The organism is Streptomyces sp. NPDC093795, assembly GCF_044764665.1.
Lineage (GTDB): Bacteria > Actinomycetota > Actinomycetes > Streptomycetales > Streptomycetaceae > Streptomyces.
Window position 1 is genome coordinate 172860 of the sequence record NZ_JBIWIO010000008.1, and the last position, 57671, is coordinate 230530.

Here is a 57671-nt window from a genome sequence, read left to right on the forward strand (position 1 = left end):
CAGGATCCCGGTCCTGATCGGCGGGCACGGCGCGACCCGCACGCCACGCCTGGCCGCGCGGTACGCGGACGAGTTCAACATCCCCTTCGCCTCCCTGGAGGAGAGCGAGCGCCAGTTCGGCCGGGTGCGGGCCGCGGCCGAGGAGGCCGGGCGGGCGCCCGACGACCTGGTGTACTCCAACGCGCTGGTGGTCTGTGTCGGCAAGGACGACGCCGAGGTGGCCCGCAGGGCCGCCGCCATCGGACGGGACGTGGACGAGCTGAAGGCGAACGGTCTCGCGGGCTCGCCCGCCGAGGTCGTCGAGAAGCTCGGGCGGTACGCGGACATCGGCTCCTCCCGGGTCTACCTCCAGGTCCTGGACCTGGACGACCTGGACCACCTGGAGCTGATCTCCGCGCGGGTCCAGTCGCAGCTGGGATGAGAGGGGCGATCCGATGAAGCCGGTCCCCGCGCTCGCCGAAGCCCTCGGGGCGGGAGTCCTCGTCCTCGACGGCGGGCTGTCCAACCAACTGGAGGCACAGGGCTGCGACCTCTCGGACGCGCTCTGGTCCGCGCGGCTCCTCGCCGACGCACCCGAGCAGATCGAGGCGGCCCACGCGGCGTACGTACGGGCCGGTGCCCGGGTGCTGATCACCTCCAGCTACCAGGCGACCTTCGAGGGCTTCGCCCGGCGGGGCGTGGGCCGTGAGGAGGCGGCCCGGCTCCTCGCGCGGAGCGTGGAGCTCGCCAGGGCGGCGGCGGACGGGGTACGGGAGGAGGTCTGGGTCGCCGCGTCCGTGGGGCCGTACGGCGCGATGCTCGCGGACGGCAGCGAGTACCGGGGGCGGTACGGGCTGTCCGTACGGGAGCTCGAAGCGTTCCACCGGCCCCGGATCGAGGTGCTCGCGGCGGCGGGGCCGGACGTGCTCGCCCTGGAGACCGTTCCGGACGTGGTCGAGGCGGAGGCGCTGCTGCGGGCGGCCGAGGGGTGCGGGGTGCCCGTGTGGCTCTCGTACACGGTCGAGGGCGGGCGGACCCGGGCCGGACAGGACCTGGCGGAGGCCTTCGCGGTGGCCGCCGGGAACGACGGCGTCCTCGCGGTCGGCGTCAACTGCTGCGACCCGGCGGAGGCCGGGGCGGCCGTGGAGGTGGCCGCGGCCGTGACCGGGAAGCCGGCTGTGGTCTATCCCAACAGCGGCGAGCGGTGGGACGCGGGTGCGCGGGGCTGGCGGGGGGACATGGCCTTCGACCCGGCCCACGCCACCGCCTGGGCGGCGGCCGGCGCCCGGCTCGTCGGCGGCTGCTGCCGGGTGGGCCCGGCCACGATCACCGCGCTCGCGGAGTCACTGGCCACCGAGGGCAGAGCCTGAACCACACCCCGGCCGCCCTCGGCCCCCGCCCCGCCCCCAGCCTCGCCCCCGGCCGCTCCGCACCCGCTGTCGGGCCCCCGCCCCCGGTCCCGGGTCCCGGGTCCCGGGCCCTGGGTCCCGGGAAAATGCCTGGTCGGGAGGGGAGAGGGGAACCATACTCGGACGGGTGTTCCTGACGATCAGTACGACCGGCGACCAGGAGCGTCCCGCGACCGATCTCGGCTTTCTGCTGCACAAGCATCCCGAGCGGGCGCAGGCGTTCTCGACTTCCCACGGCACGGCGCATGTCCTCTACCCCGAGGCGAGCGCCGAGCGGTGCACGGCGGCACTTCTCCTGGAGGTGGACCCCGTGGCGCTGGTGCGCCGCGGCAAGGGCAAGGGCCGGGGCGGCGCCCCGGACTCCGCGCTCGCGCAGTACGTGAACGACCGGCCCTACGCCGCGTCCTCGCTGCTCGCCGTCGCCCTCGCCGCGGTCTTCAAGACGGCGCTGCACGGCGTGTGCAAGGCGATGCCCGAGCGGGCCGCCGCGCCGCTGCCGCTGCGCGTCGAGGTCCCCGTGCTGCCCGCCAGGGGCGGCGCCGACCTGGTGTGCGCGCTGTTCGGGCCGCTGGGCTGGGACACGGTGGACGCCGAGCCGGTGGCGCTCGACGCGGAGTTCCCCCAGTGGGGCGACTCCCGTTACGTACGGCTGGTCCTTGAGGGCGAGCTGCGGCTCGCGGACGCCCTCAACCACCTCTACGTCCTGCTGCCGGTCCTCGACGACGCCAAGCACTACTGGGTGGCGCCCGACGAGGTCGACAAGCTGCTTCGCGCCGGTGACGGCTGGCTCGCAGGACATCCCGAGCGGAAGCTGATCACGGCCCGCTATCTCTCCCGTCGCTGGGGCCTGGCCCGCGAGGCGACGGAGCGGCTCGAACTGGTGCGGCTCGCCGAGGCCGAGGGCCTGGACGTCGACGACGTCGACAACGCCGTGGACGAGTCGACCGACACCGAGGAACGGCCGGTGCCGCTGGCCGAGCAGCGCCGGGAGGCGATCCTCGGCGCCCTGGAGACGGCGGGAGCGGCCCGGGTGCTCGATCTGGGCTGTGGGCAGGGGCAGTTGGTGCAGGCCCTGCTCAAGGACCCGCGCTACACCGAGATCGTCGGCGTCGACGTCTCCGTGCGGGCGCTGACCGTGGCCGCGCGCCGGCTGCGGCTCGACCGGATGGGGGAGCGGCAGGCCGCCCGGGTGAACCTGATGCAGGGCTCGCTCGCGTACACCGACAAGCGGCTCACCGGCTACGACGCGGCCGTGCTCAGCGAGGTGATCGAGCACCTGGACCTGCCGCGGCTGCCGGCCCTGGAGTACGCGGTGTTCGGCTCGGCCCGGCCGCGTACGGTCCTCGTGACCACGCCGAACGTCGAGTACAACGTGCGCTGGGAATCGCTCCCGGCCGGGCACGTCCGGCATCGCGACCACCGCTTCGAGTGGACCCGGGACGAGTTCCGGAGCTGGGCGGCCTCGGTGGCCGGGCGGCACGGGTACGACGTCGGGTTCGTCCCCGTCGGCCCCGACGACCCCGAGGTCGGACCGCCCACCCAGATGGCCGTCTTCACCCGTACCGACGAGACCTTGAAGGAGGTCGCGGCATGACCCGTACGCTTCCCGTCACCGACCTGTCCCTCGTGGTGCTCGTCGGGGCCACCGGCTCCGGCAAGTCCACCTTCGCCCGGCGCCACTTCAAGGCGACCGAGATCGTCTCCTCCGACTTCTGCCGGGGGCTCGTCGCGGACGACGAGAACGACCAGTCGGCGAGCAAGGACGCCTTCGACGTCCTCCACTACATCGTGGGCAAGCGGCTCGCGGCGGGGCGGCTCGCCGTCGTCGACGCCACCAACGTGCAGCAGGAGGCCAGGCGCCAGCTCGTCCAGCTGGCCAGGTCGCACGACGTGCTGCCCATCGCGATCGTCCTCGACCTGCCCGAGGACGTGTGCCGCGCCCGGAACGCCGTACGGCCCGACCGTGCCGACATGCCCGCGCACGTCATCCAGCGCCACCGCCGTGAGCTGCGGCGTTCGCTGCGCGGCCTGGAGCGCGAGGGCTTCCGCAAGGTGCACGTGCTGCGGTCCGTCGAGGAGGTCGAGGAGGCCGAGGTCGTCCTGGAGCGCCGCTTCAACGACCTGCGTCACCTCACCGGACCCTTCGACATCATCGGTGACATCCATGGCTGCCGATCCGAGCTGGAGACGCTGCTCGCGAAGCTCGGTTACGTCGACGGTCACCACCCCGAGGGGCGTACGGCCGTCTTCGTCGGCGACCTCGTCGACCGGGGGCCCGACTCCCCGGGCGTCCTGCGCCGGGTGATGGCGATGGTCGCCGCGGGCGACGCGCTGTGCGTGCCCGGCAACCACGAGAACAAGCTGGGCCGCTGGCTCAAGGGCCGCAAGGTGCAGGAGACGCACGGTCTCGCCGAGACGATCGAGCAGCTGGGGCAGGAGAGCGAGGAGTTCCGGGCCGAGGTCGCCCGGTTCATCGAAGGACTCGTCAGCCACTACGTCCTCGACGGCGGCAACCTCGTCGTCTGCCACGCCGGCCTGCCGGAGAAGTACCACGGCCGCACGTCGGGGCGGGTGCGTTCGCACGCGCTGTACGGGGACACCACCGGCGAGACCGACGAGTTCGGGCTGCCGGTGCGCTACCCGTGGGCGGAGGACTACCGGGGGCGGGCCACCGTCGTGTACGGGCACACGCCCGTGCCGGACACCTCCTGGATCAACAACACCATCTGTCTCGACACCGGAGCGGTCTTCGGCGGGAAGATGACCGCGCTGCGCTGGCCGGAGCGCGAACTCGTCGACGTACCGGCCGAGCGCGTCTGGTACGAGCCGGCCCGGCCGCTCGCGACCGAGGCGCCGGGCGGGCACCAGGGGCGCCCCCTGGACCTCGCGGACGTGCACGGCCGACGGATCGTGGAGACGCGGCACCTCGGCAACGTCGCGGTGCGGGAGGAGAACGCGGCGGCGGCCCTTGAGGTGATGAGCCGGTTCGCGGTCGACCCGAGGCTGCTCGCCTACCTGCCGCCGACGATGGCACCGACCGCCACCTCGAAGGAGGAGGGCTACCTGGAGCACCCGGCCGAGGCCTTCGCCCAGTACCGGGCGGACGGCGTCGAGCGGGTCGTGTGCGAGGAGAAGCACATGGGCTCCCGGGCCGTGGCCCTGGTCTGCCGGGACGCCGAGGCGGCGCGCGAGCGCTTCGGCGTGGACGGCGACGGGGTGACGGGCGCGCTGTACACCCGTACGGGACGGCCCTTCTTCACGGAGTCCGTCAGCGGCTCCGCCGCGGGCCCGGCCGTCACCGAGGAGGTCATCGGGCGGCTGCGCACGGCGATCGGCGCCGCCGGGCTCTGGGACGAGCTCGGCGCGGACTGGCTGCTGCTCGACGGCGAACTGATGCCGTGGTCGCTCAAGTCGGCCGGGCTGCTTCGCGCGCAGTACGCGGCGGTCGGCGCCGCGTCCGGTGCCGTCTTCCCCGGCGCCGTCACCGCCCTCGAACAGGCGGTGGCGCGCGGGGTCGAAGGGATCGACGGGCTGCTGGCCAAGCAGCGGGAGCGCGCCTCGGACGCGGCGGCGTTCACGGAGGCGTACCGCAGGTACTGCTGGCCGACCGAGGGGCTTGAGGGTGTGCGGTTCGCCCCGTTCCAGCTGCTCGCCGCGACCGGACGCTCGCTCGCCGCCGTACCTCACGACGAGCAGCTCGCCTGGCTCGACCGGCTCGTGGAGCACGACCCGACCGGGCTGCTCCAGCTCACCCGCCGGCTCGTCGTCGACACCGGCGACGAGGCCTCGGTACGCGCCGGGATCGACTGGTGGCTCGACATGACCGGCGCGGGCGGCGAGGGCATGGTCGTCAAGCCGCTGGCGGCGCTCGTCCGCGACCCCAAGGGCCGGCTCGCGCAGCCCGGGGTGAAGGTGCGCGGCCGGGAGTACCTGCGGATCATCTACGGCCCCGAGTACACCCGCCCGGAGAACCTGGAGCGCCTCCGTCAGCGCTTCCTGGGCCACAAGCGGTCCCTGGCCCTCCGCGAGTACGCCCTCGGCCTCGAAGCCCTCGACCGCCTGGCGGAAGGCGAACCCCTCTGGCGCGTCCACGAGGCCGTCTTCGCGGTCCTGGCCCTGGAATCGGAACCGGTGGACCCGAGACTCTGACGCGGTGAGGCGCGCGGGGAGACCCGGAGCCGGGCGGGGCTGCACGCAGCCCCGCCCGGCTCCGGTCCGGCTTCCGCCCGGCTCCGGTCCGGCTTCCGCCCGGCTCCGTTCCGGCTTCCGCCCGGCTCCCGCCGGACCTGGCCCGGCCGGAGACTCCCCCGTGCCGGCCTCAGCGGTCTTCGCGTGGTCTCCGCAAGGTCTTCATGTCGCTCTCGCACTGCTTTCGCGTGGTGTTCGACCCGGCTCCGCGAGGTCGGCGCACGGCCCCGGCCGGGGGGCGCAGGGGGGCCGGTCGCGGCGCTCCCCTGCGCCCCCCGTGCCCGTTGACGCGTTTCTTCCGCACCCTCTAGCGTTCTTCACCCCATGACGTGACGCAGCGTCAACAACGTGACGTGGCACGACACATGAGGTGAGAACACACACGCGAACGCGCCGGTCGATCACCGGTGGGCGGTCTTCCCCGGAGGGCCCGAGGACGGTACGGGGGTGAGCGGACGGTGAGTCTCTTCGGCCAGGACCGCTCCTTCCTCCACGCCCTCCCGGCGGCCGACCGGCGGTTCCTGCTCACCGAGGGCGCCCGGCGCGTCTACGAACCGGGGGAGGTGATGATCCGCGAACGCGACACCAGCGCCTTCGTCCTCGCGCTCCTCTCCGGCTGGTCCGTCGTCTCCGTGGGCACCGAGCGCGGATCGCGGCTCATCCTCGCCCTCCGCGGCGCCGGCGAGGTCGTCGGAGACCTCGCCGCCGTCGACCGGCGCCCGCGCAGCGCCAGCGTCACCGCGCTCGGCACGGTCGAGGCCGTGGCCATCTCCGGGGACCGGTTCCGGCACTTCCTCGCCGCCCGGCCGCACGCCACCGCGCTCGTCATGCGCCAGCTCGCCACCCGGCTGCGCAGCGCCGACGTCGAACGCCGCGCCCTCGCGTCCGAGACCGTCCTCCAGCGTCTCGCCGCCCGGCTCGTCGAACTGGCCGAACGTGCCGGACGGCGGGCCGACACCGGGACCGTACTCGAACTTCCACTACCCCAGCACGACCTGGCGGCGGCCATCGGAGCCACCCGGGAGGCAGTGGCCAAGGCGCTGCGCCTGCTGCGGGAACAGGACGTGGTCCGCACCGCGAACCGCACCGTCGTCGTCATCGACATGCGGGTCCTGATCCTGCTCGCGGAGGGGCGCGCACGCCCCGGCGCAGCCCCGGCGGACGAATCTCCACCGGTTGTGTAAACGGCTACATCGCCGGCCGCGGAACGCGGCCAGTCTGGACACGCACCACCACAGCACAAACGGCACCAGGGCATCACACAGGGAGTCCGAGTGAGCAGTGCGGGAGTGAACGGGCAAGTGGGCGGAGAAGTGGCCGCAGAAGCGGGCGGCATCCACCGGTTCGTCGTCTTCGGCGACATCTGCGGATCAGGGTCCCTGGCCATGGCCGAGAAGAAGCTCCAGCGCACGGCGATGTACGCCGCGTTCGAGGATGCGTACAGCTCCGTCGGCGTCGAGCCCGGCACCTTCCACCAGGAGGACCGGGGGGACGGCATCCTCGCCGCCCTGCGCCCCGACGTGCCGCCCACGCTCATGGTCGGACGGTGGATCGACACCCTGTACGAGAGCCTGCGCGCCCACAACCAGGGCCGGACGCGGCCGCTGCGGCTGCGGATCGGCATGAACGCGGGGCTCGTCGTCCAGGACCGCCACGGGCTCGTCGGACGGGCGGTGGACCTCGCGGCCCGGCTCTGCGACAGCCCTCCGGCCAAGCGGATCATGAACGAGACGCCCGAGGTCGCCCTCCTCGTCGTCGTCTCCGACTGGCTGTACGTGAACGTGGTCGCCGAGGGCGGGCGGTACGTCGAGCCGGACCACTACCGGCAGGCCCGCATTCGGTCCAAGGAGACCGACGAGGCCGCCTGGTTCCACGTACCGCGCAGGCCCGCGCCGCCGCTCATCGGGCCCGAGGGGGAGCTGCCGCCCGACGGGGAACGGGCGGTGGTACCGGCAGGGGCAGGGGGGTCACGGACCGGCGTTGGGCCGTCGCGGGGGGACGGCCCAACGCCCCGGACCGGGGGAGGGAACCGTACGTACCACGTCGGCGGCGACCTGCTCGACGTCCACGGCAACACCATCCACGGCGGCTTCACCGGCATCCGCAAGAGCGCGGCGCCGGATGCCGGGACCGGAGCCGGGGCCGGAGCCGGAGCCGGCGAGGCCGCGGCGGGTGAGGCGGAGTGAGTGACGAGGACGAGTCTTCGCCGCAGAACGACTCCCCGGATGCCGGACAGGGACAGGGGCAGGGCCACACCGACCGGACGGACACATCGGGCCGGGGCGCCGACCGAGGCGACCGAGGTGCGGATCGGGGCCCGAACCGCGGCTCGGACCGCGGCTCGGATCGCGGCTCGGACCGTGGCGCCGGTCGTGAGGGCGGGCGCGGGCCCGAGAGGTCCGACTCCACCGGCGAACAGCCGCGCGAACCCAGCGTCTTCGCCGCCGCCGACCGGGGGCCCCTCGGCGGCGAGAGCGACACCGGCGGCGCCGCCACCGCGCGCCGGGCCGTCCGCACCTGGGCCGGCGGCGGCGCCGACCGCCTCACCACCATCCACGGCGACGGCACCGTCTTCGAGGGCAACCAGATCTTCGCCCTGTACGGCTCCGACCGCTCCTCGCACTTCGTACAGGGCCCCGTCCCGCCGGAGACGCTCGACCACCTCGGCCGGGTGTACTGCGCGACCTCCGGCTACCGGCGCATGCGGGACCGGCTCCGCGACCACCGGGTCCTCGTCCTGTGCGGCGAACCCGGCAGCGGCCGCAAGGCCACCGCGCTCGCCCTGCTCGACGAACTGACCGGTGGCAAGGTCTTCCGCCTCGACCCGCGCCACGGCGTCGACGAGATCACCGAGGACGCCCTCCAGGAGAGCGGCGGCCACCTCCTCGAACTGCTCGCCGAGGACGTACGCGCCGAGAGCGAGCCGCACCCCACACGCTCCGGGCGCGGCGAGCACACCGCCGCCGCCCGCCGCTCCTTCACCCGCCTCTCCGAACTCCATCTGGACCGCTTCGGCGACCTGCTGCGGGGACGGGACGCGTACGGGGTCGTCCTCGTCGAGAACGGGGAGCTCGCGGACCGGCTGCTGCGCGGACGGTACGGGATGTACTGTGCGCCGCCGCCGGCGGACGAGGTCCTCCACCGCCACCTCTGGCACCTGCTGCGCGCCGAGTCCGACGAGGCCCTCGGCGCCGCGCGGGCCCGCGCCGCACGGCCGGACGTCGTCGGCGCCCTGGGCCTGGAGGAGCTGCGCCCGCGCGAGGCCGCCCGGCTCGCCGACCACCTCGCCCGACATTGGCGCGGCGAGATGACCGACGGGCAACTCCTCGTCGAATGCGCCTCGTTCGTACGCTCCCAGGCCCGCGAGTGGTTCGCGGGCGCCGACCGCCCGGGCGCGCTCCCCGAGGCCCAGCCGGCCCTGAACGCCGGGGCGTTCCGTATCGCCGTCGCCGTCTTCAACGGCTCCGCCTACAGCCTCGCCGCCGAGGCCGCCGAACTCCTCGCCTGGGAACTCGCGGTCACCCTCGACCCCGAACACGCCCCGGGCCGACGCCTGTTCGGCACCCACGCCGAGCACCGGCCGGTCCAGGCCCGTGCCGTCCTGGAGGACGGCGAGCTGGACCTCGGCCCGGCCAAAGTGCCGGTGCGCGCCGTCCACTTCCAGGGCCAGGCCCTCGCGGCCGCCGTCCTCGGCGAGGTCTGGCACGGCTACCACAACGTCCGTGGCCCGGTGGCCCGTTGGCTGCGGTCGCTCTGCGACGACCCGCGCCCCGAGGTGTGGGTACGGGCCTCCGTCGCGGCGGGCGTGCTCTGCTCCTGGGACTGGATCCACGGCTTCCGTGAGCTGGTGGTGCCGCTCGCCGTGACCGACGAACCGGTCGCCCGCATGGCCGCCGCCACCGCGCTCGCCGAGGCCGCCCGCGACCCGCGCGTCCGGCCCGCCGTCGCCGCCGTACTCAAGGACTGGGCCGGGTCCGGCGACGACGCGCTCGTCAGGACCGCACTGCTCGCCCACGGCTACGTCCTGGCGGCGGGCGGCGTCCCCGGTTCGCTCGACGCCCTCGCCCGGGTCGTCAGGGCCCGCGAGGCGACCGACATCGACGTGCTCGTGCCCGCCTCCTTCAGCGTGGCGCGGCTGCTCGCCTCCGGTGAACCCGCGCCCGTACTCCGACGGCTCCGGCAGTGGCTGGAGGACGGGCGCCAGAACCTGGCCAATCTGGTCCACCTCGCCGTCATCCGCGCCCTGAGCACCCGCACCACCCACCTCTGGGGGCTGCGGGAGGTCCCCGAACTCGACGGCCACGCCGCCCGCCCCCTGCTCGTCGCCCTCCTCGCGACCCGCCCCGACCTCGCACCGGAGCTGGCGTCACTGCTGCGGCACACGCTCACCACGGCCCGCTCGGGGGAGGCGGCCCTCGAAGCGCTCGGAGGTCTGCTCCGGCGGGCCGCGAAGGACCCGGAGTCGGTCGGGCACGTCTGCGCCTTCCTGCCCCGCCTCGCGGTGGACCGCCGGGACCGTGACCGGCTCAGGGGCCTGCTGAACGAACTGGTCCGGGACCGCGACCGGCCCCTGGACAGAGCCGCGGCGCGCCGGATGTGGGACGCCGTGACGGAAGGAGCGAACCGATGACCGGGCCCGAGCAGGACAGGAACGCGCGGCCGGACGAGCGGGCGCGCCAGGACGACAGGGGACGCGAGGAGCGCGGTCGTGACGGCCGGGAGCGGCAGCGGTACGAGGGGCAGCAGCGGTACGAGGGGCAGCGGCAGGAACGGCAGCGCCACGAGGGGCGGGGCGACGGTCGGCGCGGCGGCGGCCGCGGCGACGAGGACCGGGACCCGGACCGGGGCCCGGCGCAGGGGCCGGACCCGGACCCGGACCGCCGGCAGGACCAGGGGCAGGCACGCGTACGGAACCAGTTCCAGGGACCGAGGGCCGGGGAAGCCTCCGGCGGGCGTCCGCGCGGGCCGCTGATCGGGGAGTACGCGCCCCCGTACCGCCGCCGGAGCGGCCGGGTCGCCGCCGTGCTCCTCTACCGCAACGGCGGCCACCGGGTGGTGTGGCCGGACCGTACGGAGGACGTGAACAAGCCCCTGTTCGGCTCCCCGTACACCGTTTTCGAAGTGCAACTCGGCCGGAACGTCACCGAGTTCAGGCTCCAGCTGCCGGCCGCGGGGGACGGCGTCTTCTTCGAGGCCGTCGCCAAGGTCCAGTGGGTGGTGACCGACCCGCACCTCGTCGTCCGCGAACAGGTCGAGGACGTCGCCGAGCTGCTCCACGACGAACTCCTCGACGGCCTGCGCAGGCTCTCCAGGAGGTTCCGGATCACCGAGGCGCAGCGCGCCGACGAGGCGGTGCGGGAGGAGCTGAGCGCCGGACGTCTCAGCTTCGGCCGGGACATCGGGCTGCGGACCCGCGTCCTCGTCTTCATCGACCTCGACGCCTCCGTCAAGGCCGAGGTCTCACGCCGTGACAGGGTCGGCGTCACCATGGAGGCCGACGAGCGCGTCGCCGAGGCGGAGCGGCGCCGGGAGGCCGCCGACCGGGTCCGCGTCGCCGACCGCGCCCGCGAGTTGGAGGCCCTCTTCCGGCGCGGCGACCTGGCCCAGATCGCCCACCACATGGCGACGCACCCCGACAAGCAGTGGGAGATCCGCACCCAGCTCCAGCGGGAGCGGCGCGAGAGCCAGGAGGACTACCTGGCCGTCTTCAACCGGCTCCTGGACACCGGCGTTCTGGAACGGCACGACATCGGCGAGCAGATGTACCAGGTCCTCATGTACCTGCGGACCCAGACCGGCACCGTCCTCGACGGCATCACCGACCGGGTGCTCAACCCCTCGGGCGGCGCCCCGGGGCGCCGCCTCGCCCTGGAGGACGCGCTCCCGGAACCGCGCCGCCCGGACTGGGACGAGGAGCACGCGGACGCCCCCCGGGTCTACGAGCCGACCCGGGTCGAGTCGGGCTCCGAGCGGGAACGGGAGCGGGACCGCGACGGCGACCACCGCGACCGGAGCCGGCCGCGGGAGCGCGACGACGACGGCCGCGACCGGTACGAGGAGGACCCGTACGAGCGGCGCGACGCGTACGAGCGGAACGACCGGTACGACCGGTACGACCGGTACGACCGCGACGACCCGTACGACCGCGAACGGCGCGACGGCTCCCCGCGCCCCGCCCGCCCGGCCAGGCCCAGCGCCGAGTTCGACGACTGGGACGACGCATGACGCCCCCGCCCGCCGCGACGCCGAGCCCGGGGGAGACCCCAGCGCCGGCCCCCGGACCCGCCGAGGACGCCGGCCCGAGCCCCGCCCCCGGCCCCACCCCCGTACCGTCCCTCGACCCTGGCCCCGCCCCCGCGCCGACCCCCACCGCCGCACCGACTCCTGCGCCGTCCCCCACCCCCGTACCGTCCCTCGACCCTGGCCCCACCCCCGTCCCACCCCCCGCCCCCCTACCCCCCGAAGAGCTCCGGTTCATGGCCGAGCGGCTGCTCACCACCGTCCGGGAGGACATCGGACGCGCCGACACCAAGGCCGCGATCCTGCTCTCCGGCGCGCTCGCCTTCCTCGCCGTCGTGTTCTCCGCGGACCGCGGCCCGCTGCCCTCCGCCGGCGCCGGGCTCGCGTTCCTGCTTGTGGCGGGCGCGCTGTGGACGGCGGGGGTTCTGATGCTCGTCTCCGTGGTGCTGCCCCGCACCCGGATCGGGGCCGACCGCACACTGCTCCGCGCCCTTGCGGCGGGCCCGTCCGAGCCCGCGCTGCGCGAGCGGCTCTCCGCGTCCGGCGCGGACGCCACCGGCTGGCTCCTCGAACAGGCCAGCGTGCACGGGCTCGTGCTCGCGGCGAAGTACCGATGGCTGCGCCTGGGCGTCTGCGCGCTCGTGCTCGGCGCCCTCCTGGCCCTCTTCAGCGAACTGTGGTGAGAGAGAACATGCAGTGGACCGACAAGGGGGGCGCCCTGCTCCTCGCCGGGGCGCTCCTCGCGCTCTCCGGCCCGTTCGCGACGCCCACCGCCTCGGGCGCGCCCCGTACCCCCGCCGACAAAACCGCCACCGCGCCCACCGCGCCCGCCGATCCCACCGCGCCCACCGCGCCCGCCGATCCCGCCGCGCCCGCCGATCCCGCCGCGCCCGCCGCGCCCACCGATCCCGCCGAAGAACCCGACCCGATCGACTTCGCCGTCGTCGTGGACCAGTCGGCGAGCCTCGCCGACGAGGACCTGGCGCGCGAGACGGAGGCGGCGGCGCTGATCGGCCAGGGCGAGATATCGGAGCGCTCCCGGGCCACCGTCATCGGTTTCGGCAGCTCGGAGAAGCCCGGCCAGTCGCCCGTACGCGAGGTGTGCCCGCTCGCCGCCGTCGACGCGGCCGGGCGGGAGCGACTCAGCGACTGCGTACAGGAGTTGCTGCGGCGCAACCCGGCCCGTATGGGACCGGGCACCGACTTCCCCGCGGCCATCCGCCAGGCCGTCACCCGCCTCACCGGCGCGGGGACCCCGAAGAAGCCCGCCACCCCCAAGGTCGTCTTCCTGCTCACCGACGGCAGACTCGATGTCGCCGACAGCCCCGAGTACGGCTCCGACCGCGAGAGCCGCCAGTCCAACGGGGCGCGGCGGCTCACCGAGGAACTCGCCCGCGCCCGGACCGCCGGCGTGCAGATCTGGCCCCTCGGCTTCGGCAAGGAGATCGACCGCGCCGCTCTCACCGCCATGGCCGAGGGCGGCTACCGGAGTGCCTGCTCCGAGGTCCCCGGCTCCGTCCCGCGCATGCGGGTCGTCGACACCTCCGCCGAGATCGACAAGGCGCTCCAGGAGACCTTCGCCGCCGCCCGCTGCGCCCGGATCGAGCACGGCACCGCCGGCAAGCCGCCCGCCGACCTGACCGTGGTCATCCCGCCCATCGCCACCGACGGCTCCCTCACGGTCGCCAAACACGACCCCAAGGTGCAGGTCACGACCTCACCGAAGAGGCGCGGGCGCGCGCCTGGCGGCAGGCGGTGGAAGGACTGACCGGCCCGGACGTCCCAGCCGGCACCGCGCCCGCCTCCGCCTCCGCCGAGCAGCTGCCGGGCGCCCTCGGGCTGCTCCTCGACGAGGGCGTGCCGCGTTCCCTCGCCGGACACCGCTGGCTCCCGCCGCAGGGCAGGGCGGGGGCCCGGCTCGCCGCCTGCGACGAGGCCGTGGAAGACGCCGTCGACGGCTATCAGCGGGTACGGGGCGCGGCGGGGCTGTTCACCGGCGTCGGCCTCACCGTCGACCTGCCGGGTGACATCGAGCGGGCGACGGAGGAGCTGGCCCGGTTCCGTACCGCCGTCGCGGACGCCTTCGGCGCCGCGGGCGGCAGCAGGCTCACCGCCGAGCACCGGGGCGTGCTCCGCGACCGGGGGGTCGAACTGCCGGAGATGCCACGGGAGATGTCCCGGACCGGAGTCGTCCCCGCCCTGCGCGACCACACCCACGACCTGATCGGCAAGGGGCTCCCGCTCCGCTCCGTGGCGGCCCGGCTCTCCGCGCTCGCCGCGCGCACCGCGCCCGTCGGCAGCGCCGCCCGGCTCGCCCGGCTCGACGTGATCTGCGGGCCGGAGCGGCTGCGCAGGCTCGGTGGCCGGTACCCGTTCACGGCCGGCGGCTCACGCCCCGTGGCCCTCGTCGTGACCGGGGTCCTCGCCCTGCTCGCCGGGCTCTGGCCGGTCCTCGGCTGGTCCCTCGGCCCGGCCGTGGGCGTGCTCGCCGCGGGGCTCGCCCATCTGATGCTGCGGCGCAGGCCCAACCGTTCCCCGGACGGGCGGATCGACGGCGGCGGGGCCACGGGGGCGGCGCCCCGGCTCGTCGGCGGGATGCTCGGCGGCCTCGTCGGGGCGGGACTCGGTGGGTTCCTCGGCCCACCGCCCTGGCTGGGGGCCGTGGCACTCGCCGGGTCGGTCACGGCCGTCGTCCTGCTCGCGCTGCGCGACTGGAGCCGGGCCGTGGACGACTGGTGGGAGCGGGCGGACCCGGAGGAGGCCCGGCGGATCCTGCGGGAGACCGAGGCCCTGGTCGTCACGACCGCCGTGCACGACTGGCTCTTCGCCGAGGTACGGCACCACTGCTCGGCCGGGGCGGGGGCGGTCGCCCGGCTGCTCCGCGGGCTCGCGGAGACGGCCGACGCGCGGGGGCAGGCGTACGGGCAGGGGCCGTCGTACGCGCGATCGGCCGCGCCGCCGGAGAAGGAGGCCGCGCCGGAGGCCGTACGGGAGGCCGTACCGTCACCGGCCACGGACGGCCGTACGACGTCCTGGAGTTGGGAGGACTGGACGGACGGAGGGGAGGAGGACGTCTGGTCCGACATGGACGAGGACCTTCCGCCGGTACGGACCTCAGCACCGACCCCGACTCCGACCCCGGCCCCGGTTCCGCACCCGACCCCGGCCCCGACTCCGGACGTGCCCTCGTCGACGGCCCCGCCCATCGCCCCGCCCCCGCTCGGCGGCACCCCGTCCCTCCCCGCGCCCGCGTGGCTCGAGCGGCGGTACGGGGACGGCGGGCCCCTGCTCGTCGACACGCTCGTCGGCGATCTGGTCACCGGCACCCTCCTGATCCTCGACCGGTGCTGGGCAGGCATCGAACGCGACCCCGGCGCCCTCACGCCGGCCGTCCACGAGCAGCGGATCGCGGAGCTTTTGGACGAGACGCGTCTCCGTCTCGAACGCGATGTGGCAGCCTCGCCGCCGCCCCGTTACGACGGCCTCCGCGACCCGGACGCGCTGTCCGGCCCCGCCGCCTTCACCGACCGTTCCGACCGGCCCGACGCCGCCCGGCTCACTGGGGTCGCCCCCGACGCGGTGGCCCTGCTGATCCTGTCCGAGGACGACCCCCTCCGTACGGTCGCGCTCTGCGGCCCCGAACACCTGCGGCTGCTCTCGCACGACCCGCTCGCCGCCCGGCAGGTCCGCTTCGTGCCCGAGGCGATGCGGAGCGGGGCCGCGGGGAACGACATCTGGCGGGGCACCGCCGAGGACGTCGTGTGGACCGGTGCGGGACGCCACGCCGGAATCCTCCGTCTCGTACCGCTGCGCGCGGACGTCGTGCACACCGTCCGCGCCGAGGAGGCGGGAGAAACGTGACCGACCCGAACCGACCGACCGACCCGAACCGACCGACCGACCCGGCCGGCCCGGCCGACCCCCGTCACCCCCTCGGCCCGGACCACCCCGACCACCTCAGCCGGCCGAGCCCGCCACCCCACCCGTACTACCAGGAGCTGGAGTTCCTGACCCCGCAGGAGGCGCGGCTCCGCTTCGCCGTGCGTTTCGGTGAGGACCGCAAGCCCCCCGACCGCCCCGGTGTCCTCGCGCGCCGGGCGGTCCTGGGGGCCGGTTCGGTGCCGGTCGTCCAGTACCGGCTGACCTCGTCGCACGGCGACCCCCAGGCGTACGGGCTCCTGGAGCGGGAGGTGGCGGCCGCCGTCGCCCTCGAACGGCGTTACGGCACGGCCCAGTTCGTCGCCGTGCTCCCCCGGATCGTCGGCTTCGACCTGACCGCCGCCGAGCCCTTCGTGCTGTACCGGCCCCCCGGCGGGCGACCCCTCTCCGCCTGGGCGGGACACCTCGGCGCCGACGCCCCGGAGGCCATCACCGGCCAACTCGCCCTCGCCGTCCGCCTCCTGGGCGACCTCGGCCTCGTCCACCGGGCCATCACCCCCGACACCGTACGGTGGGACGGGGCGCGCGTACGGCTCTGCGAACCGTACGCGGCGCTGCGCGCCGGGGAGGCGCGCCGCCCCTTCGGCGCCGCCCCCTGGGCGTCGCCCGAGCAGCGCGCGGGGCTCGGCGCCGCCGATCCGCGCGACGACCTGTGGTCCGTCGCCGAGCTCGCCTACTCCCTGCTCTCCGGCCGCCCCGACCGGGGTGAAGGACCCCCCGCCGACCTGGCCGACTACCGCCGCCTCGCCGCCCTCGAGCACAGCGGTCTCTTCTCCCCGCAGGCGGCGGAACGCCCGCAACCGGCCGAGCTGTTGCGGCTCCTGAACGTGCCCGACCCGCTCGCCGCCGGCGTCGGCGCGGCGGACCCGCTCGACCGGTGGCGCGCCGAGTACGACACCCAGATCGCACGGAAACGCGCCCTGTCCGGGGGATCCCCGCCGGGTGCGGGAGTGGTGGGGGAGACCCCAGAGCCCTCCGTCCGGGACGCGCGGCCCTCGCGTACCTCCGTGTTCCGCCGGGTCTTCGGCGGCGGCGGCGAGGCGGCGGCCCGCCCCGCCGCGCCCGCGCCCGAACCCGTACCGGCGCCGCCGTCACGGAGCCGGATGTGCCCGCACTGCCTGCTCCCCGTCGAGTACGACGAACGGCTCCTCGTCACCATCGACGCCAAGGGCAACCGGATCCCGCTCGACCTCAGCGCCGAACGCCGGCCCGGCCACCGCACGGACGCCCTGCGCAAGGCGTACCACCTGTGCCCCCACACGCGGGACGGCGACGAGGGGCACGAACTCCCCGTGCCCTACCTCACGAACGGGGAGCCGCTCTCCATCGCCCTCGTCGGCAGCTCCTCCGTCGGCAAGACCCACCTCCTCGCCGCCATGCTCGGCGAGGTCGAACTCGGCGGCCTCGAACCGTACGGACTGAAATGCCGGCCGCTCAACCCCGACGCGCACCGCACCTATCTGCGGGAGCGCGTGCAGAGCCTCCAGCAGGGACGGCAGCTGGCCCGCACCGGACAGCAGACCTTCGCGCGCTTCGCCGACGGTCTCCTCGTCTCGGCGGGCGGCGCGCCACCCCGGCCCGTCGTCTTCTTCGACCTCGCGGGCGAGGACCTCGCCCAGGACAGTGAGGTCGGCCGGTTCCTCATGGGCGTCGACGCGTTCGTCTTCGTCCTCGACCCGCTGCGCGCGCTCCGGCTTTCGTCGCTCAACCCCGTGCGGGAGCAGAGCGGGCTGCGCCGGCGCGAGCTCGGCGACGAGGCCTTCGCCACCGTCCTGAACCGCATTCCCCGGCAGCGCGGCGGACTCGTCGCCGCGCCGGCCGCGCTCGCCGTCAACAAGAGCGACCTGGTGCGGTTCGAACCGGTCGTCGACCGCTGGCTCGGCCGCGCCCTGCCCGCCGGTCACGACCCCGCCGCCGCGCGGGCCGAGAGCCGGGACGCGTACGCCTTCCTCGCCCAGCACGCCAGCGCCGCCTGGCTCAAGCCCTTCGACGACTGCGCGGACTGCACCCTGCACTTCGTCGCCGCGACCGGCGGGCAGGCCCGCGGCGACCGGTTCCCGCACGGGGCCCGGCCGCGCCGGGTCCTCGCACCACTGCTTTCGCTCTTCGCCATGTGCGGGCTGCTGCCCGGGGCGGAATCCGTGGGGCCCGAGGGGCCCGGAGAGGGGATCGTCCGATGACACGGTCGGAGAACGAGGTCGACCAGATCGTCTTCCGCTGGGACAGCGAGAACCTCACCGGCAGCACGGGCTTCGGACCGGTCGCCTGGTCGGGGCCCCGCGACGAGGCGGAGAACCTCTTCCGGACCTCGGGGCCCGTGCTCCGCGCCAGCGGCGAGGAGACCCGGCCGGCCCTGATCCGGCTCCAGCGGCGCGCGGAGGTGATGCTGATCCGGCGCCTCCCGCTCAAGGACGCCGAAGGCGGGACCTCCGTGCTCTGCCACGCCCTCGTCGGTTCACCCGAACTCCTCGAACCCGCCACCTGCCTCGGGCTCCACGCCTGGACCTGGGAGGGCGCGGACATCGACGCGGCCCGGGTGCGGGGGCGGCTGCCGGTCGTTCCGGAGGAGGTCCTCGTCCCGGCGACCGGCCGGGGGCAGGCGGAGCTCGACCAGACCCTGGCGTACGCCTCCGAGGAACTCACGGGAGCCGTCGCGGAGTTGCTCCGCCACCCCGACGAACGCTTCACCGTCCTCGACGAACAGGGCGACACCGCCTGCCCCGTGCTCTGGGGGCTGCACAGCATGTTCGGGACGCTCACCGACCGCCGGTGGACCTTCGCCACCCACGACACCCTCGAACTCCCCGCGCTCCGGTACGTGTTCGTCGGCCGCTGGTCCGGTGCGGCGAGCCGTAACACCGAGCGCCGCCGCGTCGACCCGCGCGAGCGGAGCGGCGACCGGGCGGAGGAGATCGCGGCCCGGCTCGTCCGCCACCACCTGCGGGGGGTCGCGGAGGGCGAGGGCGGCGAGTACGCGGTCGGCAGCGCCCTCCACGCGGCCTTCGCCGCCCGCCGCGGCCCCCTCCTGGACACGGCCACGCGCGCCCTCGGCGCCCTGGACGGCCGCGCGCCACGTGACGACGTGACCCCGGCCGCACCGGAGGCCCCGGCCCGGAAGCCCGCGGGACGGCGGTGGGGCTGGGCGTCGGGCGGCCGGACCGCGGAGGACCAGCCCGGGGATCCCGGGGGAACGGCCCGCCCCGGCCCCGCGGAGCGCCCCGACCTGTGGTTCCGCCAGGACCCGCAGCCGGAGGCCCCACCCCTCCCGGCCACGGAAGAAACCCGCCCGGACCCGAACGACCCCGTCGGTACGGCCCCGAGGACGCCCCCGTACCGACAGGAGGCGAACGAACCGGACCCCCGCCAGACCACCCCGGGCGGCCCCGCCCCGGAGCCGTCGCAGCGGCCCGGGTCCGTACCGCCGGAGCCGTCGCGGTGGCCTGGGACCGTATCGCCGGAGCCTCCGCCGTGGCCTGGGACCGTATCGCCGGAGTCTTCGCCGTGGCCTGGGTCCACACCGCCGGAGCCTTCGCACCGGCCCGAGTCCACACCGTCGGAGCCTTCTCAACGGCCCGGGTCCACCCCGGCGGAGTCGTCGCAACGGCCCGGGTCCATACCGCCGGAGCCGTCCCAGCGCCCCGGGGCCGCTCCCGGAGAGCCGTCGCACCGCCCCGGGGCCGACCCGTACCCCCGCCCCGTGCTGCCCCAGGTCCCGCCGGAGTGGACCGGGCCCGGGGCGGCAGCCGGGAGGACCTGGGCCAGGGTGCGGGGGCGGGAGCGGGACGTCGAGACCGGGCTCGTGCACAAGCTGCCGATGGTGCGCACCGTGGACGAGGCCCGCGAGCTCGTCGAGCGGGGCGGCAGCCGCGAGTTGCTCGACGCGTTGCGCCGCACGCAGGCGTACGTCGTCCTCACCCTTCTCCTGCGCGAGACCGCCCGCCGTCTCCCGTCCTGGGAGCATCCGCTGCGCAGGGAGCTGTGCGAGGTGGCCCTCGGCCAGGACTTCTGGGCCGTGGCGCCCCCGGGCGGCGATGCCGACCCCTCCGACCCGTCGGGGGAGCAGCGCGCGGCCAACGCCGCCGAGCTGTACCGCTGGGCGGTCCGCCCGCTCCTCGGCGGCGGCGACGCCCCGGCCGGCACGGTCGCCGCGCTGCTCTCCCGGCTCCGTACGAGCCCGGTGCCGTCCGCGCGTGAGACCTTCTGGCTGATCGTCGACGGCGAGCGGCCCGGCCTGCCGGAGACGGTCTGGCTCACTCTCCTCAAGGAGGCGTACGGAGTGCCCCGGGGGCCCGCCCGACCGGGAGTTCCCGCACCCCGGCCCTCCGGCCCCCACCCGGACGACCCCGGCAGCGGCTACACCCGCCGCTTCCTGCGCCGCGCGGGGATGCTGATCGGCGGCCTGGTGGCGGCGATCCTCGTGGTCGCGGCATGGGGGCGGTTCACCTGACCGCTAGGACCGCGCAGACCGCGAGGACGGCGCAGACCGCGAGGACGACCGCGACCACGCTCCAGGCCCCGACCCCGACCACCCCCGCCTCCTCCGAAACGCAGGCCCCGGCCGCCCCGCTCCGTCAGGATGGGCGCATGGGATTCCACGTCGATTCCGAGACCGGGCGGCTGCGCCGCGTCATCCTGCACCGCCCCGATCTGGAGCTGAAGCGGCTCACCCCCAGCAACAAGGACGCCCTCCTCTTCGACGACGTGCTGTGGGTGCGCCGGGCCCGCCATGAGCACGACGGCTTCGCGGACGTCCTTCGGGACCGGGGGGTGGAGGTACATCTCTTCGGGGACCTGCTGAGCGAGGCCCTGGAGGTGCCGGCCGCCCGCGCGCTCGTGCTCGACCGGGTCTTCGACGAGAAGGAGTACGGGCCGCTCGCCGCCGACCACCTCCGCGCCGCGTTCGACTCGCTCGACGCGGTCGCGCTGAGGGAGGCGCTCGTGGGCGGGATGACGAAGCGGGAGTTCCTGGCGGCGCACCGCGAGCCGACCTCGGTCCGTTTCCACGCCCTGGACCTGGACGACTTCCTCCTCGGCCCGCTGCCGAACCACCTCTTCACCCGGGACACCTCCGCCTGGATCTACGACGGCGTGTCGATCAACGCGATGCGCTGGCCGGCCCGGCAGCGCGAGACCGTCCACTTCGAGGCGATCTACAAGCACCACCCGCTCTTCACGGGCACCGAGGCGGGGGCCTTCCACCACTGGTCGGAGGGGCAGGCCGACTACCCGTCGACCATCGAGGGCGGCGACGTCCTCGTCATCGGCAACGGCGCCGTGCTCATCGGGATGAGCGAGCGGACGACGCCGCAGGCGGTGGAGATGCTGGCCCGGGGCATGTTCGCGGCCGGTTCGGCGCGCACGATCATCGCGCTCGACATGCCGAAGCGGCGCGCGTTCATGCACCTGGACACGGTGATGACGATGGTCGACCAGGACACGTTCACCCAGTACGCGGGCCTCGGGATGCTCCGCTCGTACACGATCGAGCCGGGGGACGCGGGTCAGCCCCTGCGGGTGACCGACCATCCGCCGGAGCACATGCACAGCGCGATCGCCGAGGCGCTCGGGCTCCGGGAGATCCGCGTCCTGACGGCGACGCAGGACGTGCACGCGGCCGAGCGGGAGCAGTGGGACGACGGCTGCAACGTGCTCGCCGTGGAGCCGGGTGTGGTCGTCGCGTACGAGCGGAACGCCACCACGAACACGTTTCTGCGCAAGCAGGGCATCGAGGTGATCGAGATCCCCGGCAGCGAGCTGGGCCGGGGGAGGGGCGGCCCGCGCTGTATGAGCTGCCCGGTGGAGCGAGATGCCGCCTGAGTCCCGGGAGCGAGGCCGTACAGAAATGCAGGCTGTATAGAAATGCCTACATGCGTATACACTTCCAACCGTCCCCGACCGTCGTCCTCCGACCGTCCCGCACACGTCCCACGACCGTACCCATAGGAGCGCGTCCCATGGCCACAGACCTCATCGGCCGCCACTTCCTCAAGGAGCTGGACTTCACCGCCGAGGAGTTCCGCGCCCTGATCGCGCTCTCGGCCGAGCTCAAGGCCGCCAAGAAGGCGGGCGCCGAGGTCCAGCGGCTGCGGGGCAAGAACATCGCCCTGATCTTCGAGAAGACCTCGACCCGCACGCGCTGCGCCTTCGAGGTGGCCGCCGCCGACCAGGGCGCCTCCACCACCTACCTGGACCCGTCCGGCTCCCAGCTGGGCCACAAGGAGTCGGTCAAGGACACCGCCCGCGTCCTCGGCCGGATGTTCGACGGCATCGAGTACCGGGGTGACAGCCAGGCCGCGGTCGAGGAGCTCGCCGCGTTCGCGGGCGTCCCGGTCTTCAACGGGCTCACCGACGACTGGCACCCCACCCAGATGCTCGCCGACGTGCTCACCATGACCGAGCACACGGACAAGCCGCTGGACACGATCGCCTTCGCCTACCTCGGCGACGCCCGGATGAACATGGGCAACTCCTACCTGGTCACCGGCGCCCTGCTCGGCATGGACGTACGGATCGTGGCCCCCGAGGCGTACTGGCCGGCCGAGGACGTCGTCGCCGCCGCCCGCAAGCTCGCCGAGGTCAGCGGCGCCACCGTCACCCTCACCGAGGACCTCGCGGAGGGGGTCAGGGGCGCCGATTTCGTGGCCACGGACGTCTGGGTCTCCATGGGGGAGCCCAAGGAGGTCTGGGACGGGCGGATCGCCGCCCTCGCCCCCTACTCGGTGACCATGGACGTCCTGCGCGCCACCGGGAACCCGGACGTCAAGTTCCTGCACTGCCTGCCGGCCTTCCACGACCTCGGTACGGCGGTCGGGCGGGACATCCACGCCCGGCACGGCCTGACCGAGCTGGAGTGCTCCGACGAGGTCTTCGAGTCGGACCACTCGGTCGTCTTCGACGAGGCCGAGAACCGGCTGCACACCATCAAGGCGGTCATGGTGGCGACGCTGGCCGGCCCGACGGCGTAATCCCCTTTACGGGTACATGTACACGCGCGCGTGCCCGGTCACGGTGCCGGGCGGCGCTGGGCCGGTATCCCCGGCAGGGTGAACCAGACCGCCTTGCCGTGGGCGGTGGGGCGGTGTCCTCAGTCGCTGCTGAGCGCGCGGATGAGGAGAAGGCCGCGGCCGTGCTCCTGCCAGGGGTCGACCTCGGTCCCCGGTTCGGGGCAGACGAGCTCGCCGGGGCGGCTGGGCTCGGGGTCGTGGACCTCGATCTGGCAGCCGCCCAGCCCCGGGAGCAGCTCGACGACGAGCTCGATGGGGCCGCGGCCCCCGGTGTGCTCGACGGCGTTGGCGACGAGCTCGGCGGTGAGGAGTTCGGCCGTGTCGCAGTCGGGGCGGTCGGCGGCCCCGGGGTCGATGTCGGTGAGCGCGGTACGGATCAGGGCACGGGCGATCGGCACGGCGGCGGTGGTGTGCGGCAGCTGGATACGCCAGGAGGCGGCCGCGCCGGGGGGCCCGGACGGGGCAGGTCCGGTGGCTTCGGGCATGGAGGGCAGGGCTCCCTTCACCGAGTGGGGGCGGCGGGCGGGGCGTCCCGAGTGGGCGGGGGCATCCCGAGACGTCCTGGTTTCAACCTTACGAGCTGTAATTTCTCCCTCCAGAGGCGCCCCTCCCTCAGCGCCCGGGACCTCCGTCACACGCTCCCCAGGACCTAGGGCGGCCAGCCCTCACCCCTCCTTTATCGCGCACTCGTGACGACAGTCACAGTACGGTGATACCCTCCGAACGGAGGAAGGAGGCCCTTCCCGATGAGCCCTTTCACCGGCTCCGCCCCCCGCACCGCGGACTGGCGGCATCTGCGCCTCGCCATCGACCGCGGCGTCGCCACCGTCACCCTCGCCCGCCCCGCGAAGCTCAACGCCCTCACCTTCGGCGCCTACGCCGACCTGCGTGACCTCCTCGCCGAGCTCTCCCGCGAACGGACCGTCCGCGCGCTCGTCCTCGACGGCGAGGGCCGCGGCTTCTGCTCCGGCGGCGACGTCGACGAGATCATCGGCGCCACCCTCTCCCTCGACACCGCCGAGCTCCTCGACTTCAACCGGATGACCGGCCAGGTCGTCCGGGCCCTCCGCGAGTGCCCCTTCCCGGTCGTCGCCGCCCTCCACGGCGTCGCCGCCGGGGCCGGGGCCGTCCTCGCCCTCGCCGCCGACTTCCGGATCGCCGACCCCACCACCCGTTTCGCCTTCCTCTTCACCAGGGTCGGCCTCTCCGGCGGCGACATGGGCGCGGCCTATCTGCTGCCCCGGGTCGTCGGACTCGGCCACGCCACCCGGCTCCTCATGCTGGGCGAACCCGTCCACGCCGCCGAGGCCGAGCGCATCGGCCTGCTCTCCGAGCTCACCGAGGAGGGCCGCGCGGGCGAGCGGGCCGCCGCCCTCGCCCGCCGCCTCGCCGACGGCCCCGCACTCGCCCTCGCCCAGACGAAGGCCCTGCTCACCGCCGAGCTCGACATGCCGCTCGCCGCCTCGATCGAAATGGACGCGGCCACCCAGGCCCTCCTGATGCACGGCGCGGACTACGCCGAGTTCCACGCCGCCTTCACCGAGAAACGCCCCCCGAAATGGCAGGGCCACTAGCCATGGCGGGGCCGCGGGCCACGACCGGGCCGTCGAGGATCGCCGTCGTCGGCGGCGGACCCGGCGGGCTCTACGCCGCCGCCCTCCTCAAACGGCTCGATCCCGCCCGTGAGGTCACTGTCTGGGAGCGGAACGGGCCCTCCGACACCTTCGGCTTCGGCGTGGTCCTCTCCGACGAGACCCTCGGCGGCATCCGGGACGCCGACCCCGTCGTGTACGAGGCACTCCGCCGCGACCTCGTCCGCTGGGACGACATCGACGTCGTCCACCGGGGCCACCGCACCCGCTCCACCGGCCACGGCTTCGCGGCCCTCGGCCGCCGCCGGCTCCTGGAGATCCTGCACGCCCGCTGCACCGATCTGGGTGTACGGCTCCGCTTCCGCACCGAGGCCCCGCCCGCCGACGTCCTCGCCGCCGGCCACGACCTGGTCGTCGCCGCCGACGGCGTCCACAGCCGCACCCGCGAGGCCCACGCCCCGCACTTCCGCCCCACCCTCACCACCCACCGCTGCCGCTACATCTGGCTGGCCGCGGACTTCGCCTTCGACGCCTTCCGCTTCGAGATCGCCGAGACCGAGTACGGCGTGATGCAGCTGCACGCCTACCCCTACGAGGCCGGTGCCTCCACCGCCATCGTCGAGATGCGCGAGGAGGTCTGGCGGGCGGCGGGCTTCGACGAGCTCGACGAGGCCGAGTCCACCGTCCGCTGCGCGAAGATCTTCGCCGAGGCGCTCGGCGGCCGGGAGCTCCGCGCGAACAACTCCACCTGGACCGCGTTCCGTACCGTCGTCAACGAGCGCTGGTCATACGGCAACACCGTGCTCATCGGCGACGCCGCCCACACCGCGCACTTCTCCATCGGCTCCGGCACCAAACTGGCCGTCGAGGACGCCCTGGCCCTGGCGCACAGCATCGAAGAGCACCCCACCCTCCCCGCGGCCCTCGCCGCCTACGAGGCCGAGCGCCGTCCCGTCGTCGCCTCCACCCAGCGCGCGGCCGCCGCCAGCCTCCAGTGGTTCGAGGAACTCGCGGGCCGGGTCGACCGGCCGCCCCGCCGGTTCGCCTTCGACCTCCTCACCCGCAGCCGCCGCGTCACCCACGCCAACCTGCGGCTGCGTGACCCGGCCTTCACCGCCGCCGTCGAACGCGACTTCGGCTGCCCGCCCGGCACCCCGCCCATGTTCACCCCGTTCCGGCTGCGGGGACTGACCCTGCGCAACCGGATCGTCGTCTCACCCATGGACATGTACGTCGCAGAGGACGGCGTCCCCGGCGACTTCCACCTCGTCCACCTGGGCGCCAGGGCCCTCGGCGGCGCCGGACTCGTCATGACCGAGATGGTCTGCGTGAGCCCCGAGGGCCGTATCACCCCCGGCTGCACCGGCCTCTGGTCGGACGAACAGGCCGCCGCCTGGAGCAGGATCACCGCCTTCGCCCGCGCGCAGGCACCCGGCACCGCGCTCGGCGTCCAGCTAGGCCACTCCGGCCGCAAGGGCTCCACCCGGCGCATGTGGGAGGGCATCGACCAGCCGCTCCCCGAGGGCAACTGGCCCCTGGTCGCCGCCTCACCGCTCCCGTACCGACCGGGTGTCAACCAGACCCCGAAGGAACTCGACCGCGCCGGACTCACCGCCGTACGCGAGGAGTTCACGACCGCCGCCCGCCGGGCCGCCCGCTGCGACTTCGACCTCCTCGAACTCCACTGCGCGCACGGCTACTTGCTCTCCGGCTTCCTCTCCCCGCTCACCAACCACCGCGCCGACGCGTACGGCGGCGACCTCGACGGCCGGTTGCGCTACCCCCTCGAAGTCTTCGACGCCGTACGGGAGGTGTGGCCCGACGAGCGCCCCCTGACCGTCCGCGTCTCGGCCACCGACTGGGCCGAGGGCGGCACGACCGACGAGGAGGCGGTCGCGGTCGCCCGCGCCTTCGCGGCCCACGGCGCCGACGCGATCGACGTCTCCACCGGCCAGGTCGTCCCCGACGAGACCCCCGCCTACGGCCGCTCCTACCAGACCCCGTACGCCGACCGCATCCGCAACGAGCTGGCGGTCCCGGTGATCACGGTCGGCGCGATCTCCTCCTGGGACGACGTCAACTCCCTGCTCCTCGCCGGCCGCGCCGACCTCTGCGCTCTGGCCCGCCCGCACCTCTACGACCCGCACTGGACCCTGCACGCGGCCGCCGAACAGGACTACGAGGGCCCGGCCGCGCCCTGGCCGACCCCGTACCGCGCGGGCAGCCGCCGGCCCCCCACCGGCCGCCGCGAATAACGCCTCAAGGCGTGTCCGCCGAGTCCTCCCGGAGGAACGGGCGCACGAACTCGGCGCCCCGGTCCCGCAGCAGCTCGTGCAGGGCCGTGAAGACCTCCGCCGAGCGCCGGCCCGGCCAGTCGTCCGGGAGGAGTTCCGCCGGGAGGACCGGGTCCGCGTACGGCAGCCGGCGCCAGGAGTCCAGGGCGAGGAGGTAGTCCCGGTAGGCGTCCTCGGGGCCCCCGGGCGCCGTCCGCCAGGCCCGTAGCACCGGCCCGTGGGCCGCGAGGAACTCCTCGTGGAGCGCGGCGATCGCCGGCAGGTCCCACCAGCGGGCCGCAGCCCCGGCCGTCGCCGCGTACCCCAGGTGGTCGCCCCTGAAGAGGTCCACGTACGGGGAGAGCTCCAGGCGCTCCAGGGCGTTCCTGGTCTCCTCGTACAGCCGCGCGGGCGCGATCCACACGCCCGGCGCCGCCGTACCGAAGCCGAGCCTGGCGAGCCGGGAGCGCAGCAGATGGCGCTTGTGGCGCTCGGCCTCGGGTACCGAGAAGACGGCGAGGACCCAGCCCTCGGACAGTTTCGGTTCGGTACGGGCGTAGATGCGGCGGTCGCCGTCGTCCAGGAGCCTGCGGGCGTCCTCCGAGAGCGCGTACCCGGCGGACCCGTCCGCCGTACGGCCCGGAAGGAGCAGCCCGCGCCGCTTCAGCCGCGACACCGAGGAACGCACCGAGGGCGCGTCCACCCCGAGCGCCGCGAGCAGCCGGATGAGCGCGGCCACCGGCACCGGCCCGTCGGGCGCCCGGCCGTACGCGCCGTAGAAGGAGACGATCAGGGATCGGGGAGTGTGCTGCTCGGCCACGTGATCACCTTAGGGGGTGGCGCCCGCGTCGCGCCCGGATCGCACCTGGTCCCGCAGCCGGAAGCGCTGGAGCTTGCCCGTGGGCGTGCGGGGCAGCGCGTCCAGGAAGACGATCTCGCGGGGTGACTTGTACGGGGCGAGGCGGGCGCGTACGAAGGTGCGCAGCGCGGCGGCCGTGGTGGCGTCGCGCGGCACCCCGTCCCGTACCACCGTGTACGCCACGACGACCTGACCCCGCAGCTCGTCCGGGCGGCCCACCACGGCCGTCTCGAGGACGTCGGGGTGGTCGAGGAGCGCCTCCTCGACCTGGGGGCCCGCGATGTTGTACCCCGCCGAAATGATCATGTCGTCGGCCCGTGAGACATAGCGGAACCAGCCATCCGGCTCGCGGACGTACGTGTCTCCCGTGACGTTCCAGCCCTCCCGTACGTACTCGGCCTGGCGGGGATCGGCCAGATAGCGGCAGCCCACCGGGCCGCGCACCGCGAGCAGCCCCTCCTCGCCGTCCGGGACGTCCCGGCCGTCGCGGTCCGTGATCCTGGCCTGCCAGCCGGGCACCGGGCGGCCGGTGGTGCCGGGCCGGATGTCGCCGTCGGCGGCGGAGATGAAGATGTGCAGCAGCTCGGTCGCGCCGATGCCGTTGATCAGGCGGAGCCCGGTGCGCCGGTACCAGGCGGTCCAGGTGGCCTCCGGGAGGTTCTCGCCGGCCGAGACGCAGCGGCGCAGCGAGCCGACGTCGGGGGCGGTGCCGAGGGCCAGCTCGTCGAGCATGACCCGGTAGGCCGTCGGGGCGGTGAACAGCACCGACACCCGGTGCCGCTCGATCGCCGCGAGCAGCTGCTTGGGCCCGGCCTGTTCGAGCAGGACCGCGCTCGCCCCGGCCCGCAGGGGGAAGACGACGAGCCCGCCGAGGCCGAAGGTGAAGGCGAGCGGCGGCGAACCGGCGAAGACGTCGTCGGGCAGCGGGCGCAGGACGTGCGCGGAGAAGGTGTCGGCGACGGCGAGGACGTCCCGGTGGAAGTGGACGCAGCCCTTCGGCTGCCCGGTCGTGCCGGAGGTGAAGGCGATCAGGGCCACGTCGTCGGCGGCCGTCGGAACCGCCGGGTACGGGCCGGGGTGGCGGGCGGCGAGGGCGAGGAGGTCGTCCGGCCCTTCCCCGCCGAAGGGGGTGACGCGGAGGCCCGGGATCCCGGCCGCGACGAGCTCGTCGAGGGTGTGGGCGTCACAGAGGGCGTGGGTGCAGCGGGCCGCGTCCGCCATGACGGCCAGCTCGGGGGCGCGCTGCTGGGCGAGGACGGTGACGGCGATCGCGCCCGCCTTCATCACGGCGAGCCAGCAGGCGGCGAGCCAGGGGGTGGTGGGGCCACGGAGGAGGACCCGGTTGCCTGGCCGTACGCGCAGGTCGGAGGTGAGGACGTGGGCGATGCGGTCGACCCGGTCCTGGAGGTCCCCGTAGCTCCAGACGCCCCCCTCGCCGTCGTGGAAGGCGGGCCGGCCGGCGCCGAACCGTTCCACCGTACGGTCGAGGAGCTCCGCGCCGCAGTTCAGCCGGTCGGGGTAGGCGAGCTCCGGAAGATCGAAGAGGAGACGTGGCCACCGGTCCGGCGGCGGCAGCCGGTCGCGGGCGAAGGTGTCGAGGTGGGCCGAGGGTGTCAGCTCCATGAGTCCGTCCCCCTGTCGTGGTGGGGTCGCCCGTCGCCCCACGAGCGTATCGTGTTGGTGACGGCAGTCAACGGTTCGCGACAAGGGTGCTCGGGAGCGCCCGGAGGGAGGCACCGGACGGCACGGGGCCGGCGCGGTCCGGCGCAGGAACGGCAGCGCCCGACGGCGCAGGGACGACGGCGACGCCCGAGGGCGTCAGAGAGGGCCCACATGCCCGCATTCTCGCTCGATACGGCACAGCTCACCTGGTGTGCGGAGCTCCGCACCCTCGCCGCCGAACGCCTGCGGCCCCTCGCCGAGAAGGGCGAACCCGGCCGGGTCAACCGCCCTCTCGTCGCCGCCCTCGGCGAACTCGGCCTCCTCGCCCGGCTCTTCGACGCGGGCGCCCTCGACCTCTGCCTCCTGCGCGAATCCCTCGCCCGGACCTGCACCGAGGCGGAGACCGCCCTCGCCCTCCAGGGCCTCGGCGCCCACCCCGTCGCCGCCTTCGGCACCCCCGCGCAGCGCGCCCGCTGGCTCCCCGAGGTCACCGCGGGACGGGCCGTCGCCGCCTTCGCGCTCTCCGAGCCCGGTGCGGGCTCCGACGCGGCCGCGCTCGCCCTCGACGCCGTCCCCGACGGGCGCGGCGGCTGGCGGCTGCACGGCGAGAAGCAGTGGATCTCCAACGCCCCCGAGGCCGACTTCGCCACCGTCTTCGCCCGCACCACCCGGGACGCGGGCGCCCGCGGGGTCACCGCCTTCCTCGTCCCCGCCGACCGGCCGGGCCTCGGCGGCGAGCACCTCGACATGCTCGCCCCGCACGCCCTCGGCACCCTCACCTTCGACGGTGTTGCCGTCGGCCCCGAGGACCTCCTCGGCGAACCGGACCGGGGCTTCCGGGTCGCCATGCACACCCTCAACCTCTTCCGGCCCAGCGTCGGCGCCTTCGCCGTGGGCATGGCCCAGGCCGCCCTGGACGCCGCCCTCGCCCACACCGCCGCCCGCCCCGCCTTCGGCGGACACCTCGCCGACCTCCAGGCCGTCGCCCACCGGATCGCCGAGATGGCCACCCGTACCGAGGCCGCCCGCCTCCTCGTGTACGCGGCGGCCACCGCGTACGACGAGGGCGACCCGGACGTGCCCCGGCGCTCCGCCATGGCCAAACTGCTCGCCACCGAGACCGCCCAGTACGTCGTCGACGCCGCCGTCCAACTCCACGGCGCCCGCGCCCTGCAACGCGGCCACCTCCTGGAACACCTCTACCGCGAGGTCCGGGCACCCCGGATCTACGAGGGGGCCACCGAGGTCCAACGGACCATCATCGCCAAGGAGTTGTACGCGTCCCAGCGCCGTTCCGCCCCATCGTCGACAGGAGTCGGGAACCAGGAGGAGCCGTCCCCATGAGCCTGCACCGGCACAACCCCGCCGAACTCGCCCCGCCCAGCGGCTTCTCCCACGCCGTCACCGCCACCGGCACCCGTCTGGTCTTCCTCGCGGGACAGACCGCCCTCGACAGCGAGGGCGCGGTCGTGGGAGACACCCTCACCGAGCAGTTCACCACCGCCCTCGCCAATCTCCTCACCGCCCTGCGGCACGCCGGCGGCACCCCCGCCGACCTCGCCCGCGTCACCGTCTACACCACCGACGTCGAGGACTACCGGGCCCACGCCCATGAACTCGGCCGCATCTGGCGGCGGTTGGCGGGCCGCGACTACCCGGCGATGGCCGTCATCGGAGTCGTACGCCTCTGGGACGAACAGGCCCGGGTGGAGCTCGACGGCTTCGCGGTCCTGGACGAGCCCGCACGCGCCTGATCACGCCCTCGATCGCCCCTGGTCTCCGGTGATCTCTCCGGTGATCTCTCCGGTGATGGCGATTGATCAACTGGTAAGGCGTGCGGGCCGGGCTTAGTGTCGAAAAGGTGGACCGCCCGGCCCACAGCTTCCTCCGCGAGGGCGCGATGCGCCATGAACAGCCATGAGTAGTACACCGAGTACTCCCGAGCCGAAGGCCCCGACGGCGACCGCCCCCCACGGGAGCGGCGGAGACGGCAAGGGCATCGCCCTGTTCGTCATCGCCTCGTGCCAGCTGATGGTGGTTCTCGACATCACGATCGTGAACATCGCGCTCCCACACATCCAGACCGCGCTGGAATTCTCCACGACCAGCCTGGCCTGGGTCGTCAACGCGTACACCCTCACCTTCGGCGGCCTGCTGCTGCTCGGCGGCCGCGCCGGCGACATCCTGGGCCGGCGACGCGTCTTCATCTTCGGCGTGCTGCTCTTCGGGCTCGCCTCGCTCTTCTGCGGACTCGCGCAGAGCGAATGGCAACTCCTCGCCGCCCGGGCGCTCCAGGGCGTCGGCGGCGCCATAGCCTCACCGACCTCGCTCTCCCTCATCACCACGACGTTCGACGAAGGCCCGGAACGCAACCGGGCCTTCGGCGTGTTCGCGGGCGTCTCGGCCGGCGGAGGCGCGATCGGACTTGTCGCGGGCGGCATGCTCGTCCAATGGCTCGACTGGCGCTGGATCTTCTTCGTCAACGTCCCCATCGCCCTGCTCATCGCCTTCCTCACCCCCCGCCACGTCAAGGAGTCCGAGCGGCGCCCCGGCCACTTCGACCTCACCGGCGCCCTCACCTCGACGCTCGGCATGGTGGCGCTGGTCTACGGGTTCATCCGCGCCGCCCAGGAGGGCTGGCGCGACCCGTACACGATCGGCTCGTTCGTCGCGGCCGTCGTGCTCCTGGCCGTGTTCCTCCTCGTCGAACGGCGCTCCCAGCAACCCATCACGCCGCTGCGCATGTTCGCCGACCGCAACCGCTCCGGCACCTACGCCATCATGCTGTGCCTGGCGGCGGCGATCTTCGGGATGTTCTTCTTCCTCACCCTGTTCGTGCAGCAGGTACTGGCCTTCAGCCCCTTGAAGACCGGCATGGCGTTCCTGCCGGTGAGCGCGATCATCGGGGTCGGCGCGGGGCTCACGTCCACCCTGCTGCCCCGGTACGGGCCGAAACCGTTCATGGTGACGGGCTCGGTACTCGCCGCGGCCGGCCTCGCCTGGCTGACCCTGACCGATGTGCACTCGACCTATCTGGGCAGCATCCTCGGGCCGATCCTCGTCTTCGGCTTCGGCATGGGCCTGATGTTCGTCTCGCTGACCATCATGGCGCTGTCGAACGTCGAACCGAGGGACTCCGGCGCCGCGTCCGGCCTGCTCAACGCCACGCAGCAGGTGGGCGGTTCGCTGGGCCTCTCGATCCTGGTCACGGTCTTCGGTACGGCCAGCCGCAACGAGGCGGACAAGCAGGTCCCCGCCTTCCTCTCCCAGGCGGGCCCGCTGGAGAAGGCGCAGTTCGCCAGGACCGGCCAGCTTCCGCCTCCCTGGGGTGACCAGGTCCTGACCTCCGGAGTCTCCGCGGGCTTCGTCACGGCGGCGATCTTCGCCGTGGTCGGCGCGCTGATCGCCCTCTTCGTGATCCAGGTCCGGGCCTCGGACATCGAGCGGCTCAAGGGCGGCACGCCCATCGCGCCGGGTGGCTGAGTGCGAGCGGGTACGCCCCCGTAATGAAAATGATTGTCATCCTGGTATGGTCGGCGCGTACCCGCTCGCCGCGCCCTCCGAGGACCCCCTTTGCTCCGCCTGCCCGCGCGCTCCGGCCTGCCCGGAACCAGCCGCACACCCCGCACACCCCACGCCCACCGTCGCCGCACGCTCGCCGCGCTCGCCCTCACCACGGCGGCCGCGACGCTGCTCACCGGCTGCTTCACCGGAACCGGAGCCGGAACCGGAACCGGGACAAGGGGCGCTGGCGATGCTGCCGACGGCCGCCTCCGGGTCGCCATGATGCAGCCGCCCCGCTCCGGCCTCTCCCCGCTCTCCGACGACGCCTTCAAGCTCTCCCGCTGGTCCACCGCCGAGACCCTCGTCCGGCTCGACCGCGACGGCAACGCCGAACCCGCCCTCGCCACCTCCTGGCGGCAGACCGGCCCGACCTGGACGTTCACCCTCCGCGACGGCGTGACCTTCCACGACGGGACGCCCCTGACCGCCGAGGCCGTCGTCCGCTCCCTGACCACGGCGGCGAAGGCCTCGCCCAAGCCCCGCATCCTCGACGGCGTCGCCCTCACCGCCCGCGCCACCGGTCCCCACACCCTCACCGTGACCACCGGCACCGCCGACCCCCTCGTGCCCCAACGGCTCAGCTCGCCTCAGCTGTCGATCCTCGCCGCCAAGGCGTACCGGGGCCGGACCGTGAACCCCGTCGGCGCCGGCACCGGACCGTTCGTCCTGGTCCGCGCCGAGGGCACTTCCTCCGCGACCCTCGACCGGTACGACTCCTACTGGGGCGGCCGCGCCAAGGCCGCGGGCATCGACGTGCGGTACGTCCCCGACGGCACCGCCCGCGCCGCCGCGCTGCGCGCCGGGGAGGCCGACATCGTCGAGGCCGTGCCCGTTTCCCAGGCCCGCCTCCTCGACCCGAAGCTGATCACCGAGGTCCCCATGCCCCGGACCAACACCCTCTACCTCAACACCCGCAGGGGCCCGTTCAAGGACCCGGCCCTGCGTGCCGCCGCCCGCGAGGCCGTCGACGCGCGCGCCCTCGTCGCCGGGGTGTACGAGGGCCGCGCCGACGTGGCCGGCGGACTCCTCGGCCCCGCCCTGCCCTGGGCGGCCGAGCTCCGCGCCCCCGTCCGCCGCCCCCACGCGGCCGCCGCCCCCAAGGGCGCCACCGTCACCATCGGGACGTTCACCGACCGGGCCGAACTCCCCGAGGTCGCCCAGCTCCTCCAGCAACAGCTCCAGAAGGCCGGATTCACCGTGAAGCTGGACGTACGGGAGTACGCCACCATCGAGGCCGACGCGCTCGCGGGGAAGTTCGACGCGTTCGTCCTCTCCCGCGCCACGGTCCTCGACTCCGGGGACCCCGCCGCGTACCTCTACAGCGACTTCGCGGGCGACGGCTCCTTCAACATCGCCCAGCTCGCCGACCCCACCGTCGACCGGGCGCTCGCCGCCGCGACCGGCACGGCGACCGGCGACTCCCGCCGCCGGGCCGTGATCGCCGCCGAGGCCGCCGTACTCGCCACCGACGCGGCCGTGCCGATGCTGCACGAGCGCGTGATCCAGGGCGACGCGGCCCACGTGGTGGACGCCGCGCACGACCCCCGGGAACGCGAACTCGTCACCGTCGACACCCACGTACGGTGAAGTCACCCGCGGTGACGACCTTGGCGGCCCGGCTCCTCGTGGCCAAGGCCCTGACGGTCAAAACCCTCCTGACAAGGCCCCGCCCATGAGCCATCAGCCGGGAGGCCCCTCCGTGACGAAACCCTCGCAGGGGGCGCAGGGCGGCCCCGAGTCCGTGAGCGCCTTGACCGGCCCCGTGGCGGCGAACGCCCCGGCCGGCTCCGGAGCCGCGGCGGCCCAGGCCGACCCTCGTACGCCAAACCCCGCCGCCCGCTGGCACCCCGCCAGCTGGCAGGTCCCGGCCTGGTGGCGGGCCACCCCCACCCGCCGCGAAGCCACCCCCACCGGCCGCGAAGCCACCCCCACCGGTCGCGAAGCTGCTCCCACCGGCCGCCGGGCCACCCCCACCCGCTGGAAGGCGGCCTCCACCCGCCGGCGGCCCGCCCTCGCCGGCTTCGCCGCCAGGGCCGCCGCCCTGGCGGCCCTCCTGGCCGTCGTCGGGCTGCTGCCGTGGCTCTCCGGCAAGGATCCCGCGCTCGGGTTGCTGCGCGCCCGGTCCGCCGAGCAGGAGCCCACCCCCGAGGCGCTCTCCGCGATCCGCGCCGACCTCGGGCTCGACGCCGGGCCGTGGGGGCTCCTCGGGGGCTGGGTGTCCGGGCTGCTCCGGGGCGATCTCGGGGCCTCCTGGGTCTCCGGCACCGACGTCCTGCCCTCCATCGTGGCGGGACTCGGGGTCTCCCTGACCCTCATGGGCGCGGCCCTGGGCGTCGCGCTCGTCGTCGGCTCGCTGCTCGCCGCGCCCACGCTCGTACGGGGCCGCCCCACGGCTGGCGCGGTCGCCGCGGTCCTCACCTCGCTGCCCGAGTTCCTGCTCTCCCTCGTGCTGCTCATCGTCGCCGGCGTGTGGCTCGGCCTCCTTCCCACCTCCGGCTGGGCCGGACCGGCCCACCTGGTGCTGCCCGCGCTGGCCCTCGGCGTCCCGGCGGGCGCGCTCCTCGGCCGGCTCGTCGCCGTCGCGTTCCCCGCCGTCCTGGAGGAACCGTGGGCGGAGCTGTGGCGCGGCGCCGGGACCAGCCGCGCCCGGACCACACGGGCCGCGCTCCGCCGCGCCCTGCCGCCGCTCGTCCCGCAGTTCGGCCTCGTCGTCGTCGGCCTGACCGGCGGCGCCGTCGCCGTCGAGACCGTGTTCGCCGTCCCCGGCATCGGCCGTACGGCGCTCGGCGCGGCGAAGGCGCAGGACCTGCCGCTGCTCCAGGGCTGCGTACTCGCCCTGCTCCTCCTGGGCCTCCTGGTCGGCGGCGCGGCCTCGCTCCTCCGGCGCCGGCTCCTCGGGCCCGCGCTCCGCGAGGCGGGCCTGAGCCTGCCGCCGCCACGGCGACCCCGGCAGACGCGGATGTCCGCCGTGGCCCCGCTGCTCCTGGCCGCCGTGCTCGCGGGCGTGATCGGCTGGGGGCTGCTCCGCGACCCGTACGCCGTGGACGTCGCCTCCCGGCTCGCCGGGCCCTCCACCGCGCACCCGCTCGGCGCGGACGCGCTCGGCCGGGACGTCCTCGCCCGGCTCGGGCACGGCGCCGCCGCCACCGTCGGCACCGCCGCCGCGGTGACCGCGCTGAGCTGTCTGATCGCCCTCGTGCTCGGCTTCCTGCCGCGGACGACGGCCGGCCTCGCGGACATCGCCAACGCCCTGCCGCCGGTGATCGTCGGCCTGCTCGTCGCGGCCGTGACCGGCCCCGGCGCGGGCGCGGCGGCCCTCGCCGTGACCCTGGTGTCCTGGCCGCCGCTCGCCGCCCACGCGGCCGCCCTCGCCCAGGAGGTACGCGCCTCCCGCTTCCTCCAGGCCCAACGCGCCCTGGGGGCAGGCCCGTTGTGGATCGCCACCCGGCACGTACTGCCGTCGGTGGCGGGCCCGGTGGCCCGGCACGCGGTGCTTCGGCTGCCCGGCGTCGCCCTCGCCCTCGCCTCGCTCGGCTTCCTCGGCCTCGGCGCCCAGCCGCCGTCGCCCGAGTGGGGCCTGCTCCTCGACGAGTCGGCCGACTACGTCGAGCGGGCGCCCGTCGCCGCGCTCGCCCCGGCCGTGGCCCTCGCGCTGCTCGCCGCCCTGGCCGTCAGCCTCTCCAACAGCGCTTCTCCCGTAGCCCGTTCAAGAAAGGCCCGACCCGTTGCCGCCCCCACCGACTGACCCGCTCCTCACGGTCGACGCCCTCCACGTCTCCATCGGCACGACGGACGCCGTCCGGGGGATCGGCTTCGAGGTGTACCCGGGCGAGGTCTTCGCCCTGGTCGGCGAGTCCGGCGCGGGTAAGTCGCTGACGGCCCGCGCGCTGCTGGGCATGGCGCCCCGCACGGCGACCGTCTCCGGCCGGGTGCTGCTGCACGGCGCACCCGTCACCCCGGCCGACCTCGGTCGCCGCCTGGCCCGGATCCCGCAGGACGCCCTGTCGGCACTCTCGCCCGTCCATCGCGTAGAGGAGCAACTGGCCCTGGCCGTACGGTCCGTGCAGGGCCTCGGCCGTCGCGAGGCCCGTGCGGTGGCCCGCCGTGCGCTCGCCGCCACCGGCCTCGCGCCGGAGGCGGCCGCCGTGTACCCGCACGCCCTGTCCGGCGGCATGCGCCAGCGCGCCGTGATCGCGATGGCGCTGGTCAACGAGCCGGACCTGGTCGTGGCCGACGAGCCGACCACGGCGCTCGACCCCGAGCGCCAGGAGCGCGTCCTCACCCTCCTGCGGGAGCGCTGCGCGGCCGCCGGGGCCGCCCTGCTGCTCGTCAGCCACGACCTGGAGGCGGTACGCCGTCACGCCGACCGGGTGGCCGTCCTGTACGCGGGCCGGATCGTGGAACTCGGCCCCGTGGAACGCGTACTGGAGCACCCGGCCGCCCCGTACACCCACGCTCTCCTCGCCTCCCTGCCCACGCCCGGCCTCGCACACCGCTCCCGCCTCCCGGTCCTGACCGGAGCTCCACTGCTGCCGGGCGCGACGGACGAGGGTGTAACGAGTGTCGGCCCGACGGGTAAGGCCGCGACGGGCGGGAGCGCGACAGGCGAGGGCCCGACGGGTAAGGCCGCGACGGGTGATGGCGCGCCGGACGAGGGCTGCGCCTTCACGCCCCGCTGCCCGGCAGCCACCGCCCTCTGCCGACGCGAGGACCCAGCACCGAAAACGACCAACGGACGCAGGGTCGCCTGCCACCACCCCCTGGGGGAGACAGCGTGAATCCCCTGCTCCAGGTGCGCGACCTCGTCGTACGGTACGGAGGCCGCACCGCCGTCGACGGGGTGTCGTTCGACGTGGCGGCCGGCGAGACGGTCGGCCTCGTCGGGCCCTCCGGCTGCGGCAAGTCGACCACGGCCGCGGCCGTCCTCCGCCTGCTGAGCCCCGACGCCGGATCGGTCCGGTTCGACGGGGTGGAGCTGACGACCCTCCGCGAGCGCGAACTGCGGGCGCTACGGCCTCGGTTCCAGCCGGTGTTCCAGGACCCGTACGGAGCACTCAGCCCGCGCCGCCGCATCCGCGACCAGATCGCCGAACCCCTCCGGCTGCACGGCCTCTGGACGAAGGCGGACGGCCCCGCGCGGATCACGGAACTTCTCGGCCAAGTAGGCCTCGACCCGTCGCACGGCGACCGGCTGCCCCACGAACTGTCCGGCGGACAGTGCCAGCGCGCCGGGATCGCCCGCGCCCTCGCCACCCGCCCGGAACTCCTCGTACTCGACGAGCCGACCTCCGCCCTCGACCCCTCCCTGCGGGCCGGCGTCCTCAACCTCCTGATGGACCTTCAGGACACCCTCGGGGTCAGCTGTCTGTTCATCTCCCACGACAGGGCGGCGGTGCGGCACACCTGCGACCGCGTCCTGACGATGCGCGAAGGAAAGCTCACCGCGTGACCCCCCTCACCCGACTCCTCATATCGAGCCAGTTCGCCTTCAACGTAGGCTTCTTCGCCGTCCTTCCCTACCTCGCCGACCACCTGGGCGGCGCCCTCGGACTGGGCGGCGCCCTCGGACTGGGCGGCGCGCTCGTCGGACTCGTCCTGGGCCTGCGGACGTTCAGCCAGCAGGGCCTCTTCGTCGTCGGCGGGGCACTCACCGACCGGTACGGCCCCCGGCCCGTGGTCCTCGCGGGCTGCGCACTGCGCGTGATCGGCTTCCTCTGCCTCGCCGTCGCGTCGAACCCCTGGACGGTGACCGGGGCCGTCGTCCTCGTCGGCTTCGCCGCCGCGCTCTTCTCCCCGGCTGTCGAGTCCGAGATCGCCCGCGAGGCACTCCGCGCCGAGCGCTCCGGCGGCCCCCGCCGCACCCGGACCCTGGCCCGCTTCTCGGCGGGCGGCCAGGCCGGCGCCCTCCTCGGCCCGGTCCTCGGCGCGCTGCTCCTGTACGGGACCGGCGACGCCCACTTCCGTACGGCCTGCCTCGCCGGAGCGGGAGTCTTCGCGCTCGTCCTCGCCGCCCACGCGCGCCTGATGCCCGGAGGCGGAGGCCAGGAGCGGCGCCCGGGGGAGTGGCGGACGGTCCTGGCCGACCGGCGCTTCCTCCGCCTCGCGCTGGCCTACTCCACCTACCTCCTCGCCTACAACCAGCTCTATCTGGCCCTCCCCGCCGAACTGGCCCGCGCCACCGGCTCCCAGGCCGCCCTCGGCTGGCTGTTCGCCCTCTCCTCGGCCCTGGCCGTGTTCGGCTCGACCTCCCTGGAACGCCTCGCGGCCACGCGACTGGACAGCCCGTCGATGCTCCGCACGGGACTCCTCCTGACAGCCACGGCGTTCGCCGCGACGGCAGCCCTACGGCCGTACGAGGGCATGGCGGCAGCCGTAACCTTCACGACCCTCCTCACCCTCGGCCAGATGCTGGTCCTGCCCGCGACCAGGTCCCTGCTCCCCGACCTGGTGGACGAACGCCACCTCGGCCTGGCCACCGGCGCCCTCTCCTCCATAGCCGGCCTCGCGGTCCTCGCCACATCGGCCCCCACAGGCGCCCTCCTGACCCTCCCGGGCCCCACCCCCTGGCTACTCCTCACAGCGGCCCCCCTCCTGGGCCTGGCCCTCGTACCGGCGGCGCCGACAGAGGACCAGCCCGAGCACCCGTCCGACGGCCGGACCGAGGCCCGGACCGACGGCCCCACCGCACCTGCCACCGACCGCCCCGGACGGCCTTCCCGCGGCGCGCCCGGCCGGGACGCCGCCTAGGGTGAGCCGCGGAAGGGTGAAAACCGTGCATATCGGTGTCCTGTTGCTCTCCTGCGAAGACACGGAGCGCGAGACGACCTTCACCGCCGACTGGGCCAGGAAGGCCGTCGCCGAGGTCGCCGCCTACTTCCACGCCCAGTCGGGCGGCCGCGTCACCCTCACCGTCGAGGTGAAGGACTGGCAGGTGGCCCCCTTCGCCCCGGCGAAGTGGCACGAGCTGGGCATGGGCGCGACCCAGGCGGTCGCCGACGAGCTGGGCTTCTCCCTTGCCTCGTACGACCACGTCGTCACCGTGATCGACGAGCCGGATTCCAGCGGCGGCACGACTCCCGGCTCCCTCACCCACATCGCGGCCGTCGACTTCAGCCCGGCGGGCCTCTGCCACGAACTCGGCCACCGCTTCAAGGCGCACGACGACGCCTGGGGCGAGGTCGCTGGCGTCCTGACGCGGTACGAGAACCCCTGGTGCGTGATGGGGTGGCTCGGCCACACGTACACCGTGCCCGCGCTCGGAGGTACGGGGACCGCCGACCTCGACCAGGCCGGCCCCGGCATGTGCGTGCCCAATCTCCTCCGCACCGGCTGGCTCGTCCCCGAGGCTGGGGACGTGCTCACTCTGCCCCGAAGCTGGCGTCGTCCTCGACCCGTTCACCGGCAGCGGCTCCACGGGCGTCGCGGCCCTGCGCGAGGGACGCCGCTTCGTGGGCGTCGAGCTGTCCTCGTACCACGCAGACGTTGCCGAGCAGCGCCTTCACGCGGAGCTGACGAAGGACGCCTTCACTCTGGCTGGACCGGAGGCATGAGCATCAGACCAACCAGGCCGAAGTCGACGGAGCGCGACGCAGAGGGACGGCTAGGGAAGCGGCTCGAAGACTCCAGCTGACTCGTCCAGCCAAGGACCTCCGGTTCAGCACCACGCGATGCAGAGCCCTGTAGGACGGTCATGAGGCACAGCCTTTGCGCCCCCGCCGGGCAGGCCTTCGTCTTTCACTATTGGGAAATATATGGGCTCGACGTCCCGTGCCAGCTGATGCGGAGGGTGTCTCGGGCGCGGGTGGCGGCGACGAAGAGGAGGGAGCGGGCCTTGCGTTCCTCGCGGGCGTAGCGCAGGGGGTCGGATTCGCGGTAGCGGTCGATGACTGCGGTGCGGGGGATGATACCGTCGCGGGCGCCCACGATGGCGAGCTTTTGGTATTCGAGGCCCTTGAAGCGGTGCGTGGTGCCGACGTGGACTTCGCCGTCGCCCTTGACGCCGTCCTTGGTGAGTTCGGCTACGGTGATGCCGGCCTCGGTGGCGAGGTAGTACATGACCTGGTTGACGGAGTCGCGGTCGGCGACGCAGACGGCGATGTTGCCGCGGGGGTCGCGGCGCGGCTTGTTGCCGCCGTCGCCAGAGGTGAGTTCCTCACGCCAGGCGTGGAGGGTGGCGGCGAGTTGGGTGAGTTCGTCGTCCCAGGTATCGCAGGGGGCGAGTTCGGGGACGGGGCCGCGAAGGACGGAGCGGTAGCCGGCGAGAGTGTCGGTGCCGTCGTCGAGGTCGTCGTAGGCGGGGGCGTTGCCCTTGGCGTCGACGACCTGCATCGCGCGGGCGAGGATCTCCTTGGTGGTGCGGTAGCTGAGGGTGAGGCGGGAGGAGCGGCCCCGGATGTTGACGCCGACGGCGCCGAGGGTGACCTGCTGGTCGTAGATGCGCTGGTAGGTGTCGCCGGCGATGAACATGTCGTCGGGTCCGGGGGCGACCATGGCGCGGAGCATCTTCCAGTGGGCAGGGCGCAGATCCTGGGCCTCGTCGACGACGACGTGCTGGTAGCGGTGGGCGATGTAGCGCATGCCGGAACTGTCGTCGCGGTGGATGAGGTCTTTGCCGCCGACCTCGTCCTTACGGTCCTGCCGGGCCTTGATCTTGGCGGCGCGTTCCATCTCGAAGCGGGCCGCGCGTTCGGCGGCCTGGCCCCAGGTCTCGCGGTTCTCCTTGTCGAGGCGGGCGGTGAACTGCTCGAGGATCTTCCAGATCTGGGCGCGTTCGGGGCGGGTGACGGACCGGCCGCGGCCTGCGCGGCGGGCCTCGAAGTACGCCTTGCGGTTGCCGAGCGACTGGCCGAGGATCACCTGTTCCCATTCCTCGTAGAGGAACTCGGGCTCCCAGCGCTTCTCGTCGAGTTCGAACAGGAGGCGTTGGAGGATGCCGATCGCGACGCTGTCGTAGATGCGCTGCTTGCCGGTGCCGCTGAGTGAGTTCTCGTTGAGGACGCGGGCCGCGAGCTTGTCGATGTTGGTGATTTCGACGCGGGCGACGAGGTCGGGTTCGAGGAGGGAGGAGAGGCGCGCGCGGAGGTCGACTGTGAGGTTGGTGGTGAAGGTGGTGAGCAGGATGGGCTTGTTGTGGCCGGGAGGGAGCTGCTGGGCCAGGTGTTTGACCCGATGGAGGGCGACGATCGTCTTGCCGGTTCCAGGGCCGCCTGAGACCCGGGCGGGACCGTTGTAACGGCGGTCGACGAGCTTGGCCTGGGCGGGGTGGAGGAAGACCTTCCAGGCCCGGAAGTCGCCTTCTTCCAGCACGACGCGGAGGTCGTCGTCGATGGTGGTGACGGTGGTGCGGGCCAGCGCCGCGCCGAGGTCGTCACGTTCGGTGTCGGCGAGTTCGACCTCGACGGGGGCCGTGATCTCGCGCCGGACCTCGTCGATGGACATCCCGGCGGCCAGGCCGTAGAGGATGTCCTTGGTCAGGAGCGGGGCGCCGGAGACCAGCTGGTCGAGCTCGCCGCTCTCGGTGACGGCGAGTGCGAGCTCGATGAGCTGTGCCGCGACGCCGAGCGACCGCAGGTCCTCGCCGGTGATCCCGGAGAGGAGCGGTGCGACGGGCTCTACCGCGACCGACTCGTGAACCTCCGGGGTCGGTGCCGGCTGCTGGAGCTCGGCCTCGGGCGTCGGGTCGACCGGGGTGAGGGTGACGCCGGCGCGCTGCAGCACGCTCTGCCCGACGACGGACAGGTCGACGAACTCGATCTCACCGGTGACGCGGTTGATCGCGACGGAGAGTTCTTCGTAGACGTGCTTGCGGTGGCGTACCGCGACGACGAGCCACCGCTCCTGGCCGTGCTCGTCCACGCCGGCCTTGGCGAGGAGGGCCCGGTAGGACTGGTCGATCTTCGCGCGGAAGACCCGTCCGTCGCCCTTGAGGGGCTTGAGATCGAGGCCGGGGTGGTCGGGGTTCTGCCGGAATCGGTGGCAGAAGTCGTAGAACTTTCCCTTGACCGAGCGGTCGAGCTTGTACAGCTCTTGTTCGGCCTTTTCGTACAGGCTGAGCCGGGCGGTCATCAGGAGTTGGAGCCTTCCGTGTCGGGGAGGAGTGTCAGGAGGGTGTCGAGGTGGTCGAGCCAGTCGGCGGCGGTACGTACGGTCCAGCCGTCGGCGGCGTATGCCTCGTCGCGTTTGCGGCGCTCTTCCTCGGCTTGGGATCCGTGTGGGTCCGGGGCCACGACGACGGCGATCTTGATCTGGGAATCGGTCCAGGCGAAGTCCGTCTGCCAGCCCCGTTCGCCCAGTTCGTATCCGAAGACAGGGGCCTTCTTGCCCTTGGCGGCGATTTTCTTGGCCAGCCGGGTGAGGTCGGATTCCGGTTCGTCCTCTTCCAGGAGTTCGATGATGTCCTCGTCCCAGGTCCGGTCCCGCAGGACGCCGGCGACCATCTTCTCCAGGGAGGATTCCTCCGTCGATTCGGCGTCGGCCGCACCAGCGAGCACCGCGGTGCGGCTGTCCACCACCGAACTCACCTCGTCGGAAGCCGGGTTCCGCTGAACGATCAGCGATTCGAGTTCGCCGACGCCGCCGCCGATGGTGAGGACCTCCACCGGGTAGTCGGCGGCCTGGCTGCTCGCGAGCTGGATGCCGTCGCCGCCGGCGAAGGCCAGGAACTGCAGCAGGTTCGACCAGTACAGCCAGGACCGCCACATCAGCTTGTGTTCGGCGGTGCCCAGGCTCGCGGTGCGGTCGTCGAGTACGGCGATGGCACTCCAACCCGGCTCCTGACCGGAGGCATCCACGGTGTAGATCAGCGGCAGCCCGCTTTCGTCCACGGCGTGCAGGACGAGGATCTCTCCGTCGCCTTCCCCGGCTTCCGGCCCCGGCGCCTCACCGCGGCCGAGGGCGGTGAGAGCGGCCCGTACGGCTTCGCGTGCCTGGCCTCGGTCGGCCTGCTGTACGAGTGGCTCCGGCGTGCTCATCAACCCGCCGACCAGTGCCTTGGCCCGCCGCCCCCATGCGGTACGGGAGGGCTGGCGCAGGTAGGCGAGGAGCGTGTCGATGGGGTTGGCGAACACAGCGGCCGAGTAGTGGGCGCGGTCGCCGCCCAGCTCCTCGTACCACTCCTTGGCGGTGTCCTGGCCGATGCGCCGATAAGGCGGCCACACCGGCTGTGCCTTGGCGGCGTCGCCTTTTTCGAAGAGCTCCAGGTCGTCCCAGGTGATCTGGAAGACGATGTGTCCGTCGGCCCGCAGCTGGTTGCGCTTGGTGCAGTCGGGCGCGATCCGATTGTGCTTGCGGCTCGCGTGGTACCTGTGGCCGTCGAGGTAGACGGTGACGAGTCGGCGGGGGCCGTCGGTGGATTCAAAGGTGAAGTCGGTGCGGGTGTGCTCCATGTTGCGCTGGGCGATGAGCCGCCAGCCGGTCGAGCGTACGGACTCGGTATCGGCGGCCTCTCCCGCACCGGCCGTGGGACCGGTGAAGCGGAGGTATCCGCTGTTCGTTCCACTCTCGTCGAGTGCGGCGTCGTCCTGGTTCTCGCTCCACTTGCGTAGGGCGGTCAGGAAGCGGGCCTCCAGGTCGGACTCGACCTGTTTGTCCAGGCCGATCAGTTCTGTGGACGCCACCTTGGTGACCGCCCACCCGTCGACGGGGTTACCGTCGGCGTCGCGCAGCGGCTCGCCGTTCTCGTCGACCGGGCCGAGGAGGTCGCCGAGGATCTCCAGGGCCTCGTGGCGTGAGACGACGTCCTGGTGGCGTTCCTCGGTGTAGCGGTGCAGGCATCGGTGGCAGGCCCGCAGTCCCTCGTCCTGACAGGGGCAGGCGAGGAGCGCGGCACGGGCCTTGAGGAGCATTTCCTTGAAGTCGCCGGGGTCGGTCAGCCGGTCCAGATATCCGGTGCCGCCGGGGAGCCGGTCGAAGAGGACCAGGAAGTGGCGCTTCTCGCCGGTGGCCTGGTCGGGCATCCGGGCCAGCGTGGTGTCCAGGTGCGCGGGGTCGCCGCCGAACTGCCGGTCGACGCCGAGCCGCAGTGCGGCCTTGAAGGAGTAGATCTTCTCCTCGACGAGCACGGTGGCCGCCGGCAGGAGCACCCGCAGCGCCTCGGTGTTCAGCTGGTGGGCGAGGAGCACCGGCTGCTGGGGCACGGTAGCGGCCTTCTTCCCACGCCGCAGCGGGCACCACGGCTGGTGGTGCTTTACCTTCGGGTTGTGGGCGGCCGAGGAGTCCAAGGCGTCGATGGCGTGGTCGAAGACCGGTTTACCGTCGGCGGTCGCCGCCCCGCACGCGGTGCACACGTGGAACGGGGCCATGCGGACGTCCTGCCCGGCGAGCTCGTCCTCGGTCTGGCTGTCGAACCGCATCGGACCGACGTTGATGCGGCGGATTACCGCCTTGCGGCAGTAGTCGACGCCGAAGGTGTGGTGGGCGTGCCGCCAGGACGCGCCGTGCTTGATCTCCTCCCGGGGGATGTCCACCGCGTCGATGACGGTGTAGTAGCGCTGTTCCCGGTCGTCCTTGTCGTCGCCGATACGGGCGTCCTCGCGCTTGTCGCGGGAGGTGACGGTCGTGGGCTCGATGACCTGGTGCAGGCAGGAACCGTCGTCCGCGATCCCGGCGCTGCCGCAGCGCGGGCATGGCGAGCGGTCGTCTATGGCGTCCTCGGTACGGACGTAGCCGCACTCCTGGCAGAACCGCCAGGCCTTCCAGTCCGGCTGAGAGGGGCTGCCGATGTCGATGCCGGTGATCTCGTGCTTGTAGCCGTTGACGTAGAACGTGTTGCCGGGGGCGAGTTCGGACAGGGCGTAGCGCCGGGGCCGATCGTAGGAGCGGATCTTGGAGTCGAACCGGTCCCGGCCGGTGTTCGGATCCATACCGTCGACCCAGTACAGCGTCGCGTTGAGGGTGGTGACGGAGTCGATGAGCGCGTAGTTAGGCAGCAGTCCGAGATCACACAGGGCCTGCTGGGCGGTGATGAGCCCGAGCTTGCTCAAGCGCTTGCCGAGCGCCCGGTGTTCGGCGTCGAGTTCGGCCTTACGGTCGCGCTGTTCGTCCTCGGTGTCGTGGAGTTCGTCGCGGGCCTCCGCGATGTACCGCAGTCGCCGCCGCAGCACCTCCTCGGCGTGGAGCCACTGTCGCTCGGCCCGCTCCACCGCGCTGCGCAGCCCACGCCCGGCGAAGGCCCGCAGGTCGTCGGCGGCCTGCTCATTGACGCCGACGGGAAACAGGTCCAGGAACCCCTCGACCAGGTTCGAGGCGTCCGCGAGCGCCGCTTCGACGAGATCGGCGAGGTATCCGGACGGGCCGAAGAGGGCCGGGGCCTCCCGTACGACTGCGGGCAGCGGACGGCCGTCAGTGCGCGACAGCCGGCCCCGCGCGGCGAGGTCGAGGAGGTGTGCGAGGTACTGGCGGCGCAGGATCTCGATGGCCGACAGGTGACTGCCCGGCGGCACGATCTGCCCGGCGATCATCTCGCGCGGCTGCTCCAGGTAGTACAAATCTCGGCAGCTGCGGTCGGGGATGGTCAGCAGGAACGCGTTTCCGGTACGTCGCCCGGCCCGGCCCACCTGCTGGGCGTAGTTGGCAGCGCGCCTGGGCAGCGCGGCGAGCACGACGGCCGACAGGTCGCCGATGTCGATGCCCATTTCGAGCGTCGGCGTACAGGACAGCAGGTTGGGATCCTTGAACCCGCTGCCGTCCTTGAACGCCGCCTCGACCCCCTCCCGCTCCGGCCGGGTCAGCATGCCCGTGTGCTCAGCCGTGATGACCTGGTACGTGCCCGCCTTCCGGTACAGCCTGCGGTAGTAGTCCTCGCGGTAGTTACGGTCCCGCTGGTGCTTGCCGAGCCCCTCGGGTCGGTCGCCCGCGACGAGGAGGCCGGTGCGGCAGCGGTAGGACGGGCAGCGCTGCCCGTCCCACTGTGCGAGCAGACCGGGGTGGACGGTCTGCTCCCAGAAGCAGTCCGGGCAGCGGACAAACGCCTCGTTCACCTCGGCGTCCTTCAACAGCTGTACGTCGATCGCGCCCGGCTTCAAACCGTAGACGCGCAGGCTGCTGTCGGTCGGAGTGCGCACCGAGAGCAGGCCCGCCTCGACCAGCGCGGGCAGGAGCCGTGACCAGAACTCCGCGGCCTGCTCTCGCGGCAGCCCGAGCGTGCGCTGTGCCCACCGCTCGTACCAGGAGAGACGGCCGGTCGCGAAGTCGAACTCGCTCTTCGTCTTGGGGGCGCTGAGCAGGAACACCGGGGCCGCGATGCCCTTGGGGAAGGCGCGCATGCCGGGAGGCCGCTTGCCCCAGATGAAGTACCGGCTGGTACCGGCCTCCGAGAGGTACCCCTCCAGCCACTTGTGACCGATCGCGCCACGGGTCCGCAGCCGCTCCAGGAAGATCCGCAGGAACCCGAGGTAGCGGGCGTCGTCCTGCTCGATGACCGGCAGCCCGCCGCCGCGCCCGTACGGCTCGGTGTGCGCGGCTTTGACCAGGGCGATCGCGGAGGCAGGGTCCTCGATGCGCACGTGGGCGGCGGCGGTGCGGGTGAGTTCCAGAGTACGGCCGTTGCGGGAGCGGAAGCCGAACTCCATCAGCGCCTCGAACGCGAAGCGCTCGCCGATCAGCTCCCAGGTCTTCTTGTCCCCGCCTCGCCCCTGACCGGACAGGAGCCGCTTGACGCCCTTGAAGTCGTGCAGGTCGGTGGGGACGACGGCGGCAAGGGTCTCGCGGTCGGTGGTCGCCGCGACCACGTCGGCGATCAGGTCGTGCAGCGCGGTCGGCGCCTCCTCCGACAGATGCTTCTTGAACAGTGCGCGCAGGGAGAAGGTATACGAGCGGCTGGCCACGAAACCGGCCCGGTGTGCGGCATCCTGCACCGAGTCGTTGAACATCAGGGTCTTGTCCTCACCCTGCGCCCTATCCATCTCGCCGCCGGTGAACAACTGGGTGACCGAGGCCGCGGCGAGGGCGGCGGCACCGGTACCGAGGAAGCGGATCGCGTTGTGCGAACCGCAGGCCGGGCACCAGTCGTCCTCGGCGGCGGTGGTCGCGGTGTCCCCGAGGTAGACGAGGACGAACGCCGAGTCGGAGCCCGCCAGCCGGGGCGCGCCGGTCTCCTGGTCGTAGTCCTCGACCGGATCGGGCAGCCGCAGGCGGCGCTTCGGCCCGTCCAGTACACGCAACTGCCCGGCATTGGTGGCCACGAGGGCGGTGCCACCCCGGCCCGCACCGCGCCCGGCCTCGTCCATCGGGGCGGCACCGGAGCCCTCCTGGGCCTCCTTCTCGGTGGCCGCTATCAGGTTCCGGACCCGCATCTTGTCCTGGCTGACCGAGGCACGCCGGATCTTGTGCGTGTCGACCTGTACGTCCGCGTCGTCGGTCTCCGGGGAGAACACCGCCCAGCCCGAACGCCCGCAGTCACGGCAGTAGACAGCGGGCAGAAACAGGTTCGCGGCCGCGCCCGCGGTCGCCGTCGTCACCGGGGCGGTGCGGGCCGGCTGCTCGCCCGAGTGGTGGGCGGAACCGGCAGAGTCCCACTGGAACTCGGCCTTGGGCCACGGCAGCACACCCCGCACGACCCGCGACACCGACCGCGCCCACTGATGCACCTCGACCTGCACGAAAGGACGCGGCCGCTCGGGCGTGGAGGCCGGATCACGAGCCACCGAGAGCAGCGCCAGGAGCCGGGCGAGGGCGGACGCCGCCACCTCCGGCTGGCGGGTGATCGCCTGCCCCCAGGAGAACGCGCCTCGCCGCCACATCAGGTCCAGCACCTCGGGCACGGTCCGCACCTGCCCGTCCAGAGCGTGCATCACCGCCGAGGTCAGCATGTGCTTCTTCAGCAGGCCGCCGAGCACGAGCGGGTCGGTCTCGCGGGTGCCGGTGACAGCCTCGACGAGCGCGAGGAACTCCTCCTCGCCTAGCGAGGGGTCAGGGAGGGTGGCCAACTCGTCCGGGACCGGGATCGGCAGCATCGGATCGAAGCCGCTCGGCGGCACGAACTCGTCCACTGTCTGCCGGTGTTCCCCGACGATCGAGGACATGTCGAACTCCGTGCCGAACACCTGCGTCGCGACGTCGAGCAGCTGGCGGAACCCGTCCTGGTCCGTGCTGTCGGAGGCGAGCGTTGCCGAGGTCGCCACCGGGCAGATCCGCCCCAGCGGACGGCCCTTCTCCGCCACCCCGACTGCCGAGGCGAGGCGCCGCAGGAGCATCCCGACGTCCGTGCCCTGCGCACCGTCGTAGGTGTGGAACTCGTCCACGACCACGTACCGGATGTCCGCATCCGCCCACAGCGGGGCGTCCTGGGCCCGCTGAAGCAGCAGGTCGAGCATCTTGTAGTTCGTGATCAGGATGTCGGGCGGCGAGACCTGCATGTCCGAGCGGCGTGTGTACACCCGGTCGTAGTGCGTCGCCGCCTTGTCGCCGATGTAGAGCCCGGCCCTCACCTTCTTCAACGCCTCGTGCTCACAAAGGAGTTCGTTGATGCGCTGGGCCTGGTCGGTGGCGAGCGCGTTCATCGGGTAGAGGAATACGGCCTTGACCCCGGCCCGGCCGGCCGCCCGCTCGCGGGCGCAGTGGTCGAGTACGGGATAGAGGAACGACTCCGTCTTACCGGAGCCGGTACCGGTCGTCACCAGCGTGGGCTTCGGCGTACGGCCACCCGCCGAGGACAGCCGCTCGAAGGCTTTCGCCTGATGCGCGTACGGTGTCCAGCCGTCGGTTCGTCGCCAGTCCAGAGACCTGGTCCATGACGCGTCGGCTGAGACGAAGGGCGTACGGAGGCGAAGAAATGGCCCCCGGAACATCCCGGAGTTCTCGTCCCCCAGGAACCGGTGCAGCGCCTGCCGCGCGCCCTCGTCGGTCAGCGCGTACGTGGTGGACAGGTACTGCAGCAGGCTCTCCTTGAGCCCCTGCGCCTCGAGCGTCGGCCTCACGGCTTGGGCACCTCCTGCGTGACCGGGTCCCACTTACCGGCCTCGACGGCGGCGTCGAGACGCTTCTGGAAGTAGGCGTGGGCCTCGCGCATCTCGGTCTCACGGTCAGCCTTATAGAAGGGGGCGGTGTAGCCGTCGGGGACGGGGGTCGTGGCGGGGTCGGCCTGGTACTTCTCGAAGGCCTTCCAGTGGTCGCTGGTCTGACCGTGGCCGAAGGTGTACCGATTCCCGGCGATCTTGCGCTCGGCGGAGTCGAACCAGGTGACCGAATCGAAGTCCTGCATGATCGGGAAGCGGGCCCGGTACATGGTGACGAGCGTGTCCGCGTCGATCCCGAGCCAGACGGCCACGAGCGCGTCAATCTCCACGAGTGCGGCCCGGCGGGCGTACTCGGTGCGGAGAGGGGTGTCGCGCTGCCAGGCGGGGGTGACGGCGTGAAGTTCGGTCGTCATATGCGGCCAGGTGCGGGCCCAAGGCTCGTAGTCGGACGAGGCGGCCAGGGCGGGCCTGCGGAGCTCCTGCCAAAGGTCAGCGTAGGCGGTGGTGAGGCAGTTGAGGCGGAGGGTTCGGAGGAGGAGGGCGGGGGCTAGGGGGTGCACGGGATTAGGCACCGGCATCCTTCGTGCGGGTGAAGGTTGCAGATGCTTCGTCCCTGTAATGCGGAGCATGTAGTCAATTGGTAGCGACGACCAAAATCCGCTTGTCAAACATGTCGCAAGAACGCCCCGAAGTTCCGCGCTGTAGATGGTGAGTACATGGCTTGCGCCTGGTGGAATGATGGATGCGTAGAGACTCCGTTCGGTATCCATGGCAATCCATTCACGCCAGGCGAGGCGATAAAACTTCGAACATTTTGCGATATTGCCATCGGTGCGCACCAGATCCTTATCCGTAACCTCCCAGTCCTCTTGTTCGGCTAGGTACGTGTCCAGAGGCGACACCCGCAAAAATTCTGACTCTGGGATGTAGTCATCTGGAATTTCCTGCGGGTTGATACCGCGAAGCTCCCCTACACCGTGACTTGGCTGCTTAAAAAGAGGGTTGCCTGCACCTAGCTGCGGGCCTTGAAGGATTACCTCATCCCAGGCGGTGGTCTTGAAGTCTTCGCGACCGTCTCGTCCCGTGTTGTAGTCGATGAGCGGAGAGTTTTTATTGGGTCCGTAGATTGCCTTTTTCGCCGTCGTTTCGTTGAAGCCCTCGCTAAGTTGCGGACGAACGGAACCGAGGCGAATCGGGTAGGCGGCAAGGGTCTCGATCGCCGCGTCCTCGGCTGTGCTGACTGGTGTCAGTAGCGGCGCCTGGGAGACTGGGATGTTATCTCCGGACAGCCTCTTCCACCGAGTGAGGGTATCGGTTGTAACGCGAATGACCCGACTCCTGTGGGGTCGCTCGTCCCAATCTCCTCCGTATTTTACGCCGGGTGTATCGCCCTCACCGCTATGGTTGTGAGAGTGGCGCAGTGCGTCTACCGAGAACAGCCATGCCAGATGAGAAAAATCGACTTCGCTACTTTCGCCATAGATGTGGACGCCAAAATGGCTAGACCTTCCTACGGGTGATGGAAAGAATCGGTTTCCTGCATTAACGAAATCGCCGTGAACGCGCAACCGTCGGTAGGCCTCCTCTCTGAGCTCAACAGCCTTGTTACCGCTCAGATGCGCGTCACGATGAACAAGTCCTGCGGACCCCTGGGCGGGAGTGTGATCCCAAACTCGACACATGAAAGCCCAGTAGAGGTCTGGCTGGCTTCCCGCGATCAGTGGATAGGTCGAGCTGGCGCCAAGATAGTGAGCCATGGCGGCAGTGGAAGTGAGCTCACCAAGGACATAGCGGCTCACTTTTTTCTGCGCCAAAACTGCTGTGCGTCGAAGCTGCTTCTCTACCGTTGGCTGCTTCTCCGTCAGCATGAACCAGGGTTCGAACTCCGCGATGACAGAGTTCTCCTTCCACTCCGGCCGCACCCACGGCGGATTCCCCACCTGAAGGTCGAAGCCGCCACCCTCGGCAAAGGCCAGCGCGAAATCCAACTCCCAGTGCAGGAAGCCCTGGTCCTCCGCGATGTCACGGACCGCACCCATCCAGGGAAAGCGCGCTTCAGGCTCCCACTGGTCCATGTCCATCTCTGTCTCGTCCTGGATGAGCTGCTCGTACTCGCTGAGTTCCTCCAGGGTGTTGAGGGAGCCGATGAGCGAGCCGGCGTCCGGGACCGGGCCACGTCCGAGCATGGCCTCCAGGAAGTCCAACCAGTCGTCGAGGTCCTTCAGCGCGATGAGCGGGCGACGGGCGGGGCGGGACTGGTCAGGAGCCGGCTGCTTCCTGGTCTTCACCGTCGTCTTCGACGGGCCGACCTCCTTGACCTCCACGTGGACCACACCGTTGGAGGACGCCTCGATGTCGGACATCGAGATCTGGTCGCCCTTCATAGCGAAGAGCATGGTGTTCTCCACGAAGCGCGGCGCGCTCGTGGGCATGGGCGGGGACGGAGGCGGGGTCACCCCGGCCTCAGCCGCCGACGTGCCCTCGGGAGGCGGCACCGCATCGGCCGGTACCACCTTCGCGGACATCGCCTCGATCAGGTCGCCGATACTGCCGGCGCCCTCACCCCCCACCACCGGGGCACCCGCATACGCGTCGTCCGTTCCGTCAAGGAGCCCCGCCTTCCCCACCGGCCAGAACCACAGCGCGCACCACGCGTCCATGACGCGCTTGATCCGCCAGTACGGGGTCCCCGCCGCGCGGAACAGGTCCGCGTACACCTTTTCCTTCGACATCCGGACGGCGGTGGCATCCGAACCACCCCCATCGTCCTCGGACCGCCGCAGGAAGGCGAACTCCTCGTCCTTCGTGTCAGCGCCCCACACGTCGATACTGCGGGCGATCTCCCGCTCCGACAGCTCCATCCGCTTCACGACCAGCGACCACAGGAACTCCGCCCGCTGCGCCGCATCCCGCAGCCGCGTGTACTGCGAGGCCGCCTCGTCGCCGGACTTCCGGTCGAGGACCGGCTCGCCGGTCTTCTTGTTCAGGCGCCGTGCCGGTGTCTTCAGGATCCCCTTCTTCCACTCCGCGAGATCCTTCACCCCGCCCTCGGCCAGCTGCACGAGCAGCTTCTTCGCGTCGCCACTCGCGCCCGTGATTGCCGCCCACCCCGGTGTCGGCAGCAGGAACTGGTGTACCGCTCCGTCCGGCAGCGGCTGCTCGGCCCCGTCCTTCAGGAACGGCAGCGGTTCCGGCGCGAGCGGCTTGGCGTTGAGCCAGGGGGCCTTGCCCTTCAGCGGGGCCACGTCCCCCGCCGCGTACACGGCGCGCCGCCCGCCGATGAGCGAGTTGCCGCGCCGCAGGTGCAGCCCGAACCATGGGGCCCGCATCCCGGGGTGCATGGTGTTCAGCCACATCGAGACCTCGGCCAGCTCGACGCCGGTCGCGTTGAGGTCAACACCGTAGGCGTTGTGCAGGGCGATGTACGCCTTGGCCTTCTGCTTCTCCGTCAGCGCGTCGCCCGTCGGCACGGAGACACCCAGCTCGTCCTGCCGACGCCGCAGGTACTCCTCGGCGACCTGGTTGATCGCCTCGTTGAGGAACGCCCCCGAGCCCAGCGCGGGCTCACAGATCCGGTACTTGAGGAGCTCCGAGGCGCGCGTCTTCACGACGTTTCCGTCGGCGTCCCGCTCTTGGTCGAGACGGTGCTTGAGCGCCAGCTCGACCGTGACCTTCGTCAGCGACTCGGGCGTGTAGTACGAGGCGGACGTCTCCCGGTCACGGCCGGCCAGGCGGTACACGAACCGCCCCGGCGGGTACTTCTTCGGGCCGCGCAGCCCCTTCACCGCGTCCCGGTCGTCGTACGTCACCCAGGTGTTCTCGGGGTACTCCTTGAGTCGCTGCGAGGGCACCAGCCAGGAGCCCTTCGCCGGGTCGCCGCCCTTGGCGACCTCGCACAACTCTTCCTCGGCGATGATGCCGGTGTACGACATCAGCCCCTCGTACACGGCGCCGAGCTGGTTGATGCCGAGGTTCCGGTAGGAGATGAACCCGGCCCGGCCCCCGGCCCGTTCGGCCTTCTTCAGGGTCAGCAGACGCAGCACCTCGTGCAGGGCGCCGTTTCGCGGTCGCAGGTCCAGCCAGACCGGCTCGCTGTCCTCGTCGCTGCGCGGGTCACGCGTCTCGTTGCCGATGAGCCGGACGGAGTCACGTTCGAAGAGCTCGCTGCGCAAGGGCTCGAAGCGCAGTCCACGGTCCTCGCTCCGATACTTCGCCTTGCGTCGCCGGGTGTCCTCGTCGTCGCCGGGCAGGTCGTCGTTCGGCTCGGTGCCATAGGGCCGGTAACCGTTGTTGACCTTCTTGAAGAGGACGTCCAGCGAGGCGTGCAGATGGAATCCGTTACGAGCTGTCTCCTCGGTCAACAGTTCGTCGCGCTCCACCAGTTCACGCAGGCGCGCCATCGAGTAGCCGGCCTCGTAGGAGCCGTCGTCGGCGGGCAGGATGCCCAATTCGGGACGGGCCTCGGCGTACAGCAAGAACAAAATGCGGTAGAGGTAGCGCAGCGACTCCCGGGTGAGCTGCCGGGCGAACGTCAGGTCCGGGCGCTCGATGTCGCGCGGGTCGAGATCGGACTCATCCAGGCGTTCGAGCACCGCGTTGGCGATGATCTCGACGGACTTCTGGAGCCCTTCGCGAAGCTCTCCGGAGACGCCGACCGCGTTGTCGCGGGAAGCTTTGACCAGCGCGTCGATGGCCGGCGGTTTGCCGTCCTCGGCCGGTGCGAGTACGTCGTGGCTGAACAGGCCCGCGATCGTGGCGAGTTCGCCGTACTGACGGCGATCGTTGCGCTCCAGGGCGGCGTCGAGGTTTGCGGATAGGTAGCGGCCCTCGCCCCAGGCATGCCGGTCGGCGAGGACGATGACGCCGCCGCACAGGAGCAGTACGAATCGCGGGGCCGCGCCACCCTCCTCACGCAGCTCGCTCTGGAACAACCAGGTGGCGAGCGCCTGCCCGGTCTCGTAACTCTCACCGCTGCCCGCCCGCAGCGGGTGGAGCAGGCGGCCGTACCCGTCCGCGTCGAGCGCCGTGTCGTTGCTCGCCGACCAGCCGCAGTCCAGGGCTACGATGCCGTCGCTGTGCCAGGCCACGGTCACCTCGTGCTCGCGCCCGGCGCGGTGCACGATCAGGGTCCGTGCGGCGGGTTCCGCTGAGACGGAGGGGAAGCCGAGCGCAGCGAGGACCTGCCGGTGCCAGTCCTGAACGCGCTCGCACCACTCCGCGTCACCGTAGGTGTTGAGGCGGGCCTCGAAGGCCGCGGCTTCCGGGTACTCGTCATCCTGCTCGTCGGCCTTGGCCTGCTCGGCGAAGAAGCCACGGTACTTCTCGTCCAGGTACGTCGAGCGCAGTGCCCGCACTGACTCGCGCGGCGTGGGGCGCGGGTCGTGCTCGTCGCTCTCTCGGTTGGCCCAGGCGGCGAAAACGCCCTTCTTGAGGCCTTCGCCGAGCTGCTCGGCGAAGTAGAACGCGGACAGGTACTCGCCGCGGTTGGAGAAGGAGTCGAAGTCGGTACTCATCAGGCGATCGTCTCTCCGGCAACAGGCGCAGCGGATACATCGGTGACGCCAGCAGGCGTCGCGGACAGCGGTTCAAGGACGCCGAGCAGGCGCAGCATCGGTGCTCCGGAGGTCCGCAACGACCGGATCATGGACTTGCGACGGCTCGCCGTGAGGTTCACGTCCTGCTTGGCCTTCTGCGAGCGGGTCGAGGCGGCGAAGAGGGCGTCCTGCTGCCACTGGGCGACCCGCTTCTCGTACGGGGCGAGCACCGCGTCGATCGCCTCCTTGTACTCCGCCGCCCGGTCGGTGAGGAACACGGTCGCCGCGTCGACGGCCGCCGGCACCAGCGTCTGGAGCCCTTCCCGGTCGACGGGGGTGGCGCGTCCGGGCATCTTCGGGCCGACACTGCACGCGGCGAGGAAGGCGTCGTCGATCCGCAGGACGCGCGGTGCGGTGGGCAGGCCGACGACGGCCATCCACTCCACGACGGTAGGACGGCCCACCGCGTTGGAGTAGATGCCCTGGACCAGATACACCGGACCGGCCAGGTCGGCCGGTAGCTGCTCGTCCAGCTTCCCGGCCGCTTCGAGATCGGGGGCGAAAGCGAGAACGAACGCCTCGTCGTGGCGCAGGGCGGCAAGGGCCTTGTCGGTCACCCAGTCCAGGACGGGATGGACGTCCGACACGTAACTGACGTTGGGCCACTGACTCTCGGTGGTCTCCCGGGCGACCTCAAGACGCTTGGCCGCGAGCCCCTTGTCGAAGGTGAGCCGCAGCCGGCCCTCCTTCTTGGCGGTCGGCAGGATGCCCTGGTCGGTCAGGTACGACTTGGGCAGCGACTTCAGCCGATACACCAGGTCCGGCGGCGGTTCGAAGGCGACTGTGCCGTCGTCCTCACGGCGCAGCTTGAGCACGTTCTCCGGCTTGTCGGGGAAGTACGTCTGGCGCAACGCCTCGTTGAAGTAGGCGGCCGTGGAACCCGACGTGCCGAACAGGCTCGGCACCGTGGCGACAGGCACGCCATCGGTCGGCTTCTTGGCACCGACATTGCCCATCAGCCGGCCGAGCATCGCCTTCGCGCCGCCGCTGGACTTCTTGATGGACTCCTCGACCGTCCGCCCGGAGATCAAGTCTCGCGTCAGGCGGTCTTCTTCCTCCTTTGCCCGGTAGATACCGGTGACGGCCTCCGCCGAGCCCTCGATCCGGTGCGCCTCCTCCTCACGGGCCAGGAGCTTGGAGCCCACCAGGCGGTCGTCCAGATGGAGCGGCTCGCCCTTCTCACCCGTGCGCCACTCCACATCGGCGGTGAGGACCATGGCCCGGAACTGGGGGGCCTTGCTCTGTCCGTAACGGTCGATACGGCCGTTACGCTGCTCGATGCGGATCAGCGACCAGGGAAGGTCGTAGTGAATCAACTGGTGGCACTGCTGGTGCAGGTTGACGCCTTCGGAGGCGACATCGCCGGTGAACAGGATGCGGACCGGGTCGGTTTTCAGCCCGAACTTGGAGACGATGTCCTTCTGCTCGTCCTCGTTGCTGGCCTCGCCGTGCATGACCTGGACCGCGCCGCCGTAGGCCAGCCAAGGCTTCGCCTCCGCCACGGACTCCTCGAGCTTGGTCCCGGTTCGGAAACCAAGCCTGGACGGGACCACTTCGGCGAGCCACTTCAAGGTGGGGATGCGCTCCGAGAAGACCACGACCCGCATGTCCGACCCGGGACCCACACCGATCTCCTTCAGCTCGCGCACCAGGGCATCGAGCTTCGCGGAGTCGTTGTCGCCGATGTCGGCGGCAAGGCGCTCCAGCTGCACGATGGCCTCGCGCTCGATACGGCGCTCGGCCTCGCGGGCCGCCGGATCCTGCCCCCTCCTGACCTTGAGGGGAGCCTCCAGGACCTTCCGCCGCGCCGCGACCGAGTCCTGGAAGGCCCGGTGCGAGGACAGGAACGACTTCAGCAGGTTGTAGGCCACCATCGTGTCCGCGCACACCGAGGAAGCGGCTGGATCGCGCGGTGTCCATCGCGCGGCGAGCTCCTCCAGGACCGCCCGCTCTTTCGGCCCGGCCTCGCAGACCACCGGCCGGGACGGGCCGCGGTCGGCCCACTTGCCCTTGAGGGAGTCACGGACCTCGCGGTCGGTCTTGGTCCGCCGGATGTACAGGTGGCCGAGGTCCTTCACCTCGTACTCCGACGTGTTCGCGATCGCCGTCTTGTCCAGCATCCGGATCAGCTCGGCGAAGGACTCCGTCGCGCCGTTGTGCGGGGTCGCGGAGGCGAGGATCAGCGCGTCGGTGTGATCGGCCAGGGCACGGGCGAGATCGTTGTTCTTGGTGCCCCGGTTGACCAGGTTGTGTGACTCGTCGATGACCACCGCGTCCCAGTGGGAGTTCTCCAGGTGGTGGGCGTAGACGTCGCTCTTCAAGGTGTCCACGGAGATGATCGCGCGCTTGAAGTACGCGAACGGGTTGCGGCCGGCCGGGATGTCCCGCTGGATGCGCTGGATACCGGTGGAGTCCA

The 57671-nt window shown here is 72.5% G+C and carries 31 protein-coding genes and 2 pseudogenes (2 of these 33 cut by a window edge); 26 read left to right on the forward strand and 7 right to left on the reverse strand.

Annotated elements, in window-relative coordinates:
• The 15 genes from ACIRB7_RS22415 to argF form a co-directional block, all read left to right on the forward strand.
• Positions 1-421, forward strand: partial view of an LLM class F420-dependent oxidoreductase gene (locus ACIRB7_RS22415; RefSeq protein ID WP_403601384.1) — the final stretch only. The gene continues 503 nt to the left of window position 1, outside the view; 421 of the gene's 924 nt are visible here — the last part of the coding sequence; its start codon lies off the left edge, out of view; it ends in the stop codon at positions 419-421.
• 13 nt (positions 422-434) lie between these two features.
• A complete protein-coding gene (gene mmuM / locus ACIRB7_RS22420; RefSeq protein WP_403601387.1) occupies positions 435-1349 on the forward strand; it encodes a homocysteine S-methyltransferase in 915 nt (304 codons plus the stop codon).
• A 166-nt stretch (positions 1350-1515) separates the two neighbouring features.
• A complete protein-coding gene (locus tag ACIRB7_RS22425) occupies positions 1516-2982 on the forward strand; it encodes a 3' terminal RNA ribose 2'-O-methyltransferase Hen1 (protein ID WP_403601390.1) in 1467 nt (488 codons plus the stop codon).
• Positions 2979-5537 carry a polynucleotide kinase-phosphatase gene (locus ACIRB7_RS22430; protein WP_403601393.1) on the forward strand — a complete coding sequence of 853 codons (2559 nt, stop codon included), beginning with the start codon at positions 2979-2981 and terminating at the stop codon, positions 5535-5537. Before ACIRB7_RS22425 ends, ACIRB7_RS22430 begins: the two co-directional genes overlap by 4 nt.
• A gap of 497 nt (positions 5538-6034) precedes the next feature.
• Positions 6035-6760, forward strand: a complete 726-nt coding sequence (locus ACIRB7_RS22435) for a Crp/Fnr family transcriptional regulator (RefSeq protein WP_403601395.1) — start codon at positions 6035-6037, stop codon at positions 6758-6760.
• Positions 6761-6889: 129 nt separating this feature from the next.
• Positions 6890-7762, forward strand: coding sequence for a hypothetical protein (locus ACIRB7_RS22440; RefSeq protein WP_403601398.1), 873 nt, complete (start codon positions 6890-6892; stop codon positions 7760-7762).
• A complete protein-coding gene (locus ACIRB7_RS22445; protein ID WP_403601401.1) occupies positions 7759-10206 on the forward strand; it encodes a hypothetical protein in 2448 nt (815 codons plus the stop codon). The genes ACIRB7_RS22440 and ACIRB7_RS22445 overlap by 4 nt, the downstream gene beginning before the upstream one ends.
• Positions 10203-11801: a hypothetical protein gene (locus tag ACIRB7_RS22450; protein WP_403601404.1), complete on the forward strand. Its 1599-nt coding sequence runs from the start codon at positions 10203-10205 to the stop codon at positions 11799-11801. Before ACIRB7_RS22445 ends, ACIRB7_RS22450 begins: the two co-directional genes overlap by 4 nt.
• A 251-nt stretch (positions 11802-12052) precedes the next feature.
• Complete coding sequence (locus ACIRB7_RS22455) at positions 12053-12499, forward strand: Pycsar system effector family protein (RefSeq protein ID WP_403601407.1); 447 nt, start codon at positions 12053-12055, stop codon at positions 12497-12499.
• A gap of 8 nt (positions 12500-12507) precedes the next feature.
• Positions 12508-13584, forward strand: coding sequence for a vWA domain-containing protein (locus ACIRB7_RS22460; protein ID WP_403601409.1), 1077 nt, complete (start codon positions 12508-12510; stop codon positions 13582-13584).
• Positions 13572-15677 (forward strand): hypothetical protein, encoded by a 2106-nt coding sequence (locus ACIRB7_RS22465; protein ID WP_403601412.1) that lies wholly within the window; start codon positions 13572-13574, stop codon positions 15675-15677. The genes ACIRB7_RS22460 and ACIRB7_RS22465 overlap by 13 nt, the downstream gene beginning before the upstream one ends.
• Positions 15674-17935 carry a hypothetical protein gene (locus tag ACIRB7_RS22470; RefSeq protein WP_403601415.1) on the forward strand — a complete coding sequence of 754 codons (2262 nt, stop codon included), beginning with the start codon at positions 15674-15676 and terminating at the stop codon, positions 17933-17935. Before ACIRB7_RS22465 ends, ACIRB7_RS22470 begins: the two co-directional genes overlap by 4 nt.
• Positions 17932-20202 (forward strand): hypothetical protein, encoded by a 2271-nt coding sequence (locus tag ACIRB7_RS22475; RefSeq protein WP_403601418.1) that lies wholly within the window; start codon positions 17932-17934, stop codon positions 20200-20202. The genes ACIRB7_RS22470 and ACIRB7_RS22475 overlap by 4 nt, the downstream gene beginning before the upstream one ends.
• Positions 20203-20339: 137 nt before the next feature.
• A complete protein-coding gene (locus ACIRB7_RS22480) occupies positions 20340-21572 on the forward strand; it encodes an arginine deiminase (RefSeq protein WP_403601421.1) in 1233 nt (410 codons plus the stop codon).
• 137 nt (positions 21573-21709) lie between these two features.
• Positions 21710-22720 carry an ornithine carbamoyltransferase gene (gene argF, locus ACIRB7_RS22485; protein ID WP_403601424.1) on the forward strand — a complete coding sequence of 337 codons (1011 nt, stop codon included), beginning with the start codon at positions 21710-21712 and terminating at the stop codon, positions 22718-22720.
• 38 nt (positions 22721-22758) lie between these two features.
• Here the strand turns inward: argF and ACIRB7_RS22490 are convergent.
• Positions 22759-23244 (reverse strand): annotated as a pseudogene (locus tag ACIRB7_RS22490) (ATP-binding protein).
• A gap of 261 nt (positions 23245-23505) precedes the next feature.
• On the opposite strand from ACIRB7_RS22490, the gene ACIRB7_RS22495 reads away from it, so the two are divergent.
• Complete coding sequence (locus ACIRB7_RS22495) at positions 23506-24333, forward strand: enoyl-CoA hydratase family protein (protein ID WP_403601427.1); 828 nt, start codon at positions 23506-23508, stop codon at positions 24331-24333.
• A complete protein-coding gene (locus ACIRB7_RS22500; protein WP_403601430.1) occupies positions 24318-26606 on the forward strand; it encodes a bifunctional salicylyl-CoA 5-hydroxylase/oxidoreductase in 2289 nt (762 codons plus the stop codon). Before ACIRB7_RS22495 ends, ACIRB7_RS22500 begins: the two co-directional genes overlap by 16 nt.
• Positions 26607-26610: 4 nt before the next feature.
• Here ACIRB7_RS22500 and ACIRB7_RS22505 read toward each other — a convergent pair whose 3' ends face one another.
• On the reverse strand, positions 26611-27444 hold the full coding sequence (locus ACIRB7_RS22505) for a PaaX family transcriptional regulator C-terminal domain-containing protein (RefSeq protein ID WP_403601433.1): 834 nt from the start codon (positions 27442-27444) through the stop codon (positions 26611-26613).
• Positions 27445-27453: 9 nt separating this feature from the next.
• Complete coding sequence (locus ACIRB7_RS22510) at positions 27454-29106, reverse strand: AMP-binding protein (protein ID WP_403601436.1); 1653 nt, start codon at positions 29104-29106, stop codon at positions 27454-27456.
• 210 nt (positions 29107-29316) lie between these two features.
• Here ACIRB7_RS22510 and ACIRB7_RS22515 point away from each other — a divergent pair, with 210 nt between their 5' ends.
• The 9 genes and pseudogenes from ACIRB7_RS22515 to ACIRB7_RS22555 all read left to right on the forward strand — a co-directional run.
• Entirely contained in the window at positions 29317-30489 is a 1173-nt protein-coding gene (locus ACIRB7_RS22515) for an acyl-CoA dehydrogenase family protein (RefSeq protein WP_403601439.1), read from the forward strand.
• Positions 30486-30899 (forward strand): RidA family protein, encoded by a 414-nt coding sequence (locus ACIRB7_RS22520; protein WP_403601441.1) that lies wholly within the window; start codon positions 30486-30488, stop codon positions 30897-30899. Before ACIRB7_RS22515 ends, ACIRB7_RS22520 begins: the two co-directional genes overlap by 4 nt.
• A gap of 163 nt (positions 30900-31062) precedes the next feature.
• Positions 31063-32628: an MFS transporter gene (locus ACIRB7_RS22525; protein WP_403601444.1), complete on the forward strand. Its 1566-nt coding sequence runs from the start codon at positions 31063-31065 to the stop codon at positions 32626-32628.
• A gap of 207 nt (positions 32629-32835) precedes the next feature.
• Positions 32836-34296 (forward strand): ABC transporter substrate-binding protein, encoded by a 1461-nt coding sequence (locus tag ACIRB7_RS22530; RefSeq protein ID WP_403601833.1) that lies wholly within the window; start codon positions 32836-32838, stop codon positions 34294-34296.
• Between the two features lie 454 nt (positions 34297-34750).
• A complete protein-coding gene (locus ACIRB7_RS22535; RefSeq protein WP_403601836.1) occupies positions 34751-36454 on the forward strand; it encodes an ABC transporter permease subunit in 1704 nt (567 codons plus the stop codon).
• Complete coding sequence (locus tag ACIRB7_RS22540; RefSeq protein WP_403601446.1) at positions 36435-37487, forward strand: ABC transporter ATP-binding protein; 1053 nt, start codon at positions 36435-36437, stop codon at positions 37485-37487. The genes ACIRB7_RS22535 and ACIRB7_RS22540 overlap by 20 nt, the downstream gene beginning before the upstream one ends.
• The gene (locus tag ACIRB7_RS22545; RefSeq protein ID WP_403601449.1) at positions 37484-38158 is read left to right on the forward strand and encodes an ATP-binding cassette domain-containing protein; all 675 of its coding nucleotides are present in this window, start codon (positions 37484-37486) and stop codon (positions 38156-38158) included. The genes ACIRB7_RS22540 and ACIRB7_RS22545 overlap by 4 nt, the downstream gene beginning before the upstream one ends.
• Complete coding sequence (locus ACIRB7_RS22550; protein WP_403601452.1) at positions 38155-39456, forward strand: MFS transporter; 1302 nt, start codon at positions 38155-38157, stop codon at positions 39454-39456. Before ACIRB7_RS22545 ends, ACIRB7_RS22550 begins: the two co-directional genes overlap by 4 nt.
• A 614-nt stretch (positions 39457-40070) precedes the next feature.
• Positions 40071-40259 (forward strand): annotated as a pseudogene (locus tag ACIRB7_RS22555) (DNA methyltransferase); the annotation flags it as partial.
• Between the two features lie 187 nt (positions 40260-40446).
• On the opposite strand, the gene ACIRB7_RS22560 reads toward ACIRB7_RS22555, so the two are convergent.
• The 4 genes in view from ACIRB7_RS22560 to ACIRB7_RS22575 are tightly spaced (each overlapping or abutting the next) and all read right to left on the reverse strand, a layout consistent with a single transcriptional unit that may run on beyond the window.
• Positions 40447-42774, reverse strand: coding sequence for a UvrD-helicase domain-containing protein (locus ACIRB7_RS22560; RefSeq protein WP_403601455.1), 2328 nt, complete (start codon positions 42772-42774; stop codon positions 40447-40449).
• Entirely contained in the window at positions 42774-49622 is a 6849-nt protein-coding gene (locus tag ACIRB7_RS22565) for a DEAD/DEAH box helicase (protein ID WP_403601457.1), read from the reverse strand. Before ACIRB7_RS22565 ends, ACIRB7_RS22560 begins: the two co-directional genes overlap by 1 nt.
• A complete protein-coding gene (locus ACIRB7_RS22570; protein WP_403601459.1) occupies positions 49619-55174 on the reverse strand; it encodes a hypothetical protein in 5556 nt (1851 codons plus the stop codon). Before ACIRB7_RS22570 ends, ACIRB7_RS22565 begins: the two co-directional genes overlap by 4 nt.
• A protein-coding gene (locus tag ACIRB7_RS22575) for an SNF2-related protein (RefSeq protein ID WP_403601461.1) crosses the window boundary here: on the reverse strand, positions 55174-57671 show its 3' portion. It continues 667 nt past the right edge of the window; 2498 of the gene's 3165 nt are visible here — the last part of the coding sequence; its start codon lies beyond the right edge, outside the window — the gene reads right to left on this strand; it ends in the stop codon at positions 55174-55176. The genes ACIRB7_RS22570 and ACIRB7_RS22575 overlap by 1 nt, the downstream gene beginning before the upstream one ends.

Excerpts from the sequence above, each read along its gene's own strand:
- mmuM (WP_403601387.1), top strand. The coding sequence starts at position 435 with ATGAAGCCGGTCCCCGCGCTCGCCGAAGCCCTCGGGGCGGGAGTCCTC.
- ACIRB7_RS22430 (WP_403601393.1), top strand. The coding sequence starts at position 2,979 with ATGACCCGTACGCTTCCCGTCACCGACCTGTCCCTCGTGGTGCTCGTC.
- ACIRB7_RS22450 (WP_403601404.1), top strand. The coding sequence starts at position 10,203 with ATGACCGGGCCCGAGCAGGACAGGAACGCGCGGCCGGACGAGCGGGCG.
- ACIRB7_RS22455 (WP_403601407.1), top strand. The coding sequence starts at position 12,053 with ATGGCCGAGCGGCTGCTCACCACCGTCCGGGAGGACATCGGACGCGCC.
- ACIRB7_RS22460 (WP_403601409.1), top strand. The coding sequence starts at position 12,508 with ATGCAGTGGACCGACAAGGGGGGCGCCCTGCTCCTCGCCGGGGCGCTC.
- ACIRB7_RS22475 (WP_403601418.1), top strand. The coding sequence starts at position 17,932 with ATGACACGGTCGGAGAACGAGGTCGACCAGATCGTCTTCCGCTGGGAC.
- ACIRB7_RS22480 (WP_403601421.1), top strand. The coding sequence starts at position 20,340 with ATGGGATTCCACGTCGATTCCGAGACCGGGCGGCTGCGCCGCGTCATC.
- argF (WP_403601424.1), top strand. The coding sequence starts at position 21,710 with ATGGCCACAGACCTCATCGGCCGCCACTTCCTCAAGGAGCTGGACTTC.
- ACIRB7_RS22495 (WP_403601427.1), top strand. The coding sequence starts at position 23,506 with ATGAGCCCTTTCACCGGCTCCGCCCCCCGCACCGCGGACTGGCGGCAT.
- ACIRB7_RS22500 (WP_403601430.1), top strand. The coding sequence starts at position 24,318 with ATGGCAGGGCCACTAGCCATGGCGGGGCCGCGGGCCACGACCGGGCCG.
- ACIRB7_RS22510 (WP_403601436.1), bottom strand. The coding sequence starts at position 29,106 with ATGGAGCTGACACCCTCGGCCCACCTCGACACCTTCGCCCGCGACCGG.
- ACIRB7_RS22515 (WP_403601439.1), top strand. The coding sequence starts at position 29,317 with ATGCCCGCATTCTCGCTCGATACGGCACAGCTCACCTGGTGTGCGGAG.
- ACIRB7_RS22520 (WP_403601441.1), top strand. The coding sequence starts at position 30,486 with ATGAGCCTGCACCGGCACAACCCCGCCGAACTCGCCCCGCCCAGCGGC.
- ACIRB7_RS22525 (WP_403601444.1), top strand. The coding sequence starts at position 31,063 with ATGAGTAGTACACCGAGTACTCCCGAGCCGAAGGCCCCGACGGCGACC.
- ACIRB7_RS22560 (WP_403601455.1), bottom strand. The coding sequence starts at position 42,774 with ATGACCGCCCGGCTCAGCCTGTACGAAAAGGCCGAACAAGAGCTGTAC.
- ACIRB7_RS22570 (WP_403601459.1), bottom strand. The coding sequence starts at position 55,174 with ATGAGTACCGACTTCGACTCCTTCTCCAACCGCGGCGAGTACCTGTCC.